At 61.2% G+C, this 57671-nt stretch carries 48 protein-coding genes, 3 tRNA genes and 1 pseudogene (2 of these 52 only partly in view); 22 read left to right on the top strand and 30 right to left on the bottom strand.

Annotation, left to right across the window (positions count from 1 at the left end):
- Together CKV89_RS07625 and CKV89_RS07620 are read left to right on the top strand one after the other, a co-directional pair.
- Nucleotides 1-1215: pseudogene (locus CKV89_RS07625) on the top strand (FAD-binding monooxygenase); it begins 665 nt to the left of the window's first position.
- Nucleotides 1216-1310: 95 nt separating this feature from the next.
- Nucleotides 1311-2147, top strand: a complete 837-nt coding sequence (locus CKV89_RS07620) for an SGNH/GDSL hydrolase family protein (protein WP_028327761.1) — start codon at nt 1311-1313, stop codon at nt 2145-2147.
- A gap of 36 nt (nt 2148-2183) precedes the next feature.
- Here CKV89_RS07620 and CKV89_RS07615 read toward each other — a convergent pair whose 3' ends face one another.
- Entirely contained in the window at nt 2184-4709 is a 2526-nt protein-coding gene (locus tag CKV89_RS07615; protein WP_028327760.1) for a YhgE/Pip domain-containing protein, read from the bottom strand.
- Nucleotides 4709-7717, bottom strand: a complete 3009-nt coding sequence (locus CKV89_RS07610; RefSeq protein ID WP_051277698.1) for an MMPL family transporter — start codon at nt 7715-7717, stop codon at nt 4709-4711. Before CKV89_RS07610 ends, CKV89_RS07615 begins: the two co-directional genes overlap by 1 nt.
- Nucleotides 7718-7950: 233 nt before the next feature.
- Between CKV89_RS07610 and CKV89_RS07605 the strand changes: the two genes are divergently transcribed.
- The 7 genes from CKV89_RS07605 (at nt 7951) to ptsP (ending at nt 14580) form a co-directional block, all read left to right on the top strand.
- Nucleotides 7951-8601 (top strand): TetR/AcrR family transcriptional regulator, encoded by a 651-nt coding sequence (locus CKV89_RS07605; protein WP_028327759.1) that lies wholly within the window; start codon nt 7951-7953, stop codon nt 8599-8601.
- A 228-nt stretch (nt 8602-8829) separates the two neighbouring features.
- Nucleotides 8830-9591: a DeoR/GlpR family DNA-binding transcription regulator gene (locus tag CKV89_RS07600; protein ID WP_028327758.1), complete on the top strand. Its 762-nt coding sequence runs from the start codon at nt 8830-8832 to the stop codon at nt 9589-9591.
- Nucleotides 9588-10538, top strand: a complete 951-nt coding sequence (gene pfkB / locus CKV89_RS07595) for a 1-phosphofructokinase (protein ID WP_028327757.1) — start codon at nt 9588-9590, stop codon at nt 10536-10538. Before CKV89_RS07600 ends, pfkB begins: the two co-directional genes overlap by 4 nt.
- Before the next feature lie 49 nt (nt 10539-10587).
- Nucleotides 10588-11034, top strand: coding sequence for a PTS sugar transporter subunit IIA (locus CKV89_RS07590; RefSeq protein WP_028327756.1), 447 nt, complete (start codon nt 10588-10590; stop codon nt 11032-11034).
- A complete protein-coding gene (locus tag CKV89_RS07585) occupies nt 11031-12557 on the top strand; it encodes a PTS fructose transporter subunit IIC (protein WP_028327755.1) in 1527 nt (508 codons plus the stop codon). Before CKV89_RS07590 ends, CKV89_RS07585 begins: the two co-directional genes overlap by 4 nt.
- A 63-nt stretch (nt 12558-12620) precedes the next feature.
- Nucleotides 12621-12890 carry an HPr family phosphocarrier protein gene (locus CKV89_RS07580; protein ID WP_028327754.1) on the top strand — a complete coding sequence of 90 codons (270 nt, stop codon included), beginning with the start codon at nt 12621-12623 and terminating at the stop codon, nt 12888-12890.
- Nucleotides 12891-12894: 4 nt separating this feature from the next.
- Nucleotides 12895-14580, top strand: a complete 1686-nt coding sequence (gene ptsP, locus CKV89_RS07575) for a phosphoenolpyruvate--protein phosphotransferase (RefSeq protein WP_028327753.1) — start codon at nt 12895-12897, stop codon at nt 14578-14580.
- A 101-nt stretch (nt 14581-14681) separates the two neighbouring features.
- Here ptsP and CKV89_RS07570 read toward each other — a convergent pair whose 3' ends face one another.
- The 6 genes from CKV89_RS07570 to CKV89_RS07545 all read right to left on the bottom strand — a co-directional run bounded on the left by CKV89_RS07570 (nt 14682) and on the right by CKV89_RS07545 (nt 18172).
- A complete protein-coding gene (locus CKV89_RS07570; RefSeq protein WP_051277697.1) occupies nt 14682-15326 on the bottom strand; it encodes a histidine phosphatase family protein in 645 nt (214 codons plus the stop codon).
- A 14-nt stretch (nt 15327-15340) separates the two neighbouring features.
- Nucleotides 15341-16099 carry a zinc ribbon domain-containing protein gene (locus CKV89_RS07565; protein ID WP_231935354.1) on the bottom strand — a complete coding sequence of 253 codons (759 nt, stop codon included), beginning with the start codon at nt 16097-16099 and terminating at the stop codon, nt 15341-15343.
- 96 nt (nt 16100-16195) lie between these two features.
- The gene (locus CKV89_RS07560; protein ID WP_034401539.1) at nt 16196-17056 is read right to left on the bottom strand and encodes a Nif3-like dinuclear metal center hexameric protein; all 861 of its coding nucleotides are present in this window, start codon (nt 17054-17056) and stop codon (nt 16196-16198) included.
- Between the two features lies 1 nt (nt 17057).
- A tRNA-Val gene (locus tag CKV89_RS07555) sits at nt 17058-17130 on the bottom strand.
- A gap of 99 nt (nt 17131-17229) precedes the next feature.
- Complete coding sequence (locus CKV89_RS07550; RefSeq protein ID WP_051277696.1) at nt 17230-17712, bottom strand: peroxiredoxin; 483 nt, start codon at nt 17710-17712, stop codon at nt 17230-17232.
- A gap of 40 nt (nt 17713-17752) precedes the next feature.
- Nucleotides 17753-18172, bottom strand: a complete 420-nt coding sequence (locus tag CKV89_RS07545; protein ID WP_028327750.1) for a DUF3052 domain-containing protein — start codon at nt 18170-18172, stop codon at nt 17753-17755.
- Between the two features lie 517 nt (nt 18173-18689).
- Between CKV89_RS07545 and aceE the strand changes: the two genes are divergently transcribed.
- A complete protein-coding gene (gene aceE, locus CKV89_RS07540; protein ID WP_028327749.1) occupies nt 18690-21461 on the top strand; it encodes a pyruvate dehydrogenase (acetyl-transferring), homodimeric type in 2772 nt (923 codons plus the stop codon).
- An 89-nt stretch (nt 21462-21550) separates the two neighbouring features.
- On the opposite strand, the gene CKV89_RS07535 is transcribed toward aceE, so the two are convergent.
- On the bottom strand, nt 21551-22687 hold the full coding sequence (locus CKV89_RS07535; protein WP_028327748.1) for a glycerophosphodiester phosphodiesterase: 1137 nt from the start codon (nt 22685-22687) through the stop codon (nt 21551-21553).
- Nucleotides 22688-22808: 121 nt separating this feature from the next.
- Between CKV89_RS07535 and CKV89_RS07530 the strand changes: the two genes are divergently transcribed.
- The 6 genes from CKV89_RS07530 to CKV89_RS07505 all read left to right on the top strand — a co-directional run bounded on the left by CKV89_RS07530 (nt 22809) and on the right by CKV89_RS07505 (nt 29610).
- Nucleotides 22809-24014, top strand: coding sequence for a PucR family transcriptional regulator (locus CKV89_RS07530; RefSeq protein WP_084441321.1), 1206 nt, complete (start codon nt 22809-22811; stop codon nt 24012-24014).
- Between the two features lie 114 nt (nt 24015-24128).
- Nucleotides 24129-25319: an acyltransferase domain-containing protein gene (locus CKV89_RS07525; RefSeq protein WP_028327746.1), complete on the top strand. Its 1191-nt coding sequence runs from the start codon at nt 24129-24131 to the stop codon at nt 25317-25319.
- A gap of 66 nt (nt 25320-25385) precedes the next feature.
- The gene (locus CKV89_RS07520; RefSeq protein WP_028327745.1) at nt 25386-26420 is read left to right on the top strand and encodes a beta-ketoacyl-ACP synthase III; all 1035 of its coding nucleotides are present in this window, start codon (nt 25386-25388) and stop codon (nt 26418-26420) included.
- Between the two features lie 113 nt (nt 26421-26533).
- Nucleotides 26534-26785 (top strand): acyl carrier protein, encoded by a 252-nt coding sequence (locus CKV89_RS07515; RefSeq protein WP_028327744.1) that lies wholly within the window; start codon nt 26534-26536, stop codon nt 26783-26785.
- Between the two features lie 114 nt (nt 26786-26899).
- Nucleotides 26900-28150 (top strand): beta-ketoacyl-ACP synthase II, encoded by a 1251-nt coding sequence (gene fabF / locus CKV89_RS07510; RefSeq protein ID WP_028327743.1) that lies wholly within the window; start codon nt 26900-26902, stop codon nt 28148-28150.
- Complete coding sequence (locus tag CKV89_RS07505; RefSeq protein ID WP_267879307.1) at nt 28147-29610, top strand: acyl-CoA carboxylase subunit beta; 1464 nt, start codon at nt 28147-28149, stop codon at nt 29608-29610. Before fabF ends, CKV89_RS07505 begins: the two co-directional genes overlap by 4 nt.
- Before the next feature lie 129 nt (nt 29611-29739).
- Here the strand turns inward: CKV89_RS07505 and CKV89_RS07500 are convergent, their stop codons facing one another.
- A complete protein-coding gene (locus CKV89_RS07500) occupies nt 29740-30249 on the bottom strand; it encodes a DUF3145 domain-containing protein (RefSeq protein WP_028327741.1) in 510 nt (169 codons plus the stop codon).
- Between the two features lie 486 nt (nt 30250-30735).
- Between CKV89_RS07500 and CKV89_RS07495 the strand changes: the two genes are divergently transcribed.
- Entirely contained in the window at nt 30736-31002 is a 267-nt protein-coding gene (locus CKV89_RS07495; protein WP_028327740.1) for a hypothetical protein, read from the top strand.
- A gap of 95 nt (nt 31003-31097) precedes the next feature.
- Here CKV89_RS07495 and CKV89_RS07490 read toward each other — a convergent pair whose 3' ends face one another.
- The 6 genes from CKV89_RS07490 to CKV89_RS07460 all read right to left on the bottom strand — a co-directional run bounded on the left by CKV89_RS07490 (nt 31098) and on the right by CKV89_RS07460 (nt 37189).
- Entirely contained in the window at nt 31098-32801 is a 1704-nt protein-coding gene (locus CKV89_RS07490; RefSeq protein ID WP_084441319.1) for a cellulase family glycosylhydrolase, read from the bottom strand.
- A 182-nt stretch (nt 32802-32983) separates the two neighbouring features.
- Nucleotides 32984-33057 (bottom strand) — tRNA-Ile (locus CKV89_RS07485).
- A 71-nt stretch (nt 33058-33128) separates the two neighbouring features.
- Nucleotides 33129-33201: transfer RNA gene (locus tag CKV89_RS07480), tRNA-Asn, on the bottom strand.
- 65 nt (nt 33202-33266) lie between these two features.
- A complete protein-coding gene (locus tag CKV89_RS11870) occupies nt 33267-33839 on the bottom strand; it encodes a hypothetical protein (RefSeq protein ID WP_154657700.1) in 573 nt (190 codons plus the stop codon).
- Between the two features lie 27 nt (nt 33840-33866).
- Complete coding sequence (gene dnaG / locus CKV89_RS07465; protein WP_028327736.1) at nt 33867-35807, bottom strand: DNA primase; 1941 nt, start codon at nt 35805-35807, stop codon at nt 33867-33869.
- Between the two features lie 74 nt (nt 35808-35881).
- Nucleotides 35882-37189 (bottom strand): deoxyguanosinetriphosphate triphosphohydrolase, encoded by a 1308-nt coding sequence (locus CKV89_RS07460; protein WP_324603356.1) that lies wholly within the window; start codon nt 37187-37189, stop codon nt 35882-35884.
- Between the two features lie 140 nt (nt 37190-37329).
- On the opposite strand from CKV89_RS07460, the gene CKV89_RS07455 reads away from it, so the two are divergent.
- Nucleotides 37330-38229: a sulfurtransferase gene (locus tag CKV89_RS07455; protein WP_051277695.1), complete on the top strand. Its 900-nt coding sequence runs from the start codon at nt 37330-37332 to the stop codon at nt 38227-38229.
- A gap of 10 nt (nt 38230-38239) precedes the next feature.
- Here CKV89_RS07455 and dusB read toward each other — a convergent pair whose 3' ends face one another.
- Nucleotides 38240-39421 (bottom strand): tRNA dihydrouridine synthase DusB, encoded by a 1182-nt coding sequence (dusB, locus tag CKV89_RS07450; protein WP_028327732.1) that lies wholly within the window; start codon nt 39419-39421, stop codon nt 38240-38242.
- Between the two features lie 259 nt (nt 39422-39680).
- Between dusB and CKV89_RS07445 the strand changes: the two genes are divergently transcribed.
- From CKV89_RS07445 to CKV89_RS11865, 3 genes are all read left to right on the top strand, one after another.
- Nucleotides 39681-40871, top strand: a complete 1191-nt coding sequence (locus tag CKV89_RS07445) for an acetate/propionate family kinase (RefSeq protein WP_028327731.1) — start codon at nt 39681-39683, stop codon at nt 40869-40871.
- Nucleotides 40872-40964: 93 nt separating this feature from the next.
- Nucleotides 40965-43031 carry a phosphate acetyltransferase gene (gene pta, locus CKV89_RS07440; RefSeq protein ID WP_028327730.1) on the top strand — a complete coding sequence of 689 codons (2067 nt, stop codon included), beginning with the start codon at nt 40965-40967 and terminating at the stop codon, nt 43029-43031.
- Between the two features lie 99 nt (nt 43032-43130).
- Nucleotides 43131-43613 carry a hypothetical protein gene (locus CKV89_RS11865; RefSeq protein ID WP_154657699.1) on the top strand — a complete coding sequence of 161 codons (483 nt, stop codon included), beginning with the start codon at nt 43131-43133 and terminating at the stop codon, nt 43611-43613.
- Here the strand turns inward: CKV89_RS11865 and argG are convergent.
- The 10 genes from argG to CKV89_RS07385 form a co-directional block, all read right to left on the bottom strand.
- Entirely contained in the window at nt 43610-44989 is a 1380-nt protein-coding gene (gene argG / locus CKV89_RS07430; RefSeq protein WP_051277694.1) for an argininosuccinate synthase, read from the bottom strand. The two genes, CKV89_RS11865 and argG, sit on opposite strands and share 4 nt — an antisense overlap.
- A gap of 63 nt (nt 44990-45052) precedes the next feature.
- Nucleotides 45053-45847 (bottom strand): isoprenyl transferase, encoded by a 795-nt coding sequence (locus CKV89_RS07425; protein ID WP_169714601.1) that lies wholly within the window; start codon nt 45845-45847, stop codon nt 45053-45055.
- 51 nt (nt 45848-45898) lie between these two features.
- Nucleotides 45899-46630 (bottom strand): DNA repair protein RecO, encoded by a 732-nt coding sequence (gene recO, locus CKV89_RS07420; protein ID WP_028327727.1) that lies wholly within the window; start codon nt 46628-46630, stop codon nt 45899-45901.
- A gap of 79 nt (nt 46631-46709) precedes the next feature.
- Nucleotides 46710-47360, bottom strand: coding sequence for an LmeA family phospholipid-binding protein (locus tag CKV89_RS07415; RefSeq protein ID WP_028327726.1), 651 nt, complete (start codon nt 47358-47360; stop codon nt 46710-46712).
- Nucleotides 47361-47428: 68 nt separating this feature from the next.
- The gene (locus tag CKV89_RS07410; protein WP_051277693.1) at nt 47429-48772 is read right to left on the bottom strand and encodes a D-serine ammonia-lyase; all 1344 of its coding nucleotides are present in this window, start codon (nt 48770-48772) and stop codon (nt 47429-47431) included.
- Between the two features lie 40 nt (nt 48773-48812).
- The gene (leuA, locus tag CKV89_RS07405) at nt 48813-50561 is read right to left on the bottom strand and encodes a 2-isopropylmalate synthase (RefSeq protein WP_028327724.1); all 1749 of its coding nucleotides are present in this window, start codon (nt 50559-50561) and stop codon (nt 48813-48815) included.
- Between the two features lie 69 nt (nt 50562-50630).
- On the bottom strand, nt 50631-51563 hold the full coding sequence (gene era / locus CKV89_RS07400; RefSeq protein ID WP_028327723.1) for a GTPase Era: 933 nt from the start codon (nt 51561-51563) through the stop codon (nt 50631-50633).
- Nucleotides 51563-52897, bottom strand: coding sequence for a hemolysin family protein (locus CKV89_RS07395; RefSeq protein ID WP_231935353.1), 1335 nt, complete (start codon nt 52895-52897; stop codon nt 51563-51565). Before CKV89_RS07395 ends, era begins: the two co-directional genes overlap by 1 nt.
- A 5-nt stretch (nt 52898-52902) precedes the next feature.
- Nucleotides 52903-53370, bottom strand: a complete 468-nt coding sequence (gene ybeY / locus CKV89_RS07390) for an rRNA maturation RNase YbeY (RefSeq protein ID WP_028327722.1) — start codon at nt 53368-53370, stop codon at nt 52903-52905.
- Entirely contained in the window at nt 53367-54350 is a 984-nt protein-coding gene (locus CKV89_RS07385; protein ID WP_231935491.1) for a PhoH family protein, read from the bottom strand. Before CKV89_RS07385 ends, ybeY begins: the two co-directional genes overlap by 4 nt.
- A gap of 263 nt (nt 54351-54613) precedes the next feature.
- On the opposite strand from CKV89_RS07385, the gene CKV89_RS07380 reads away from it, so the two are divergent.
- Nucleotides 54614-55582 carry a zinc-binding dehydrogenase gene (locus CKV89_RS07380; protein ID WP_028327721.1) on the top strand — a complete coding sequence of 323 codons (969 nt, stop codon included), beginning with the start codon at nt 54614-54616 and terminating at the stop codon, nt 55580-55582.
- On the opposite strand, the gene CKV89_RS07375 is transcribed toward CKV89_RS07380, so the two are convergent.
- The 3 genes from CKV89_RS07375 to dnaJ all read right to left on the bottom strand — a co-directional run.
- Nucleotides 55579-56586: an LLM class flavin-dependent oxidoreductase gene (locus CKV89_RS07375; RefSeq protein ID WP_028327720.1), complete on the bottom strand. Its 1008-nt coding sequence runs from the start codon at nt 56584-56586 to the stop codon at nt 55579-55581. The two genes, CKV89_RS07380 and CKV89_RS07375, sit on opposite strands and share 4 nt — an antisense overlap.
- Before the next feature lie 40 nt (nt 56587-56626).
- Complete coding sequence (locus CKV89_RS07370) at nt 56627-57391, bottom strand: 16S rRNA (uracil(1498)-N(3))-methyltransferase (protein WP_028327719.1); 765 nt, start codon at nt 57389-57391, stop codon at nt 56627-56629.
- A 67-nt stretch (nt 57392-57458) separates the two neighbouring features.
- Nucleotides 57459-57671: the end of a molecular chaperone DnaJ gene (gene dnaJ / locus CKV89_RS07365; RefSeq protein WP_028327718.1), read on the bottom strand. 915 nt of this gene lie beyond the right edge of the window; the window shows 213 of its 1128 coding nt (coding positions 916-1128); the start codon falls outside the window, past its right edge; it ends in the stop codon at nt 57459-57461.

Raw genomic sequence — 57671 nt, 5'->3', positions numbered from 1 at the left:
CGGCGACTCAGCCCTACACGCCTGGGGAGTCGTGGACGTCCTGGCCGTCACCGACTTCCCCGACATCCGCACCAAATGCGCAATCCAGTCCTCCGCCGGCAGCATCCTGCACATCCCCCGCGAAGGCGGACACCTCTTCCGCTCCTACGTCGACCTAGGAACCACCGCCCCCGACGACGCAGGCCGCATCCGCAACACCCCCATCGAAACAATCATCGACAAAGCCAACCAGATCCTCTCCCCCTACACACTCGAAGTAAAAAACGTCGCCTGGTGGAGCGTCTACGAAGTCGGACACCGCCTCACCGACAAATTCGACGACACCCCACACAACAGCACCCACACCCCCCGCATCTTCATCGCCGGCGACGCCTGCCACACCCACAGCGCCAAAGCAGGCCAAGGCATGAACGTCTCCATGCAAGACACCTTCAACCTCGGCTGGAAACTCGGACAAGTCCTCACCGGCCTATCCCCCGAATCACTCCTACACACCTACTCCAACGAACGCCACGTCATCGCCCAAAACCTCATCGACTTCGACAAAAAATGGTCCTCCCTCATGGCCAAACCCGCCCACGAATGGGAAGACCAAGGAGAACTCGCCCGCTTCTACACCAGCACTGCCGAATTCCCCGCCGGGTTCATGACCCAATACCAACCATCCACCATCACCAACCAACACCAACACCTGGCCACCGGATACCCCATCGGAAAACGCTTCACCTCCGCCCACGTCATCCGCGTCTGCGACACCAACCCCCTCCACCTAGGCCACCAACACCGCGCCGACGGACGCTGGCGCATCTACGCCTTCGCCGACACCCCCCCCCACCCAGGCACCCCCTCCCACATGAGCGACTGGGCCACCTACATGGCCAGCCCACACTCCCCCGTCGCCCGCTTCACCCCAGCCACAAAGACATCGACGCACTCCTAGACATCAAAGCTATCTACCAACAAGACCACTCAGAATTCGCCGTCACCGACTGCCCCGAGATCTTCCGCCCACATGTGGGTCCCTACGGCCTCATTGACTTGAACAAGATCTACGCCGCATGGGACAAAGACGACATCTACGAACGACGTGGCATCAGCCGCAACGGCGCCGTCATCGTCGTTCGCCCAGACATGTACGTCGCCGCCGTCCTGCCCCTGAGCGCCACCGACGAACTCACGAACTTCCTCGCAGGCATCTTCATCCCCCAGCCCTAAACACCCACCGGCGCCTTCACACCCACACGAAGGCGCCCACCAACCTCCCCCAAAATCCTCAAAAGCGTTACCGCCCAGCCGATCCGGTAACCAACATGAACCCCTCCACCGCCGTCGAGACCGCCGACCCCGGCACCGGCACCGCGCACCCAAGGCCCACCGGCCCCTCCCCTGCCGCACCACCCCAGCGCACCCGAAAACACCTCGCGGTCGCCATAATCATCACCACCCTCTGCATCGGGCTGACCAGCGGCTGCATCATCGGCCGCGCCACCGCCCCCCACACCCAGCCCACCCCCACTGCGGAACCTCTCAGCGGCTCAGGCCCCATCGGCCCCTGGCAACACTACGGACACAAAAACGACCCCATCCCCACCATGAAAAAAGTGGCCGACAACCCCCGCGGCGTACTCCTGCTCGGGGACTCCGTAGCCGCCCGCCTACACCCTGCCCTAGCCAGCACCCTCGAAGAACACCAACATCCCATGACCTTCGATCACTGGAACGGCCGACCCACCCACGCAGCCGCGGACGCCCTCGTTGCCATCGACGCCGCCAACGCACAACCTCGCACCCTGGTCATTGTCTCGGGCGAAAACGACATCTTCGAACCAGCGCTTTTTCCTGTACAAATCGAACGCATCATGCGCACCGCAGGCCCAGAGCGCCACATCTACTGGGTCACTCCCCTCGTCCGCCGCGCAGCCAACCCCACCGCAGACGAAAACGCCTCAACTCGACTCCACAGCATGCTCACCGAAGCTGCCACCCGGCATCCCAACCTCCACCTCGTCCCCTGGGCCGACAAAATCCGTGCCGCCAACGATGCCACCCGCACCAGCCTCGTTCCCGACGGGGTACACCCTTCCCCAGAAGGAGTGAAGGTGATGGCATCGATGATTCTCGACACCATCACCTCCACGAATCACTAACGCAGCTCCTGCAAAAGCAGGGGCTATCGGCTCAGATCATGCGATAGCTCCATCTCGCAGCCGCGCCACAGTCCAGATCCTGCCGCGAGCTGCTGTAAACACCGTCATCCCCAACGCTGCGATGAGCCACAACAGCATCACCAGCGCAGCGGGTGCCAAGTGCAAAGTGCCACCAGCGATCAAAGAGCGGAATGCCTGGACCGCGTAGGTCAGCGGCAGCAGTGGGTGCATGAACTGGAAGAATCCAGGAGCGGTCTCAATCGGATACGTTGCCCCCGCCGAAGACAGCTGCAACACGATCAGCAAAAGCCCAATGAATCTACCTGCCGGGCCAAGCGTAGCAACTAGCGCCTGGTTGATCGCCATGAACGCGCACGAGGCTAGTACTGCGAATCCAATGAACAAGCCAGGGTTGGTGATTGTGATTCCCACTGCCCAGTGCATGACCGTGAAAAGCAGCACAGCCTGGCCAATGCCTACCAGGGCTGCAGGAGCGAACCCGGCAAGGGCAACCCGCCACGGCGATGCAGTAGAGGCCATCGCGCGCAGTGGCAACGGGCGGAGCATGAAGAACAGCCCCATGCCGCCAACCCACAACCCGAGTGCACAGAAGTACGGGGCGAGGCCGGCACCGTAATTAGCCACACGGTTGAGGCGGACGTTTTCACCATCAACCGGTTTAGCTACGACCGCGCTGAGCTGGTTGCGCTCTTTAGAGTCGTAGGTCGGGATTTTTTTCGCGCCGCTGGCAAGACCTTTAGCCAGGTCAGTTGCGCCCTGAAGGAGTTTTCTGGCGCCATCATCCAGCTTGCCTAGACCCGCGTGCAGGTCGTGAACGCCCTTGGCAGCTTTGCTGTTTCCTTCAGCGAGTTTGGTTGCCCCAGCAGCGGCGCTCGTGGCACCGTTCGAGAGCTTGTCGGCGCCGCTTTGCAGCGAGGTCGCCCCCGTAGACACAGCTGCCGCACCGTTTGCAGCATCGGCGATGCCTTTAGTCAAAGCGGGGGTGCCAGCGGCCAACTGGTCTAGTCCTCCAGAGAGTTTCTCGGCACCAGCGTGCAGGGGCCCTGTTCCCTGGGCGAGCTTGTTTGCTCCTTCTTGAATGCGCTGCACTCCGGTAGAAAGCGCTGGCACAGATTGAGCGAATTTGCGTAGTCCATCGGCGAGGCGAGCAGCCCCTGGGCCGGCTTGCTGAACAGCGGCATTGTATTTGGCTGCGCCCTCGGCCAGGCGGGTGGCCCCTGCTTGGAGTCGTTCTGCTCCTAGCGCCAGCGGCGCAGCTCCGATGGCTAGACGTCCTGCTCCGCTGCGTATAGAGCCGCTTTGGTCGCTGATGGCGTTGAGTTGGGCGCAGAAGGCCTCACTGGCGCCCGAGGCTGCGCATTGGGAGGCTAGTTCGTCAACGCCGCCGGTGTAGCGGTCCACGCCGGTTTTGAGACGGGATGCACCGCCGGCCAGCAGGGTGGTTCCTTTAGCCAGTGCGCTGCCACCGGTGGCGACTGCTTGGGCTCCTGTGCCCAAGCGGGTGGCTCCGTCGGCGAGTTTTTTGGATCCGTCGGCGAAGGTGGTGGCGCCTTGGGCGAGCTGTCCCACCTGTTCTGGTAGGGCTGCGGTTCCTTTGGCTAGTTCGTTGGTGCCGTCGGCGAGTTTTTTGGCGCCAGCATCGAGAGTGCCTAGGCCGGTGGCGAGTTTTTTGGATCCGTCGGCGAGTTGTTTGGTTTGTTCGGGTAGCTGGGCTGTTTTTTCTTTGGCTTCGCCTAGGCCGGTGGCGAGTTTGCCTGCTCCGTCAGAGAGTTTGCTGGCTCCGTCAGCAAGTTTGCTGGCTCCGTCGGCGAGCTGTTTGTTTCCTGAGGCGAGGTTTTGGCTTCCGGTGGCCAGCTGGCCCATGCCGGAGTCCAGCGTGCCGGTGCCTTTGTGCGCGGAAACTACTCCGTCGGCGAGTTTCTGGGTGCCGTCTTGGACTTTTTTGGCTCCGTCGGCGGCTTTGCCCATTTGCTCAGAGATGCCGTTGAAGCCAAGGAAGACGCGGTCGAGGTATTTCTTGGTGAGTTCGTCGCTGGTGCTGTCGGTGATGCGCGTGGCGATTGCTCCAGCGATGTTGCCCGATAGGTAGCTGGTTGCGTCGTTGGTGTTGAGTTCGAGGCGAGCGTTGTTTGCTTTTTTGGGGTCTGCAGAGGAGGTCGCTTGGGCGGAGAAGTTTTTGGGGATGGACAAGACAGCGTAGTAGCGGCCGTTGGCGAGGCCGTCGTTGGCGTCGTTTTCGTCAGTGAGTTTCCAGTTGAGGTTGTTGGTGGCGTCACTTCCGGTGAGTTTTCCGCTGACGACGCGTCCTAGGGGGACGACCTGTTTTTTACCGTTGGCGTCGGTGACGGTGGCGGGTTCGTCTTTGTTGACGATGGCAGCTGGGACGTTGTCGAGTCGGTTGGTGGCGTCGATGTTGCTGTAGGTGAGCAGTCCGGCGTAGAGGGATGGAATGAGAAGGAGTGCGATAACGACGAGTTTGCCGAACCATCCTCGGGAGATGCGGCGCAGTTCTGAGCTGCTGAGGGTGGGAAGAAGTGCCATCAGTTGTGTGCTTTCGATGCGGTGGTGGCCGGCTGCTGAGTAACTGTTTCTTCGGTGGTTTGGGGGGCGTCGGCGGGGTTGTAGATGTCGGCGAGGTTGATCTGGGTGATGTCTGTTTCAGGTAGGCCGGTCAAGGTGGTGAGTTCGTCGATGTTCATGGAGTCTTGGCAGGCGGTGAGGATGGCCAGGGGGGTGTCTCGTTCGCTCAGGAGAAGCCCGATGGCGGCCCAGGCTCCACGGCGTTCGGGGATGGTGCGGAGGGTGTCGATGTCGTCGATGAGGATGAAGGGTGGGCGTCCGATGGTGGCTAGGACGATACCTAGGAGCATGCGGCTGAGTCGGGGTAGGTCGCGCACGAGTGTGTCGCGGTGGACGAGCCGGCTGTTTCCTGCTGTGGGTTCGATGGGGAGTTCGGCGGTGTCGAGGGCGTAGGTGATGAGGTGGTTGAGGCTGGTCATGACGGCGTCGATGTCTCGACGGCGTGCCCAGGGCATGAGGGTGCGGGTGGAGAGTGTTTCGGCGATGTTTTGTTTGACGCTGAGGTCGTTTTCTAGGGGGTTGACTCCGTGGATTTCGGCTAGTGAAGCCAGGTGTTGGATGGTGCCGGAGTGTTCAGGCATGACGTGGCCGTTGACGACGAGGTCGCCTGCGCTGGGGTAGATGCGCCCGGCGAGGGTGAGGATTGCGGTTGTTTTTCCTGATCCTTCTGGTCCGGCTAGGACGGCCAGTTGTCCGTCGTTGAGGGTGAGGTTGAGGTCGGAGAAGACGGTTCCGCGTCCGCCTCTGACGGTGAGGTTTGTGGCGTGGACGATGCGTTGTGGGTGGCGGTTGCTGGTTTTTTGGGCTGCGATTTGACGCATGACTCCGGACCCTTCTACGTCAATGGCCGGTAGATTTGTGGCGAGTTTTCCTGGGAGCCACCAGGCTCCGTGTCCGAAGAGTTTGAGTGCGGCGGGGACGATGGCCATACGGACGATGAAGGCATCGACGAAGACGCCGACGGCTAGGCCGAGTGCGATGGGTTTGATAGTGGCGCTCCCATGAGGGACGAAGGCGGCGAAGATGCCGACCATGATTACTGCTGCTGCGGTGACAACGGGGGCTGCTGCTGCGAATCCGTTTTCGACGGCGCTGTCGGGGTCACCGTTGTGGCTGTAGTGCTCGTGCATGCGGGACACGATGAACATTTGGTAGTCCATGGCGAGCCCGAATAGGACGCCCATCAGGATGATGGGCATGAAGCTAATAACTGGTCCTAGGCGGCTGACAGAGAGGGGTTCGGCGAACCACCCCCAGGAGTAGACGGCGGCTACGGCACCGAAGGCGGTCAGGACGGATAGGAGGAATCCGAGGGTGGCGGTCAGAGGGACCAGGATGGAGCGGAAGACGATGAGCAGTAGGAGCAGGCACAGTCCCATGACGACGAGGGCGAATGGGATGAGTGCTTTTCCGAGCATTTCGGAGATGTCGATTTGTGCTGCGGTGGCGCCGGTGACGGACAGGGTGGTGTCGTAGCGTTTTTCCCAGGTGGTGGCGCGGTTGCGGATTTCGTGGACAAGTTGGGTGGTGGCTGGGTCACTGGGGGCGGTGGTGGGGATGGCGATGACGACGCCGGTGTCGGCGTTGCGGTTGGGGGTGGCCAGGGAGACGTGGTGGATGCCGGGGATGGAGGCGACTTCTTTTTTGAGGTCGTCCATGAGTTCGCGGGGGCGTTCTGATTTGACGATGTCGGCGACGACGAGGAGGGGGCCGTTGGCGCCGGGGCCGAAGTGTTCGGCGGTGAGGTCGTAGGTGAGGCGGGCGTTGGTGCCGGGGTTGGTGGTGCCGGCGTCGGGTAGGGCGAGTTCGAGGTTGCGGGCGGGGATGGAGGCGAAGATGAGGGCGCTGGTGAGGATGATGATGGTTAGGAGGGGGAAGCGGGTGACGGTGCGGATCCAGATGTGTGCCCATCGGGGGCCGGCGGTGGCGTGTCTGGGTGGGTTGGTGCGCTGACGGTGGGCGAGGATGTTTCGGCCCAGTAGTGACATGAGGGCTGGGGTGATGGTGAGGGCGGCGGCTACGGCGATGGCTACGGCGATGGCTGAGCCGATGCCCATGGTGGTGAGGAAGGGCAGGCCTACGACGCTGAGCCCTGCTAGGGCGGTGATGACGGTGAATCCGGCGAAGAGGACAGCGGATCCGGCTGTGGCGGTGGCGCGGGCTGCTGATTCGGCTGGGTCGATGCCGGCTAGGAGGTTTTCGCGGTGGCGTGCCAGGAGGAACAGGGAGTAGTCGATGCCAACTGCCATGCCGATCATGAGGGCGAGCATGGGGGTGGTGTCAGTCAGGACGGTGATGCTGGTGGCGAGGAAGAGGAGCGCTAGGGAGACACCTGCCCCTAGGAGTGCGGACACGATGGGGGCGGCGGTGGCGCGGACGGCGCGGAAGAAGATGAGTAAGACCAGTGCGGACAGGATGAGGCCGATGCCTTCGGTCCAGCTCATGGTGGGGACGGCGTTGTTGTAGATGGCTCCGCCGGCGACGGCGCGGGTGCCGTTGTGGGTGAGGGTGTTTGCTTCGTTGGTGAGGGTATCGCGGGTGGTGTCGGTGATGGAGAAGAAGTCGCCGGTGAATTGGATGTTGATGAGGGCGGCGCGGTTGTCTGCCGACAGCGAGCCGGAGACGTTTTTGTCGTAGGGGTTGGTGACGACTTTGACGCTGTCGATGTTTTCGATGCGTTTGATGCTGTTTTCGATGTCGGTACGGATGGCGCGGTCGGTGATGGTGTGCCCGTTGGGTGCAATGACGATGATTTGGGCAGAGGTGCCGGAGATTTCGGGGAAGGTGCCTTTGATGTAGTCGAGTGCTTCTTGGGATTCGCTGTTGGGTACGCGGTATTCCTCTTTGGTGCCTGTTCCTATGGCAACGGCGAGGGATGCGATGAGGGTGAGTGCTAGCAGCCAGGTGGCGAGGACGTGGCGGCGGTGTTGGTGGCACCAGCGTCCGAGCGTGTAGAGGGCTGATGACACAGGCAGTCACTCTCCTGAGGGTGTGGGGTCAGCGGGGTGCGGGTGTGGCGTGTGGGGGCCGCGGTGAGGTAGGTCACTGCCTACCTCACAGTTCGATACACAAATGTACTCAATACATGAATGTATCCTTTAGGTGGGGCGTCGGCAATGCCACTGGTGTACACCTTCAGCTCACATTCGCCCACCCTTGTCGATGCACCCCCGCTCCCTCGAACACTCCAGGAGACAACCGCATGAACAACTCGCACGGCACGACAATCTCGCCACGTCGTGCCCGCACCCGCGCTCGCCTCGTCGAGGCAGCCACCACCCTTTTTGTTCGCAACGGCGTCATCGCTACCACTGTTGAGCAAATAGCCGAGGAGGCCGGGTTTACGCGCGGAGCTTTCTACTCCAACTTTTCCGATAAAGATGAGCTGATCGTCGAAGTGCTTATTGCCCGCAGTGAATCGATCGCTCAGGCAATCGAGAACGCCACCGTCTCCCCCACTGCCAATTTCAGCGGCGTTGTCGACGCTTTCCTGGCCTCCCACCCGATGGGCCCGGAATATTTCACGATGATGAACGAATTAGCTTTGCTTGCTATCCGCCGCGGTGACCCCGGCGGCACATTTGGCCGCTGGAGCACCGAATTTAATGAGCGCACCGCACGTCTGGTCTCTCAAGGGTTAGCCAGCCTTGGCCGCGAACCCCTCGTGGACCCCGGTGACCTCACCGAAGTTCTTAGCGGCGTTTTTGAACGCGCCATCCGCGCGTCACTGCTGCGTGGCGCCCCGCCCAACATGCTCCGGCGCCTATTGGTCACCACTTTGACGCACATGACTCGCCCCATCGAGGCTCTGCCATCCACGGCCCAAACCCCCGAATGTACTCATGCCGAGTGAGTTGCATAACAGAAACAGCTGCAGACAAGCGGACATCAGCCCACATCAGAGCTAGCGAACCCGGAAAACCATCCCGAATCCCGCTCTAAGCTGCAGAAATATGCTTCAATCCAGAGATAGGCGAAGGAAAGCACATCTGTGTTCGCGCCTTAATCGGGCCTGTAAAACGGCTTGTTTATGTCTGTTTTGCTCCGCTAATGTTGCGACCATCCAACGTTGGGAGAGTCGATGCATCAGTTCGAGCGCCATGCGCAAATCGTTGAAAGCGCACGTCAAGCCACACGGGTAGAGGTCACTGCCCTGGCCGAACAACTCGGAGTCACTCCAGAAACAGTGCGAAGAGACCTCACCCAACTCGAACGCAAGGGGCTCATCCGTCGCGTCCACGGCGGCGCCGTCGCCGTGGAAAAGCTCGACTTCGAGCCCTCTTCAGCAGTGCGACTCGAACAACACGCACCCGAAAAACGCCGCATCGCAGCCGCCGCGCTCTCCTGCATACCCACCGCTGGATCCATCCTTCTCGACGCCGGAACCACCACTATCGGCATCGCTCACGACATCCCCCGCGACCTCGACCTCAACGTCCTGACCAACTCCCTTCCCGTCGCTGAAGTCATCGCCCGACGCCACGACCTGCAACTACATATTCTTGGCGGCGCCGTCCGCTCCCGCACCGACGCGAGCATCGGCACCTGGGGGCTGCGCGCACTGGAAGAAGTACACGTCGATGTCGCCTTCATGGGAACCAACGGCATCTCCGTGGAAACAGGCTTCACCACCCCAGACCAATCCGAAGCAGCGATAAAACGAGCCATGATCGCCGCGGCAGGGCGAGTCATTGTCTTGGCCGACAGCAGCAAATTCGGCGACGCCCACTTCTCCAAATTCGCCGACTTCTCCGACGTCGACACCATCATCACCGACGGCGGCATCGACGCTGATATGGCCAACGAAATCCGCTCACTAGGACCAGAGGTTCTCATCGCATGATCCTCACCCTGACCCCCAACCCCAGCGTCGACCGCACCATTTCCCTGGACTACCTCGTCCACGGAACAGTCCACCGCGCCACTGGAACCCGCATGGACCCTGGCGGCAAAGGACTGAACGTCTCTCGCGCTGTTTCGATCCACGGCGCAGCCACCTGCGCAGTCCTTCCCTTGGGTGGCCCCTACGGAAAAATCATGGCCGACCTCCTCGCCGAAGCCCGATGCCCCGTAGCAACCGTCCCCATTAGCGAAGGTATCCGCGCCAACATCGCCCTGGTGGAGCCAGACGGCAGCACCACCAAAATCAACGAAACAGGCCCGCACCTAAGCGACCACGAATTCGAAGAACTCTTAGCCACCATTGAAAACGCATACGACCACAGCGTCACCTGGGTCGCAGCCTGCGGCAGCCTTCCACCAGGAATGCCCGAAGATATCTACGCTCAACTCACCACCCGCATCCACGCCAAAGGAGGAAAAATCGCGATTGACTCCTCTGGCCCTGCTCTGGCTGCCGCTATCAATGCTGGCCCTGACCTGATCAAACCCAACCGAGTCGAACTCAGTGAACTCATCGGCAAGGACCTTCCTGACCTGGGTAGTGTCGTCGCAGCAGCCCGTAGCCTCATCAACTCCGGTGTTGGTTCAGTGCTTGTCTCTCTAGGCAAAGACGGCGCCGCATACATCACCGCCGACAGCCTCACCCACGCCAGCGCCCACGTTGAGCACCCTGTTTCCACTGTCGCCGCTGGTGACTGCACCCTAGCTGGGTTCCTCCTCGCGATGAGTGAAGGCCTGTCCGGACCTGAGGCTCTACTGCGTGCTGTTGCCTTCGGTGCAGCTGCGGTTGCGCTCCCAGGAAGTGAAATCCCCACCGCCGAGCAGGTCGCGGCAATCCAGCCCATCCTGACCCAAAACCCCGACCTAACCCTTCCTCTTACAGACTGACAACACACCCGACAACGTCGGATACAAAAAGCGACCAAAGGAGTTCGTCTTGTCCATCATTCGCACCGAGCACGTCATCCTCGACCTGCCAGCCACCGACCGTGCCGCCGCCACCCGGGCCCTGGCTGAAACACTTGTCTCCACCGGACGTGTCAGTGACCTTGAGCAATTCATCGCCGATGTTGAAGCTCGAGAGGCTCAGATGGCTACCGGTCTTCCCGGCGGTATCGGGATCCCTCACTGCCGCAGCAACACCGTCTCCGAGCCCTCACTTGCCTTCGGCCGCTGCAACGAAGGCATCGACTGGGGTGCAGAAGACGGCCCTGCCAGCCTGATTTTCCTCATCGCAGCCCCTGACGGCGGCGATGACGCTCACATGGCAATCCTGGCCAAACTTGCCCGCAAACTCATGAACAACGAGTTCAAAAACAACCTGCGCGAAGCCAGCAACAGCGAACAGGTTGTCGAGGTCATTACCGCGGCGGTGACCGCATGAAATTCGTCGGAGTAACCTCCTGCCCCACCGGCATCGCCCACACCTACATGGCCGCTGAGGCCCTTGAACAGGCCGCTAAAGCAGCCGGGCACACCATGATCGTCGAAACCCAAGGGTCAGCGGGCTCTGAGCCCCTCACCGCCGATCAAATCGCCGAGGCAGACGCTGTCATTTTCGCCCACGACCTCGAGGTCAAAGACATTGCCCGTTTCGCGGGTAAACCCACCATCGACGTGGGCGTCAAAAAGGGCATCAGTGACGCTGAGGCCCTTATCGCCGCAGCTGTAGCCAAAGCCGAGAAAGCCACCACTGCTGCCCCGGCACCAGCCGCCCAAGAATTTTCCACGGGTCAGACCACTGCTCCATCAGCAGAACCTGACCGGGTTGGCGCAGGCACCAAGATTCGCCAATGGCTCATGACTGGCGTATCTCACATGATTCCGTTCGTCGCCGCGGGCGGCATCCTCATCGCCCTGGGGTTCATGCTCGCCCAGGTGTTCGGCGGACAAACCGGGGCCATCGACGTCACCAAAAACTTCGCTCTTGAAAACAAGCCTGATGCGATCAACCTCATGGCCGATTTCAACCCGGCCAATGGCATGCACTGGGCAGCACTGCTTTTCCTCATCGGTGCAGCGTCGTTCGGGTTCCTTGTGCCGATCCTGTCCGGGTACATCGCCTACGGTATCGCCGACCGTCCAGGCCTGGTCCCGGGGATCGTCGGCGGATCTATTGCCGTTACTCTTGGCGCTGGCTTCATCGGCGGCATCATCACCGGTTTCATCGGTGGCTTCATCGCACGCTGGATCAGCAGTTGGAAAGTTCACAAAGGTGTGCGCGGCGTTATGCCTGTTGTTGTCATTCCGCTGTTGTCGACGCTGATCACCGCCGCGGCAATGATTCTTGTCCTCGGGCGCCCCATCAAGGCCCTTATGGATGGCCTCACTGGCGCACTCAACGGCATGACCGGTTCTAGCGCGATCCTGCTGGGCGCGATCCTTGGACTGATGATGGGCTTCGATCTTGGTGGCCCGGTAAATAAAGCGGCTTACACTTTCGCAACAACTGGCCTGGCGGCTGCTGGAACCAACATGCAAGCCCCTCAGCTGGTCATCATGGCTGCCACGATGGCTGCAGGGATGGTTGCTCCTCTTGGGCTTGCTTTGGCCACTTCGATACGCCCCCGACTGTTCACCGAACCTGAGCGTGAAAACGGTAGAGCTGCATGGCTTCTCGGTTTTTCGTTTATTTCCGAAGGGGCCATCCCGTTCGCTGCGGCCGACCCGATCCGCGTTATCGCTTCGTCGATGGCAGGTTCTGCGGTTACCGGCGCCCTCGTCATGGCATTTGGATGCACATTACGCGCTCCGCACGGCGGTGTGTGGGTCACACCTCTTATCGGTAACGCACTCATGTTTGTCCTTGCCGTTGTTGTCGGCATGATTGTCACCGGCGCCCTCGTGGTTCTCCTTAAAAGCCACGCAGCGCGCCCCACAGTCTCTGCTGCAACACCTGCCCCCTAGGCATTCCATACACTGCCCGGGCCAACCGGCCTGGACGGAAAGCACCATCGAAGGAGTCAAAACATGGCCACCCGCACCGTAGAAATCGCCTCTTCAGTAGGGCTGCATGCACGCCCCGCCTCTCTGTTCGTTCAGGCGGCTACCGCTACGGGCTTGCCCGTGACAATCGCTAAAGAGGGCGGCCAACCCGTCGACGCTCGCAGCATCCTGGCCGTGATGGCTCTGGGCGCCAAGCACGGCGAGCAGGTCACCTTGTCTGCCGAAGGCGCCGACGCTGAGGCCAAGCTCGACGAGCTCGTCGCGCTCCTGGCCCGTGACCTGGACGCGGAGTGAATCAATGACTGAGACACACCGCATCCTTACCGGGATCGGCGTGTCGGCAGGAACCGCCTCGGGGCCGGTCGTCACCGTACGACCGGCCCCCGGTTTTGATGCCGATGAGCCTCCCACCACTGACGTTGCTGAAGCCACTCGCGCAGTGCGGGAAGCACTCGAGGCAACAGCAGCTGGGTTGGAAGCACGCGTAGCCCACGCCACCGAAAGTGCCCGCCCTGTCCTGGAAGCTACGGCGATGATGGCCCGCGACCCTGGCCTGGCCGCCGGTATCGAGGGCAAACTCGCAACTGGTAGTGGCCTTACTCGCGCTGTTCACGACGCTGTGGCCGACTACATCGCCATGTTCGAAAGCCTTGGTGGCTACATGGCAGAGCGCACCTCAGACTTGCGTGATGTCCGGGATCGGGTGATCTGCCGGCTCCGCGGTTTGAACGAACCTGGTATTCCTGAGCTGGTTCGCCCCTGCGTACTTGTTGCCGCAGATTTGGCTCCTGCCGAAACCGCCACCCTCACCCCCGGAACTGTGTTGGGGATTGTCACTTCTGAGGGCGGCCCGACCAGCCACACAGCGATCTTGGCTGCACAGCTTGGCATTCCTGCCGTAGTACAGGCCAAAGGCGTGTTGGATGTCAGCGACGGCACGGAAATCGCCCTCGATGGTGGAGTCGGAGAAGTCATCATCTCCCCCACGCTGGAGGAGCAGACTCAGCTCGCTGAGCGCGCTACCCGCCGTGCACGAGCCCTGGAGGGATCCCGAGGCCCGGGCGCAACGATGGATGACCATAAAGTTGCTCTCCTGGCCAACATCGGCACGATCGAGGACGCACGTTCTGCCGCAGAGCAAGATCTTGAGGGCTCTGGCCTTTTCCGTACGGAGTTCTTGTTCCTTGAGCGTGACTGCGCTCCCACGTTGGAGGAGCAGACCGCTACGTACACCGACGTGTTCACCGCTTTCGGTGACCGCCGTGTTGTGGTCCGCACACTCGACGCGGGCGCAGACAAGCCGCTTGCGTTTGCTGACCTCGGTGAAGAGGAGAACCCTGCGCTAGGGCGGCGAGGTCTGCGGTTGTCGATGGCGCGTGTAGACCTGCTGGAAACGCAGCTGCAGGCTTTGGCTGCCGCTCACCGCGCTACCGGGGCTGACGTGCATGTCATGGCTCCCATGGTGGCCACGGTAGATGAGGCTGAATGGTTCGCTGAGCGGGCCCGAGCTCATGGGTTGCCCAGCGTTGGCATCATGGTTGAAATTCCTGCGGCTGCTCTTCGGGCTCGCCACATGTTTGAGGTTGTCGACTTTGTCAGCATCGGCACCAACGACTTGTCGCAGTACACCCTTGCCGCTGACCGCATGCAGGGAGAGCTTTCTGGTCTTCTTGACCCGTGGCAGCCAGCATTGCTGGAACTGGTGGCGCGCACCTGTGAAGCCGGTTTGGCAAACGGTAAGAAAACAGGTGTTTGTGGTGAGGCCGGCGGTGACCCGTTGATGGCCTTGGTTTTGGTTGGGCTTGGGGTCACTAGCTTGTCGATGGCCCCGGGCCGAGTGAAGGCAGTGCGGGCTGCGCTGCGTATGCATCAGCTGCACGAGTGCCGTCACATGGCTGAGTCGGCTTTGCAGGCCCGTAGCGCCGCTGATGCGCGTCAGGCTGTGCTGGAGCTTGTCTCGCCTTCGCTGCACGATTTGCTCTGATCTGGCTATATCTCAGGGGGAGGTCACCGGCATGCCGGTGACCTCCCCCTGATGCATGATGCGGCGTTGATGCAAAGCACGCGTCGAGATGTGCTCGGCTTTTAGTGTTCGAGCAGGTGTGCTTTTTCGCCGAGTGTGTCGATTGCTACGCCTCCATCGCGCCACGCGCGGATCCGGGTGATTGAGCACGGCGCGATGTCAAAGAGTGCCGCGGTGCTGCGGTCGATTCCGAGCAGTTTGACCAGGAGCGCATCTAAGGGGCCACGGTGCGTGACGATAACCAGAGACTGGGCTGCAGTGATGATCTCTTCCCAGTCCTGGTGTACGCGTGTGCACAGCTGTGCGAAATTTTCTCCACCGGGCGCGCTTTGGGTGTTCCCGCATCGGATGGCTGCTGCGTCTGCTCCGCGAGCTTTGATCTCAGACCAGGTGAGGCCATCCCAGTCACCCATGTCTTGTTCATCCCACGCAGGGCGGCAGACGACGTCTGTGTTGACTGCTGCGGCGATCACTTGGGCCGTTGTGTGTGCACGTCGCAGTGAGCTGCTCACAACCTGCACGGCGGGTTCTTTTATTTCGCGGTGTAGTGCTGCTGCGACGCGTGCGGCTTGCTCTGCCCCGTTGTCGTCAAGGTCGGGGTCGATGCCGCCCCTGCCTGAGATGCGGCCACACATCGTGTGTGCGGTTGTGCCATGACGTACAAGCCATAGTCGAGTGGGTGCATCAAGGTCAGGGGCAGTGTGCATCTGGTGTGCCTATGTCACAGCCCGGAGTCGCTGGTTCGAACAATGATGCGACTGCAGTTTTCGCAGCGGACAACCTCGTTCAAAGGCGCCGTGGCCACGCGGTGCAGGTCACGGCCAAGCAGTTCCAGGTTGCAGCCACCGCAGCGGCGTTGTGTCAGTGCTGCGGCTCCCATGCCTGTGCTTGCCCGGATTTTTTCGTAGAGGGCCAGCAGGTCACTTTGGACCCCTTCTGCGAAGTCTTGACGTGAGCGGGAGATGGTGTGCTCAGCATCGTCAAGGTCGTTGCGGGCTTTCTTTTCCGCGGCGCGGGCCTGGGTCAGAGCTGTGCTGGCTTCGGCTTCGCGTGGTTCCAAGTCGGTGACGCGTTCGCGTAGTACACGTGCGCGTTTGTCTACTACTGTTCGTTCGCTTTCCAGGACAGAACGGCGCCGTTCGAGGGATTCGAGTTCGGATTGCAGGTTCTGCAGTTCGCGGGCAGAAGCAGAGCCATCATCAAGGCGAGCGGTGGTGCGTTTGATGCGGTCAATGACGATTCGGACGTCAGCGGCGGCTTTGGTTGCTTCGCGCTCAGTGTCGCTGAGGTCTGTGCGTGCGCGCACCAGTTCGGCTTCGAGTTCTTCCAGGGTGCGCAGGGCGGCCGCGGCGGCTTCGGCCTCGGGCAGGTTGGCGCGTCGGTGGGCTATCTGCGCAGTGCGCGTGTCCAGCGAGGCGAGGTCGAGCAGTTTCCATTGCTGACCGGGGTCGGCCTTCATCGTGGTCCTATCTGTGTTCACTTTGTCCTGCTGGGCGACGTGGCATGTTCTGGCAGCCCGTGGCCGTTGAGGTTCCTTCCGCACGGTAGCGGAATGTGCGTCGTGGTGCTGCTCAGGTCACATGCGCTCAGGATTTTCGCACGGCCCGTGGGCGCCAATAACGAAGCTCCACGGGTCGGTGACGAGCTCACTAACGTACACGTCGACAACGTGGCCGTGTGTGTGGAGGTTGGATCGCAAAGTTTCGGCTGCTTCTGCGAGCCAAAGGTGTTCGGTGGCGTAGTGGCCGGCGTCGACGAGGTAGGGCGTGGCGCCGAAGGCTTCTTCTCGGGCTTCGCTTGCCGGGTGGTGACGCAGGTCGGAGGTGACGTATACATCCGCTTTGGCGGCCCGGACCTCGTCAAAGAGGGAATCTCCTGCCCCGCCGAGCAGGGCTACGCGTTGCACTTGTCCGTGCGCTGGCCCAGAGGCCCGCACTCCCACCGCAGTGCGTGGAAGTTGTTCAGCTAACCGCGTGACGAATTCATCGAAGCGCGTCGGTGCGGGCAGGTCACCGACTAGCCCTAGTGGCGATCCTTCTTCGATGCTTAAGGGGCTGGTGGCTTCTGGATCCAAACCACACGCAGCTGCCAGAGCAGTGTTCACGCCTGGGAATGCCGAGTCGGCGTTCGTGTGGGCGCAGAAAAGAGCCAGGTCAGCGACGATTGCTTCGGTGAGGATGGCGCCTTTGGCGGTTGTTGTGGCTACGGAATGGATTCCGCGCAACAGCAACGGGTGATGCGTCACAAGAAGGTCGGCGCCAGCGGTGACTGCTTCACGAACCACGTCGAGCGTGGGATCGACAGCGAAGTGGATTCGTTGAATTGGCTGGCCATGGTCCCCGGCAACGAGCCCGACCTTGTCCCACGACTGCGCAGTGTGGGCTGGGTAGGAGTTTTCAAGGATAGCCAGCACGTCAGCCAGGGTGGCAACGCTCATGTGGACCCGGCCGGGCTCGAACCGACGACACCCGCGGTGTAAACGCGGTGCTCTACCAACTGAGCTACAGGTCCTTGCTCTCGCTTACTGGAGAGCGCGGTTTCACAGTCTGCCCTATGTGCGGGCAATAACGCGAACGGGTGGGCGAAAAATTTTGCGCCCACCCGTTCGCGTTATTCACCGATGAGGACCCCTAATGCCTGGCGGTAGGCAGAAAAGTCTCGTCGCTGCCCGGCAGAGGTGATCATTTTCCACTGCAAAACGCCACTGGGATCAATGAGAAAGGTCCCCCGGATAGCCGTGCCTGCAGACTCGTCAAACACCCCGAAAGCTTTAGCTATCCCCCCGTGAGGCCAGAAATCTGACAGGAGCGGAAACTCGAATCCGTTCTGGTCACCCCAAGCTCGCAGCGTAAACATCGAATCCGTTGAGACGACAACCGTCTGCACATGCTCGGATCGGAACTGCTCGTAGTTGTCACGGATTTCGTCTAGTTCGCCCTGGCATATCCCAGAGAAGGCGTACGAAATGAACACAACGAGAACTGCGGTCTGGCGTCGCAGCCGCTCAAGTGAGACGACAGCGCCATGCTGATCACGCGCAGTGAAATCGGCGATGTGGTCGCCAATTTCAGGTATCTGCGTTTTATCGCACATAGGGGGCTTTGCCTTCCCGTGCTGGTGAATAAGCCCGAGATCAGCGTTTGGCTGCGTTCTTGGGGGCAACCAGGCGCGTGGCGGACCACTGAGGGGTCAGGTTGGTGCTCACTGAGGCGTTGAGCCCGGCAGTTTCAGCGGCTTCAGCGATCTCGACGGGGTCAACTTCACCGTCCCTGCCCACCTTCGGAGAGAGCAGCACGATGAATCCGTTAGGCCCCAAAGCTGATACGGCATCGACGAGGTTGTCTGTTAGGTCGCCGTCGCCGTCGCGCCACCAGACGAGAACCGCGTCAACAGCCTCCTCGAAGTCTTCGTCTTCGAGGTCACCATCAATGAGGTCCTCGATCTCCATGCGGAGGTTGTCATCGACGTCGTCGTCGTAGCCGAACTCCATGACGATGTCGCCATTGCCGAAGCCAAGCTTGCTCAGATGTCCGTTCTGTGCGGACGTTGCCACTCTGTGCACCTTCCTCGTTATGCGAGTCCTGGAATGGATCATCGCGTCCGGCCGACGAGGGCCCTGCGGTACACCTCATCTTTGGCCATCGTGATTCATGTGTGTGCGGCACTCGCGGCTCGCTCTGTGAGTTTTGCGGCGCGTGCGGTCCGCCTCCGGAGCGAGCGCAGCCAGGCGCGCTCACGTCGATTGTCGTATACGAGGCGTGAAATCCTCATATCGACGCCGAGGTCCTTATCGGCCGTTGCCCTGTCGTTCACACATTTCGCGTCAACGACCGAGGAAATGGCCGTGAGAAACGAACCGCGCGACGTCTCATACTATGAACCTAAGTCCGCTGGCGTGGGCACATCATCTGATGTCATCAATGCCCATCAATGCCAGGATGGAGGCATAGGGCTGCGTCACATTCGGCGCAACCACCCCCAAGCGAGTACGTGGCGTTGTTATGCCGCGTCAACCGGGACGCGCAGATGTCGTGTCTCGACCCCCGGCTGCCCCGCAGAAAGGAATCTTCGTGTCTTCCGAAGAATCAGGACCGATCATCAACGGTCTGCCCAGTCGACTCCCGGATGTAGATCCGGAGGAGACCGCCGAATGGCTCGAGTCGATGGATGCGGTGCTCCGTAATGGAGGCACCCAGCGGGCTCGTTACCTGATGCTGCGGATGATGCAGCACGCCCGCGAAAACGAGGTTGGTGTGCCCACCACGCGCACCACCGACTACGTGAACACGATTCCGATCGAGCAAGAGCCGTGGTTCCCCGGCGACGAGGACATGGAGCGGGCTTTCCGCCGCCTCGTGCGCTGGAACGCAGCTGTGCTGGTGCACCGGGCGCAGCGTCCCGGCATCGGCGTTGGTGGACACATCTCCACTTACGCATCGGCAGCTTCGCTGTACGAGGTCGGTCTCAACCACTTCTTCCGCGGCCAGGACCACCCCGGTGGCGGTGACCAGATCTTCTTCCAGGGTCACGCTTCCCCGGGCATGTACGCCCGCGCCTTCCTCGAAGGACGCCTGAGCGAAGACCGTCTTGACGGTTTCCGTCAGGAGAAGAGCCACATCGTCAGCGGCAACATCGAGGCGATCCCCTCGTACCCGCACCCGCGCAGCATGGGCGACTTCTGGCAGTTCCCGACCGTGTCGATGGGTCTGGGGCCGATCAACGCGATCTACCAGGCACAGTTCAACCGCTACCTGCACAACCGCGGCATCAAGGACACCTCTCAGCAGCATGTGTGGGCGTTCCTCGGTGACGGTGAAATGGATGAGGTCGAAAGCCGCGGTGCCCTGCAGTGGGCAGCGGGTGAAGAGCTCGACAACCTCACCTTTGTCGTTAACTGCAACCTGCAGCGTCTAGACGGCCCGGTGCGTGGTAACGGCAAGATCATCCAGGAGCTGGAGTCCTACTTCGCCGGTGCAGGATGGAACGTCATCAAGCTGATCTGGGGTCGTGGCTGGGATGAGCTCCTCGCTGCTGACAGCCAGGGCGCGCTGCGCGAGGTTATGAACACCACCCTCGACGGTGACTTCCAGACCTTCCGCGCCAACGACGGTAAGTACGTTCGTGACCACTTCTTCGGACGTGACCCGCGCACCCTGAAGATGGTCGAGAACTGGTCTGACGAAGACATCTGGTGGAAGCTCAAGCGTGGTGGCCACGACTACCGCAAGATCTACGCCGCCTACGACCGTGCAATGAAGCACACCGGCCAGCCGACCGTCATCCTCGCCCACACTATTAAGGGCTACACGCTCGGTTCTCACTTCGCCGGTCGCAACGCTACGCACCAGATGAAGAAACTCGCGCTTGATGACCTGAAGGCGCTGCGCGACACCCTGCACATCCCGTTCACGGACGAGCAGCTGGAGAAAGACCCCTACCTGCCTCCGTACTACAACCCCGGCCCGGACGATGAGCGCGTGCAGTACGCCCTCGAACGTCGCCGTCAGCTCGGTGGTTTCGTTCCGGAGCGCCGCAGCAAACACACCCCGGTGCACCTTCCCGACGACGCGGCATACAAGGTCGCTAAGAAGGGTTCGGGTAAGCAGCAGGTTGCCACCACCATGGCGTTCGTGCGCTTGCTCAAAGACCTCATGCGGGACAAGGAATTCGGCAAGCGCGTTGTGCCGATCATCCCCGACGAGGCCCGCACGTTCGGTATGGACTCGTTCTTCCCGACCGCGAAGATCTACAACCCACACGGCCAGAACTACACCTCGGTGGACGCTGAGCTGATGCTGGCTTACAAGGAGTCCCCACAGGGTCAGCTCTTGCACCTGGGTATCAACGAGGCCGGTTCGTTGGCCGCGTTCACCGCTGCAGGTTCGTCGTACTCCACGCACGGTGAGCCGATGTTGCCGATCTACATCTTCTACTCGATGTTCGGCTTCCAGCGAACGGCTGACGCTATCTGGGCAGCCGCCGACCAGTTGAGCCGAGGCTTCCTCATCGGCGCCACCGCAGGACGGACCACCCTCACCGGTGAAGGCCTGCAGCACATGGACGGCCACAGCCCGCTGTTCGCAGCCACGAACCCCGGCGTCGTCTCCTACGACCCGGCATACGGCTACGAGATCGCGCACATCGTCCAGGACGGTATGCGTCGCATGTTCGGCGAAGAAGGCGACGCTGGCGAAGACGTCATCTACTACCTGACCGTCTACAACGAGCCCATCGTGCAGCCCAAGGAGCCGGAGAACGTCGACGTCGACGGCATCCTGCGCGGTATGTACCTGCTCAAGTCCGGCACCGACGCAGGCGCCAAGGAAGATGCGCCTCGCGTGCAGCTGCTGGCTTCCGGTGTTGGTGTTCCGTGGGCACTCGAAGCCCAGGAACTCCTCCGCGAAGACTGGGGAGTAAACGCTGACGTCTGGTCGGTCACCTCGTGGACCGAGCTGCGCCGCGAAGCTCTGGAATGCGACAACGAGCAGCTGCGCGACCCGGGCAAGGAACGCCGCACGCCCTACATCACGCAGTGCCTCGCCGAAGCTCCCGGCCCGGTCATCGCCACCAGCGACTACATGCGCCAGGTGCAGGACCAGATCGGTCCATGGGTGCCGCAGAAGTACTACGCGCTGGGCGCAGACGGATTCGGTTTCTCCGACACCCGTGCAGCCGCTCGCCGCTTCTTCAACATCGACGGTCCTTCCATGGCAGTCCAGGCGCTCATCGCCCTGGCTGAAGAAGGCAAGGTCGGCGCTGACGTCCCCGTGACCGCAGCACGCGAGTACAAGCTCGACGACCCCTCCGCCGGATCTTCCGGTAACGCTGGCGGCGACGCCTGAGCTAACGGGTAATACCCACCCGCACACACGCAGTGGGGCTCCGGTCAATTGACCGGAGCCCCACTGTCATTGTTACCGCATCACATCAATCAACTTTTGCTGCGCCGAAGCTGCTCACGTGCCTGGTAGCCGGTGTCAGGCTGGTCAGTGAAGAACCCATCGATACCGGTTTTGAGGTAGGCGACGATTTCGTCGCGACCACGGCCGTACTGGCTGTCCTTCGTGCCGACGCGGTACTCCTTAGGCAAGAACGTGTTCTCATTCCGGAACGTCCACGGAATGACTTTCAGGCGTGCTTTGTGCGCATCAGCAACCAAAGAAGTCGGTTTGCCCAAGGTGCCTGCAGACGTACGTGGGATGATCTGCACCTTCTCAGGGCTGATGCCATCAACGCTACGGGCAAGCCGTGCTAGTGAGGCAGGCTTGAGCAGCTCGGCGTAGGTGGTTCCGCGCGCAGCAAGGTCAGCTGGGCCACCCTTAGAGGCAGTGAGGAAAGTGGTGTTGGCGCGATAACCGTACTTGCTCTTCAAATCGCGCAGATTCGTCAACTCAAAAGACTGAATCCACATCGGGGCACCCGGACGGTTCAGACCGAAGCGAGCTGTCTCGGCCACAACCTTTTTCTCCAACGGCAACCCGATCTGACGGTGATACGTGGAGTGCTTAATTTCGGGGAGCACACCGATGGGGCGTTTGTACTTCGCGCTCAACCGTGCACGCAGTTCAAGTACTTCACGGTACGTAGGCACCTGATAGCGGCCGTTGTACCGCGCCGAACGGTGACGGTACGGAAGTCGTTCTTTAGCGCGGAGAGTTTTCAGCTCTGCCAGTGTGAAGTCTTCAGTGAACCAGCCGGTCATTTTTTCGCCGTCGATCGTGACGGTTTTCTTACGCCGGGCGAATTCAGGACGCTGAGCAACATCGGTGGTGCCGCTGATCTCAGGCTCATGCCGATCAACCAACACACTATCTTTAGTGGAAACAAGATCAGGCTCGATGTAGTCAGCGCCGTACTGAACAGCTAGCTCGTAGGCAGCCAGCGTGTGCTCGGGACGGTACCCAGAAGCACCACGGTGAGCAATCACCAAAGGTGAGCGCATTGCAGTGCCTTCTGACCCAGGAGAGTGGTACTCCCCCGGCTGTGAGGCGTGGGCAGCGGTGGCCGTAGCAGTGAGAAGGCCAACAGCCGCCGCAGTGGCGAAAATACGTGCGCAGGTGCGTTTCATGAGGTCATCCCAGCGAAAACGTTCCCCGGGGTCAAGGCTGTGGTCAACTAAATCGCTTGAGCACGAACGGTATGCGTTCACCTGACGGTCTAATACAGGCAAGGCGGCCTACACTCCGAGCATGTCGCCGGATCATTCACGCCCGACGCAGATCCGAACCAGCACCCTCGATGCCATCACTGCTTCAGCAGACCACATCACCGCCGCAGTGCGCAGCTGTCTAGAAGAGCGGCTCGCGTGGTATTCACGCTTACCCGCAGATACCCGCTCGTGGGTGGGGATTCTTGCCCAGTCCGCTATTCGTGCGTTCATTGCCTGGTACCGAGCTGGACAACGCGAAGGTGAATCATTCGCCTCAGTGTTCTCGCTAGCACCGCGAGAACTCACCCGATCCATCAGCCTGAGCCAAACCGTAGAACTCACCCGCACCGTGGTCTCAGTCGTGGAAGAACACGTGATGGCGCTAGCAGCCGCAGATGAAATCGATGCGGTACGCGCAGCCGTAGCAACGTTCTCTCGCGAAGTCGCATTCTCAGCCGCCCGCGCCTACGCCGTCGCAGCTGAATCCCGCGGAGCCTGGGATGCCCGAATGGAATCCCTCGTCGTGGATGCGGTTATGCGCGGCGAATACGACGATGACGTCGTCTCACGAGCAGCCACGATCGGCTGGCATGACCGACACAGTGTGTTCGTTGTCGTGGGAGAAACCCCCCACGCTGCCGACGAAGCCGTTGACCAGATGCGCTCCCACCTACGACGGCAACGAATAGATTCTCTTTTTTCTGTCCAAGGACGCCGGTTGGTTTTGATGATTGGCGGCGCCGAGAACCCCGGAAAAACCGTCAGCGAACTCTCGCACTGCTTCGGGCCAGGGCCACTGGTGTACGGGCCAAGCGTTGCGCACCTAATGACGGCAAACAAATCTGCCCATGCCGCGCTCGCGGGAAGCCGTGCATGCCCAGGGTGGGTGAATGCGCCTCGACCAGTAGCCGCCGAGGAGCTGTTGCCCGAGCGGATTCTTGATGGTGATGTCACGGCGCGCAGGCATCTGGTTGAGCATGTTTTTACCCCCCTAGATGCCTTGGGTAACGGGCTGTTGGAAACAGCCGACAGTTATTTGCGCTGCGGCCGCAGCGTGGAAGCCACTGCGCGCTCATTGTTCGTCCACGCCAATACGGTCCGGTACCGGCTTTCTCGTATTGAAGAGCACATTGGCTACGACCTCACCAACCCGCGTGAGGCGTATGTCGTGGAAGTAGCCCTGACCGTGGGGCGCCTTGAGGCTGCGGCAGCAAGCCGTGCAGATGATGGGGCAACTCGTCAGTAACTTCTTCCACTAACGCTCAACGAAGAAAATTTGTAGGAATTACACAAAATACTCACGAGTACTTCAACCGGTTTCCCCCTGCGGAGTTACCGGACATCACGGAAAGGTGAACGTGTGCTTGCGATCGTCAGCCCCGGACAGGGGTCCCAAAAACCCGGCTTCCTCTCTCCATGGCTAGAGCTTCCCGGCTTCCAGGACCGTCTCGCATGGCTCTCTGCCGCCGCAGACCTTGACCTCATCACCCACGGCACGGTCTCCGGCGAAGAAACCATCAAAGACACCGCCATCGCCCAGCCCCTCATCGTTGCGGCCGGGCTGCTATCGCTGCTTTCCCTGTTCGAACACCCGGCAGACGGATTCCGTGCCATCGGTGTCGGTGCTGGCCACTCCGTCGGCGAAATCACTGCAGCAGCCGCCACCGGGGTCATCACCGCCGAACAGGCCATGGTGTTTGTGCGCGAACGAGGCAAAGCAATGGCCGCGGCAAGCGCCGTCACCCCCACAGGGATGTCAGCAGTCCTGGGAGGTGAGCGCGAAGAAGTCCTGACACACCTGCAGTCTCTAGGGCTGACCGCAGCGAACTGCAACGGTGCTGGCCAGATCGTCGCCGCAGGCACACTCGAGCAACTCGCTGCCCTTGCTGCGCAGCCACCGACCAAAACTCGGGTTATGCCGTTGAAAGTTGCTGGCGCGTTCCACACCCACCACATGGAGCCAGCCTCCTCAGTGCTTTCTGGATACGCCCGCGCCATGAGCACCCACGATGCCCGGGTGCCCCTCATCACCAACCGCGACGGCTCTGTCATGACCAACGGGCGCGCTTTCCTGAACGCGATGGTCGACCAGGTGACCCGCCCAGTCCGCTGGGACCTCACCATGGAAACCATGCTGGCTATGGGCGTCACCGGCATCATCGAAATTCCCCCAGCTGGAACCCTGACAGGGCTAGCCAAACGAGCGATGAAAGGTGTCGAGCGTCTGGCGCTAAACACCCCCGAAGACATCCCTGCCGCCAAACGCATGATCGAAGAACACGGCAGCAGCGAGTGCTACGCCGGTAGCGCCCCCGACTGGCGGCTCATCGTCTCCCCAATGAAGGGCACGATCACATTTGCTGAAGGTGTCAGCACTGAAGAAGGTGACCCCCTCGAGGCAGGTCAAACCCTCGCCACCATCAGTTCACTCCGTGAAACCGCCCCCGTGATCGCCTCTAGCGAATCCCGTGTCATTGAATGGCTTGTCGCTGATGGCGACCCTGTCTCCCCGGGAATGCCGCTGTTGCGTCTCTTCCCTGCCACCGAGTGAACGACCCACGGCAGCGCAGATGCGAGACCCTGATCGCAACAGCATGCAGTGTAGGTAGGAGACATCATGAGTGAGCTGCGACTTCAAACCACTACGGGGGCACCAGGATCCAGCATCCTTGGCATCGGTGACTACCGCCCATCCCGGGTAGTGCCCAACGCCGACATCGTCGAAGCGATCGACTCCAGCGACGAGTGGATCCGCGACCGTTCCGGCATCGCCGAACGCCGCGTCGCCAACGAAAACGAAACCATCGTCTACATGGCCGCCAGGGCCGCTCAAGCAGCCCTGGACCACGCAGGCATAGCTGCAGAAAAAGTTGACCAAGTCATTCTCGCCAGCGTGACCTACCCGACTTTGACTCCGGCAGCAGCACCAATAGTTGCCACCGAACTAGGCATCACCGGTGCAGCCGCCTACGACCTCAGCGCCGCCTGCTCGGGCTACACCTACGGCATCGCTGCAGCCGATTCGGCTATCCGCACTGGTCTATCCACCTACACCCTCGTGATCGGTGTGGAGAAGTTCTCCGATTTCCGTAACCCCACCGATCGCGGAACAGCATTCATCTTCGGTGACGGCGCTGGCGCGGCTCTCGTTGGCCCTTCCCCCACTGCCGGTATCGCCCAAACCATTTGGGGAGCCGACGGTAAGCACAGCGATTTCATCGCCCAAGAACCAAACTGGCTTGAATATCGCCGCCGCATCGAAAACCCCAATGCCACTGATGAAGAACGACGTTGGCCATGGATTGGGATGCAAGGACCATCCGTTTTCCGGTGGGCGTCCTACACGATCCTCGACGTCGCCCGCCAAGCTCTCACGGCCGCTGGGGTCACCGTCAACGACATCGACGTTTTCATTCCCCACCAAGCCAACGTCCGCATCATCGACGCCATGGCTAAGAAGCTCGAACTGCCTAGTCACGTCATCGTGGCACGCGAAGACATCGCAGAAATGGCGAACACCTCCGCTGCTTCCATACCCTTGGCCACGGCTCGGCTCTACCGAGAAGGACGCATCCGCAGCGGCATGCTCGCTTTGCAGATGGGTTTCGGAGCCGGATTGACCTGGGCAGCCCAGGTGGTCCGCCTCCCGTGAACGACCCGCCAGGCCCGACGGGTAATCGGGCCCTGCCACGCACCGTGGCAGACATAACACCCACTCACGGCGCCCTCGCGGCTCGTGAGCAGGCATAACGAAAGGAAAACACCATGGCAGCGACCGAGCAGGAGATCCTCGCGGGCCTCGCCGAGATCGTCAACGAGGAGACCGGCGTCGAGACCTCCGAGGTCGAGCCGCAGAAATCCTTCACCAACGATCTGGACATCGACTCTCTCTCGATGATGACGATCGTCGTCAACGCTGAAGAGAAATTCGATGTGCGTATCCCTGATGAGGAAGTGAAAAACCTCATGACGGTTCAGGACGCAGTGGACTTCATCAAGATCGCCCAGAGCGCCTGATCGCAGTCATAGCGCGGGTGTCGCAGGGGCTTACACCCTCTGGGCACCCGCGGCCCCTAGCCCAGTCGTCGAGCCGAGCCAGCTCCGACGGCCCCATGACCGAGGAGTTCACTCATGTCCACCACGCTCAAGCGTGTCGTCGTCACAGGTATGGGGACGACCAATCCACTCGGTGCTGACGCCGAAAGCACCTGGCAGGCCGCTCTTGCCGGAACTTCTGGCATCCGACACATCGAGGCCCCGTGGGTTCAGCAGTACGACATGCCTGTCACCTTTGCTGGACAACTTGCCCAGCCTGCATCTGAGGTCCTCACCAAAGTAGAGATACGCCGGCAAGACCCCGCCACCCAATACGCTCTCATCGCGGCACGTCAAGCATGGCGCGATGCCGGCGCACCCGACATCGAATCCAACCGGCTGGCTGTGAGCGTAGGAACCGGTATCGGTGGCGTGCACACCCTTGTTGACGCCTGGGAAACGCTGCGCACGAAGGGCCCTCGCCGTATTTTCCCGCTGTCGGTGCCGATGCTGCTCGTGAACAGCCCCTCAGCAACGGTGTCCTTAGAACTGAAAGCCACCGCTGGGGCGCATGCTCCTGTGAGTGCGTGTGCTTCCGGAGCTGAGTCCATCGCTGATGGGCTTGAATTGATCCGCAGTGACAAAGCCGACATCGTCGTGGCCGGAGGCACCGAAGGGGCCATTCACCCCCTGACGATCGGTGGCTTCTCTGCGATGCACGCCCTATCGACACGTAACGAAGACCCTCAGGGCGCTTCACGCCCCTATGACATTGACCGTGACGGCTTTGTCATGGGTGAGGGATCGGCAATCCTTGTGCTGGAGGAATACGAGCACGCCGTTGCACGCGGTGCCCGCATCTACGCAGAGCTTGTCGCTGCGGGCCTATCCAGTGATGCCTACCACGTAGCCGCTCCTGAACCTGAAGGCGCCGGGGCCGCACTATCAATCCAGCGGGCACTGAGCGAAGGCGATATCGACCCAGCATCGGTGGTGCATGTGAACGCACACGCCACCTCCACCCCAGCCGGTGATGGCGCAGAAGCCAAAGCTATTCGCGCTGGTTTGGGTTCCCACGCCGACCACGCATGCTTGACCGCCACGAAATCCATGACGGGACATCTGCTTGGTGCAGCGGGTGCATTGGAGTCGGTTTTCACGATCCTTACGTTGCGTGATCGCCTCGTGCCAGCCACTCAGAACTTGGAGAACCTCGATCCCCAGATTGACCTGGATATCGTTCGTGGCCAGAACCGGGCCTTGCCTGCTGGTGATGTGGTTGCGTTGAACAACTCGTTTGGTTTCGGAGGGCACAACGTGACTTTGGCGTTCCGGAGCGTCTCGTGACTTCCCGGACACCAAGCGTGGCTGCTACGCAGGCTGCACAGGCTGTTCGAGAGCGAATTAAGGTTCCGCGCGAGGAAGACCCCCGGCACCCGCAGCGCCGGTTGGAGCGTTTTTTCGACGAGGGCACGCTCACTGTTATCTCTGATGATGACTTGTCGGGAATGTTGGCCGGTATCGGTCAGGTACATGGCAACACGGTGGTCGCCTTCGCTGCCGACCCGACAGTGCAAGGCGGAGCAATGGGCGGTGATGGCTGCCGCGCTGTCGTGGCCGCCTACGAACGGGCTCTGGTCGAGGGCTGCCCCGTAGTGGGGTTGTGGCATTCCGGTGGTGCACGGCTAGCTGAGGGTGTGTTCTCGCTGCACGGCGTGGGGTTGATCTTCGCGATCATGACCAAAGCCAGCGGCAAGATTCCGCAGATCTCTGTTGTGTTGGGCCCTGCTGCTGGTGGCGCGGCGTATGGTCCGGCGTTGACCGATGTTGTCGTGTTGGGGCCGCTGGGACGCATTTTTGTCACAGGCCCCGATGTGGTGCGTTCGGTGACTGGGGAGCAGGTTGATGCGCTGCGACTAGGTGGCCCTGAGCCCCATGGTCGTCGTTCTGGCGTGGTGCATGTGGTGACCGATTCTGATGAAGAAGCCTACGAGCGTGGTCGCCAACTGTGTGATCTGCTCGGCGCCAATAGCCAGGGGTCGTTGGACCCTGCATCGGTGCAGGATCGGGATTTGGTGCGGTTCTTACCGGATTCGGCTAAGCGTGCTTTCGATGTTCACCCGCTGGTCGAGGATCTGCTTGACGCTGACGCTACAACGATTGAGCTGCATCCGAAGTGGGCGCCGAACATCGTCACCACCCTGGGGCGCCTGGGTGGGCGCACGGTGGGAGTTATTGCAAATAACTCACTGCGTCTGGGTGGGTGTTTGGATGCCACGAGTGCAGAGAAGGCCTCGCGGTTTGTGCGGATGTGTGATGCGTTCGGTATTCCACTGATTGTGGTGGTGGATGTGCCGGGGTATCTGCCGGGCCTGGGCCAAGAGTGGGATGGGGTGGTGCGTCGTGGCGCCAAGCTGTTGCACGCGTTCGCTGAGGCGGTGGTTCCGCGGGTTACGCTGGTGACGCGTAAAACGTACGGCGGTGCCTATCTGGCGATGAACAGTCGCGCTTTGGGCGCTACGAAGGTGTTTGCGTGGCCCGATGCCGAGGTCGCGGTGATGGGTTCTGTTGCCGCGGTGCGGATTTTGCATCGGCGGAAGTTGGCGCAGGTCCCTGCCGAGGATGTGGAGCGTGTGGAGAGTGAGCTCGCGGTAGAGCACGAGAGGCTTTCTGGCGGGTTGCCGCGCGCTGTTGATATCGGTGTCGTGGATGAGATTGTCGAGCCGGGTTTGACGCGTGGTGTGATCGCGGCGGCGATCGCGGCTGCTCCGGCGCGTCGAGGTGATCACGGGAACATTCCGCTGTGAGGTTGGCGGCGTAATTGCCTATGGCTGTGGGGCCAGCCCATCAACGGGGCTGGCCCCACAGCCATGCGTGGTCCCAGGAGTTGTGTGTGCGGGCATGGTGGTACTGCCGCACGAGTGGCGGTGTGTCGCTTAGCTCACGCGGTAGAGCCAGCGTTCGGGGCGGCCATCGCCGGCATGGCGGAAGTTGTCGAGTTCGACGTCCCAGGCAGTGCCTAGGGCTTGATCGAGTTCGTGGCGCAGGGCGGTGGCGTTTCCGTGGCGCATGGCTGCTCGGATGCGGTCTTCGTTGATAACAGCATCCCCAGAGGCGGAGATCCAGGTGTGGTGGATTCCTAGTGAGGGGGTGTGGGACCAACGTGATCCGTCGAGGCCGGGGCTGGGTTCTTCGGTTACTTCGTAGCGCAGGTTTTCCCATCCGCGCATGGCGCTGGCGATGGCGGCGCCGGTTCCAGGTTCGCCGTACCAGGTGAGGTCGGCACGCATGAGTGAGCGCCCGAGGGGCTGGGGTGACCAGTCGAGGTCGACCTTGCCGCCGAGCACTGATTCGAGCGCCCAACTGATATGTGGGCATAGTGCTGCTGGGGCCGAGTGGATGTACACGGCTCCTCGTGTTGTGTTGCCCGTGGGCTTTCCAGACATCCGGTCCTCCTGGGTGTGTGTGGGACGTCTTCCCCAACGCCCATAGCTGGCACCCATGTGACCGGTTTGTATGTGGTTGTGTGGGCCGTCCAACTCCCCAGCTGTAGGACCCGTGGTCGATCGAACTGTGTGGTTGCCGCGCACCCCTGCGCGGCGGTGAATTCTTCACTCGGAGTGGTTTTGCGTTGTTCGTGGTGAACGTTTTGATCGGTTGTCCGATTGAAGATTTTTAGTTCGATTGATCGAAGAACATTGTGCCTCAAATGTGTTGCCGAGCGTGGAATGAGCGCGCTGTGGCTTGTCGACAACGGGAGGTCAGTTACGCCTGTGGCTACTGGACACTCGATCAAGACGTGCGCTTCACTTATGGAGTGATCGCGGAAGAACGGAGCTTCTTCCACGCCGTGGTTCGCATGGGGGTGCACTGCGGCGGGGGCCGACGGAAACTCCGGCGGACCACGACATGTCTCTACAAGGGGGAGATTCATGACGGACGCACCTGTTGCACCCGCACCGGGAATGCAGAGCGCCATGGCCATTCTTACCGCTCGGCTGCAAAGTATGGATGGCGGTTGCACCGTCAACGAGTACGTCAACATTTTGCGTGAGGAGATGGAGGATCAGGATCCATTGATCCTGACTTCTGCGATGGCTTCTCTTGCATCGGCATTGTTGGCGATTGCTTCTGGCGGGACCAATATTCCTCCGTATGAGTTGCTGTCCACGATTGGGTTGACGCTTGCGGATGCTTGATCGTTGACGCCAGTGTCCTGAAGCGCTGGTAATGCTGTGACGAAAGCGGGGGCCACTGCACTAGTGCAGTGGCCCCCGCTTTTTGCCAGGTGGCATTAATGAACAGTCAGGGTTTTTTTGCCTGGTTGTTCGTGCCAGTTGCCGTCGGTGCTTTGGTAAGCGACGGTGTAGGTGTAGGTGCCAGCGGGCAGGGACTGTTTGGTGCCGTGGTGACGCTGCAGTCCGGTCAAGGTGGTGTTTTTGGCCGTCCAGATGTCCCAGTTGGCTCCTGATGAGTCCCGCATGGCGACGATGAGGGCGTTGACGGCTAGTTTTCCGTCAACGCTAGTGACGATGTCTGCGGTGGCGCCTCGGGCAGTGTTGTTGATGGTTGCGTGAGCGGCGCTGAGGGTGTTGGGGGTGGCTCCGACGGTGTGTTTACCTTCGCGCGTGGGGCCGTTCCATTTTCCGTTGGTGGTTTGCCAAGCTGGGGCGTAGGTGTAGGTGCCCGCAGGCAGCGCTGCACGGGTGGCAGTGAAGGTTTGTGACCCACGCAGCGTGGTGGCTGCACGGACGGGGATGTCGAATACAGCTCCGGCTGAGTTGCGTACGGTCATGCTCAATGCTCGGATGGGGACGCTTCGGGTGGTGTAGAGGCTGAAAGTGGCTTTGGTGGTTTTTCCGTTTGTGGTGAGGTTAGCGGCAGGTGCTACCACGTATCCGGTTCCTGGCTTTGCGGCCGGTGGTGCTGGGGTGGTGGTGCCTGCAGGCAGAGGCTGGGCATTGAGAGCAGTAAGGACCGCTAGGGCTGGCTTGGCCGTGCCATTTAGGCGGTAGAAGCCGAAGTGTCCTTCGCTGGTGGGGTCGCTGGTGTCAGTGAGGGTATACCAAAACAGGGGGCCGTGTTTACGGATTTTGGTCCATGCTGCGTGGCTTTCACGCATCATCCGGGCGGCGTCGTTTTCGGTGGTGCGGTATTGGCCGCCGGTGGGGAATCCAGCTTCGGTTGCCCAGATCTCTTTGTTGGCGTCGCCGTTTTTGTCCATGATGGCGCGGATGATGGGAGCGGTAGACATCTCCCCTCCCCAGCCGTAGCGCAGGTCTGAGTAGGGGTGCACGGCTAGGGCGTCAAAGAGGCCTTGGGGTTTTTGGGCGTAGACGCCGGTGTACCAGTCAATGGGGGTGATGTCGGGGGCGCCTGTGGCTCCGCCTGTTCCGCCGGCGATAGTGATGGCGGCGGGGTTGACTGATTTGATGGCTGGGGTGGTGGCGCGTAGGAGTTCTACGTATGCCGCTGGGCTGGGGGTGGGTGACCAGGCCTGGTCGAGGTTGGGTTCGTTCCAGATTTCCCAGTGGTTGATTTTGCCTTTGTAGCGGGCGGCGGCTTGTTTGGCGAACCCGGCGAAGGCTTTGCGTTCTGAGGCGGTGCGAGGTGCGTATCGGTAGTCGGTGCCTGCGGGGCGTGCGTAGGGCGCCATTGTGCTTAATACGCCTAGGGGTCGGAGCCCTCGGGCGCGGGCACCTTCGACGATGCGGTCAAAGCGTGCCCAGTCTGCTTGTCCGGGTTCCCAAGAAATCTGGCTCCAGGGGACGTCGAAGCGTAGCCATTTGACGCCGCTAGCAGCGACGCGATCGAGATCGTGTTCGAGTTGTCCGGGAGGTCCCCAGGCCAGGCGGGTGCCGGGGATGGCCATGCCGGATTTCTGAGACCAGGTAGTGCTGGAAGCTGCTGAGGCGGGTGCGGCTTGGCCGTTCATTGCGCTGAACGTGACGAGCATGAGGGTGAGCGACCAGGTGGCCACCGAGCGCATACGACGCATGGAGATCTCCCAGGGGTAGAGGGTCGAACAGCTGATCGACCCTGCTGGGAGGGTTCTTAGGTCGCGCGTCAAAGACGCTCGGGTTAAACGTGATTCAGGGCACGCATAAAGACTTTGTGTGGTGTTTGGGGATGAGGTCGCGCGGAAAGAAAGGGGAGAAAAATTTTTCTACCGCGTATCGGTAGGCCAGGTGGGGCTTGAACCCACGACCGACGGATTATGAGTCCGCTGCTCTGACCGGCTGAGCTACTGGCCCGTGGCTCGCTACTGCGAGTGAATATGCATCACGCCCCGCCCTGAATTCAGGACGGGGCGTGATGTGCTTTGCTCCCCCGGTTGGACTCGAACCAACAACCCTCCGGTTAACAGCCGAATGCTCTGCCAGTTGAGCTACAGGGGATCGCTGCTGAAAAGAACATTAGCAAAGGTCTGCCGAGAAAACGAAATCGAGTGTGCAACCACCCCTCACGACCCCATCCCAGCCCTACTCGCCGCCCGCCCAACCGACTCAGGCAACCCCACCTGCTCACACAAATTCACCAACACTGCCTCCCCATACGCAGCCCGCTCCTCATCACGCGGACGCTGCCCCCGAGCCCACACCAACTGCGCGGACAACTCCTGCGTCTGCGGATCACGACGAATCGCCGCCCGCCCAATCCGCACACCATCACGCTCAAGATCAACCGCCACCACCACCGAACGACTCACCCGCTCATGCACACTCTCAGCCAACCGCGTCGCAGACCCCACAGCCGTCCACTGACTCCCGCGACGCCCATCCACCCACGCCACAGACAACGTCGCCGTCCCCGGCTCCCACACCGCACTATCCACCTCACCCCACCTACCAACATCCATCACCTCACCCTGGACATCCACGACCACCAACCGCCCAGTCGTAGCCACAATGAACGCCCCGGCATACTTCTCAGCCGCCCACGCCAACACACGCTCACCACGCCCCGTCACCGCATCCCGCACAACCTGCGGCAACACCGGAGAGGACTTCCTCCACAAAAAACGCATGACACCCATCCTCACCCACCCCCTAGCCAAAACACATCAATCTTCTGTGTGTTTCAACGCCGCCAACTGACCCTGCAACGCAGTCAACTCCTGCGCCACATACCTAGCCCGCTGCGGATCCATCGCCTCAGCACGCCGCAAATCACCCGCCGCAGCCGCAATACGCGACCGCAACGTCTCCTCCTGCACAGCCACAAGCAACGACTGCACAAACCGCTTACTAGGCAACCCCGTCTGCGGATCCAACCGAGTCAACAACGGAGTCACCACCAAAGAACTCACCGTCGGCCCCGCCTGATCACCAGCCTGCGCCCGCACCAACTCCACCCACGCAGACGCACTCACCGAAGTGTGCTCACCCCAATGCGTCAACACTGCTAACAACACCGCAGCCAAACCCGGATCCGTAAACTGCGCCCGCACCAACGGCATAATCTCGCTGTCATCAAGAGCCCCCGGATACTGCAACAACACCTGCAGTACCTGAAACTCCAAATGCACCACACGATTACGTAAATCCGGACGCGGAAACACCAATGACGCAGACTCACCATTAGCATCCGGACCAGATTCCGCACGCACCGGCGAAACCTCTCCCCCAGAGGCAACTACACGCTGACGCCCACCATGCACCTGCGCATCCGGGCGCCGACCCCCCGCACGCGCACGCTCAACAGCACCAGCCACCAGATCAACCGGCACACCAATCCATGTCGCAGCATCATCGACATACATCCGCGACAACGCCTCACCATCAATACCAGCCAAAATCGGCGCCACCGCCTCAATCGCGTGGGCCTGACCCTCCCTGGTCTGCAAATCAAAACGCCCGATCGTTGTCCGCGCCGCGAACTCAAACATCGGCGTCGGCTTCTCAATCAAATGCTCAACCGCAGCCTCGCCCTCAGCCAGGCGCAAATCACACGGATCCATCCCATTACGAGCCACCGCAACAAAACTCTGTGAAACCCACTGATCATCCAACTCATAAGCCCGCATAGCGGCCTTCTGACCAGCAGCATCACCATCAAACGTGAAAATGACTTTCCCATCACCGTCATCACGCAACAACCGCCGCAACACCTTCACATGCTCAGCACCAAACGACGTGCCACACGTAGCCACCGCACCCCGCACCCCCGACAGGTGCATCGCCATCACATCCGTATACCCCTCCACCACCACAGCACGACGCTGCGAAGCAATCGCCTTCTTCGCCAAATCCAACCCATACAGCACATGAGTCTTCTTATAAATCGGCGTCTCAGAGGTATTCAGATACTTCGCATCAATCCGGTCATCATCCAAAATGCGCCGCGCACCAAACCCCACCGTCGCGCCCGTCACATCCCGAATCGGCCACATCACCCGGCCCCGGAACCTGTCATACAGCCCCCGCGAAGAACGCCCCGTCAACCCCCCAAGAGTTAACTCCTCTTCCGTAAACCCCCGATCCAACAACAACCTCGTCAGCACATCACCACCACGCGGGGAATACCCCACCCCAAACATCTGCGCAGCCTTGGAATCAAACCCACGACCCCGCAAAAAATCCCGAGCAGGCCTAGCCTCACGCGCACCAATCAACGCCTCGGCATAAAACTCCTCAGCAACCCGATGCGCCTCCATCAACCGCGTCCGACGCGCCCTGCCTGACTCCGCAACCGAAGACTCATCACGCTGCAGCTCCACCCCCACCCGAGCCGCCAACCGCTCAACAGTCTCCACAAACCCCAGGTGCTCAATCTCCTGAACAAACGCGATCACATCACCCCCGGCACCACACCCAAAGCAATACCAATGACCATGCGCAGGACGCACATGAAACGACGGCGAACGCTCATCGTGAAACGGACACAACCCCTTCAAACTGTCCGACCCAGAACGCGTCAACGTCACATGCTCACGCACCACATCCTCAAGATTCACTCTCTCCTTTACGAGAGCGACATCTTCCTCACGCAGCAGACCCGCCATCCCACCTCACCAATCACACTCACACGCCAACAAAGCGCACACGGCAGTCTACGAGCCCAACATCACCCCACCCATCACGCACTCCCACACCAACGAGCATGCAACGCCAACGCACGCGTATCAGTCAACGACGCCACCTGATCCACCACCACCCGCAACCGCTCCCCATCCGAAGAAGCCGCACCCCAATCCACCACCAAATCACGATCCAACCTCTCCTCAGGACACTCCAAATACGCCTCCACCAACCCCCGCACCACCTCACGCTCACGCTCCATCACCGCCGCATGCCCCGGCGTCTGCATCACAAAAGCCGCCGCCACCGCCTTCAACATCGCGCACTCCGCCCGCGCCTGCACCGGCACCACCAACGAACCGTCGTACCGCGCCAACCGCACCGGACCATGCACCTGACGCGTCGCAGACTGCACCTGACGAACAAAACGACCCACCAACCCACTAGTCATGTCCTTCAACGCAGCCAACCCCGCCCGCGACCCATCAAACTCATCCACCACCTCATCAGCAGCATGCAACCGCTGCCCCGCCTCCACTAACGCCTCTACCTCCAACGACGGCTCGTAATACCGCTGCGCCACCACCGCCACATCCCGCAACGCCGACACCGACGACAACACCCGCAAATCCACCCGCCCCGAAGCCACCGCATCCTCCACGTCATGCACCGAATACGCCACATCATCAGACCAATCCATCACCTGCGCCTCCACCGGCGTCACCCCACCAGCACCACGAGAAGGCGCCCCATCACGCACCCAGGCAAACACCGGCTCATCATCGGCATAAAAACCAAACTTCCCCGACCCCCCAGGCCCCTGCCCAGCACCCCAGGGATACTTACACGCCGCATCCAACGCAGCCCGCGTCAAATTCAACCCAGCCGGACGCCCATCAGCGTGAAACCGTTTCGGCTCCAACCTCGTCAACACCCGCAACGTCTGCGCATTACCCTCAAACCCACCCACCTGCTCAGCCACCCGATTCAACTCACGCTCACCGTTATGCCCAAACGGCGGATGCCCCAAATCGTGCGCCAAACACGCCGCATCCACCAGATCCGCATGACAGCCCAGAAACGAGGCAATTTCCCGCCCGATCTGCGCAACCTCCAACGAATGCGTCAACCGATTCCGTGCAAAATCACCCAAATACGGTGCAACCACCTGCGTCTTTGACGCCAACCGACGAAAACCCGCCGAATGCAAAATCCGCGCCCGATCCCGCGCAAAATCATCACGAGTAGCCAACTTTCGCGCCGCCGGCTCCTGCACCCACCGCGCCCGATCCCGCGCACCATAACGCCCCCCGTCCACACTCCCCGACGAGTAACCCCCCACAGCATCACCCAAAAAATCACTCACCCCACCACCCTAAAAACAACTACCGACAAACACGCCTAACAAACGCACAACCCACACAAACCACCACCCCAGCACGCCACCTACCGCAACCAACCCTGTCCACCCCGCTCCTGACTACGACACCGATTAGGCTTCCTCCCATGCACCGGTACCCCCTCATCACAGCTAGCGAACTCGCCGAAAAGTTCCACCGCGGCGCCGCCGAGCGACCCCTAGTCCTCGATGTCCGCTGGCAACTGGGCGCAGACGACGGCTACGACTCTTACCTCCAAGCCCACATCCCCGGTGCCATCTTCGTCGACCTCGAACGCGACCTCTCCGGCACCCCCGGCCCCGACACCGGCCGCCACCCCATGCCACGCATCGACGACTTCGAAATCGACATGGCCGAATGCGGCGTAGACAACGACCGACCCGTCGTCGTCTACGACGACTTCACATCCTTCGCCGCAGCCCGCGCCTGGTGGCTCCTACGCCACTTCGGAAAAATGGACGTCTACGTCCTTGACGGCGGACTAAGCGCCTGGCGCAACGAACGCCTCCCCACCGAAGCAGGCATCCGACTCATCGACGAAGGCGACTTCTCCGTACGCCGCAGCGCCCTGTCCTACCTCACCGCCGAAACCGCCGAACTCTACGCCCGCGACGGCATCCTCATCGACGGCCGCGCACCCGAACGATTCGAAGGACGCAACGAACCCGTCGACACCGCCGCCGGCCACATCCCCGGAGCCGTCAACCTACCCGCAACCGACCTCATCAACGACGAAGGCAAACTCCTGCCCCCAGACCAGCTCCTCGAACGCTTCGCCGCCGTCGGAGCCACCACCGAAACACCCATCGCCACCACCTGCGGATCCGGCGTCGTCGCCAGCTTCATCGCCCTCGCCGCAGGCGCAGCAGGACTCGGCGGACAAATCCCCGTCTACATCGGCGCCTGGTCAGACTGGATCAGCAACCCCAAACGCCCCATCGCCACCGGCCCCGCACACCAAACTCCCACCGACGACACCGGCACCCACCCCGACCAACACGCCTAAACCACCCGCCTCAGCCACCCGAAGCATCCACCTCCGCCTCAGCAAGACACGCACCCGCCGAAGCATCCACCGAACGGCTATCCAACCAGCCCTCCGGCAACGCAACCCGCCGAGGCGTTCCCTGACGCCCCCGTGCACCCTCAGCAGGAACACCCGGCCACGGATGATCCCGATCCAACTCACCCAACAACGCATCCAGCGCAGCCAAATCCTTCACCAACGCCAAGTTATGCCGCACATACGACCCCGCCGGGAAACCCTTCAAATACCAGGCGATGTGCTTACGGATATCACGCGCCCCCCGCTGCTCATCACCATAAAACTCAACCAAATACTCAGCATGAGCACGCAGCGCATCCACCACCTGCCCCAAATTCGGACGCATCCGCATATCACTACCGTTAAACGCCGCAGCCAGATCAGCGAACAACCACGGACGCCCCAAACAACCACGACCAACAACCACCCCATCGCAGCCCGTGCGCTCCACCATCCGCAACGCATCCTCAGCCGACCAAATGTCCCCATTACCCAACACAGGAACCTGCGGAACGGCCTCCTTCAACCGCGCAATCGCATCCAAATCCGCATGACCGCTATACGCCTGCGCTGTTGTACGACCATGCAACGTAATCGCTGCAGCCCCCACATCCACAGCACGCCGACCAGCATCCAAATACGTCAGGTGATCAGCATCGATCCCCATCCGCATCTTCACCGTCACCGGAATCCCACCACGAGAAGCTTCTCGCACCGCCATCGAAACAATGTCCGTGAACAAATCCAGCTTCCACGGCAACGCCGAACCCCCACCCTTACGCGTCACCTTCGGCACCGGACACCCAAAATTCAGATCAATATGATCCGCCAGCCCCTCATCCACCACCATCCGCGCAGCCCGCGCCATCGTCACCGGATCCACGCTGTACAGCTGCATCGACCGCGGAAACTCATCGGCATCAAACTCAATCAGCTTCATCGTCTCCGGCGAACGCTCCACCAACGCCCGCGAAGTAATCATCTCGCTCACATACAAACAACTCCCCCCATCAGGGAGCCCTTCAGCAGCGAAACTCCGACACAAACGCCGGAAGGCACGATTTGTCACCCCCGCCATCGGTGCAAGAACGACAGGAGTGGGGATCGACAAAGAACCGATCATCAACGGAGGAAGTACATGTGCAGCAGTCATCTCACCACCAGTATGACCCGCCACATCCCTACCCCCAGCACACGCACCCAACATGGCCACACCCGAATGGGAGCCCCACCAACCCCCGCGATACTCTGAAAGAGAACGCGACCCACACCCTCTACAACAAGTGAAATACCATGTCACACCGCGGGTCGAGCCACCCAGCCGACCCCAACAACGTGACCGGCTCGAACACACCGACACGACCCCGAAGCGGTGCCGAACAACCCGCACCCCCATACCGAGAAGGTGAAAAGTGACCTCTGCCGTCCTCGTCCTTAACTGCGGCTCATCCTCCCTTAAATTCGCACTCATCGAACCCGAGTCCGGAAACCGCGAGTTCACAGGCCTAGCCGAACGCGTCGACACCCCCGAAGCCTCCATTCGCTTCGACATCAGCGGAGAACGCACCACCGTCGATGGCCTCGACGACACCAGCCACCAAGGCATCATCAGCAAAGTCCTCGCCCGCGTCGAAGACTTCACCAAAGCCCACAACATCGAAATCGCTGCCGTCGGCCACCGCGTCGTACACGGCGGCGAAAAATTTGCCAGCTCCGTCCTCCTCGACCAGGCAGCCCTCGACGCGATCCGCGACACCGTGCCGCTGGCACCCCTGCACAACCCCGCCAACATCGCCGGCATCGAAGCCGTCACCGCCGTCATGCCCAACGTGGCCCAGGTCGGCGTCTTCGACACCGCATTCCACCAGAGCATGCCCGAAAAGGCCTACCGCTACGCCGTCCCCCAAAACTGGTACGACGAGCACGGCGTCCGCCGCTACGGCTTCCACGGCACCAGCCACCAATACGTAGCCGGCAAAGCCGCCGAAGCCGACGGCCGCCCCATCGAAAATCTCCGCATCATCACCGCCCACCTGGGCAACGGCTGCTCCATCACTGCCATCAAAGACGGAAAATCCGTCGACACCTCCATGGGACTCACCCCCCTCGAAGGTCTCATCATGGGCACCCGCTCCGGCGACATCGACCCCGGCGTGATCAGCTACATCAGCAAAGCCACCTCCAGCGACGCCGCCGCCATCGACACCAAACTCAACAAAGAGTCCGGCCTCCTAGGCCTATCCGGCGTCTCCAACGACATGCGCACCGTCGAAGAAGCCGCCGCCGAAGGTAACAAAGCAGCCGCTCTAGCCCTGGACGCCTTCCACTACCGCGTCGCCAAATACATCGCCTCCTACTGCGTCGCACTCGGTGGCCTAGACCTGCTCGTCTTCACCGGCGGCATCGGCGAAAACTCCGACGTCACCCGCGCAGACATCATCAAGCAGCTCGGCTTCCTCGGCCTGGAAATCGACCCCAGCGTCAACGACGGACTGCGCGGCAAAACCGCCCGCATCACCAAAGACGGCGACATCGCCGCCTGGGTCATCCCCACTGACGAAGAACTCGTCATCGCACGCGACGCATACCGCCTCAGCCGCTAACACCCACGTGGGGCCCGGCACATCACCGGGCCCCACACCTACCCAACTACACACCGAGCCAGCACCGCCGCAGGCGCTCGAAGGAGTCACCGCATGTCCCGACGAATTCTCGTCGTCCCCGCCAACCACGCAGCAGGCGTCAAAGCCGTCTGCCACGGCCTACTCCACGCCCTCGACGAACGTGGCGTCGAAGTCGGCTACATCAAACCCCTCGCAGGCCCCGACAGCCACGGCGCCGACACCTCTGCCCAACTCGTCTCCCTCGTCACCGCCCTCCAGCCCCCCACACCCATCCCCGGGGCCCACATCGACGCCCTCATGTCCCGCAACCTCGTCGACTCCCTTATGGAAGAAGTCGTCGAACTCGCCGAACCCGTCCTCAGCGACCACGAAGTCGTCATCATCGAAGGCCTCGCCCAAGAAGACGAAGCCCCCTGGGCTGACGACCTCAACGCCGCCCTGGCCCGCACCCTCGACGCTGAAGTCGTCCTCGTCGTCAACGGCTCAGACCGCACCCCAGAACACGTCGCAGAACGCCTAGGCGTTGCCCTGCCCCACTACCAGATCGGGGAAAGCAGCCGCGTCGTCGGCGTCGTCCTCAACCGCCTGCCCTCATCCACCTCCGAGGCAACCAAGCCCTACACCGACGCTGTCGAAGCCCGCGAGCTGCGCGTCATCGCCACCATCACCCAGGACCCAACCCTGGCCGAACCACGCATGAAAGACGTGGCAGACCAGCTCGGCCTCCAATCCGTTAACCCCGGAGACTCCGACCGGCGTGTCAAGGGCTTCGTTATCGGAGCACAAGCAATCCCCGGCGCCCTCCCCCACCTCAAAGAGGGCCATGTTCTCATCGCCCCCGGCGACCGTCACGACATCCTCATGGCCGCGTGCCTGGCCGAACTCAACGGCACCAAACTCGCTGGCATCGTGCTCTCCGCTGGCATAGGAATCGACCCAGCCGTTGCAACCCTCTGCGGCACCGCCATGAGCAATGGGCTGCCCATCTACATGAACAACGCACCCACGTACGAAACCTCGTACGCCATCACCCATCTCAGTGACAGCATCCCCACTGATGACGAGGTGCGAGTCCGCCGCGTCATGGAATCTGTCTCCTCCCGCCTGGAGCAGAGCTGGATCGACGCCATCACGCAGAGCACCAGCCACAACAGGCTCTCTCCTGCAGCGTTCCGTCGTCAGCTCACCACACTGGCAGCACGCGCAAACAAACGCATTGTCCTGCCCGAAGGCTCCGAGCCTCGCACTGTCGACGCAGCAATCACATGCCACGAAAAAGGCATCGCGCGTTGTGTTCTGCTGGCACCTCGCAGCGAGGTCGAAGCCGTTGCTGCTTCCCTGGGCCGTGTCCTGCCAGAAGACATCGAAATCATTGACCCGTCCGAACCGGCCAAGCGATACGTGGACGCTCTAGTCGAACGTCGCAAGCACAAGGGCATGACAGAAGCGATGGCTAAAGACGCCCTCGGTGACACAGTCGTGCTCGGCACCATGATGCTTCACCTTGATGAGGTTGATGGCCTGGTCTCTGGCGCCGTGCACACCACCGCTAACACCATCCGTCCAGCCCTGCAGATTCTGGGCACCAAGCCCGGCGCATCGCTTGTTTCCTCGGTGTTCTTCATGGGGCTGCCTGACGAGGTCCTCGTTTACGGTGACTGTGCAGTCAACCCCGACCCCAACGCCGACCAGCTTGCCGACATTGCGATCCAGTCCGCGGACTCCGCTAAGGCATTTGGTCTTGACCCACGCGTAGCCATGATTAGCTTCTCCACTGGCTCTTCTGGCTCTGGCGCCGACATCGAAAAGGTCAAAGCAGCCACAGAGCGCATTCACGAACTGCGCCCAGACATCCTCGTTGATGGCCCGCTGCAGTACGACGCCGCCACCACCACATCGGTTGCACAGAGCAAAGCCCCTGAGTCTCCCGTGGCTGGCCAGGCAAACGTGTTCGTGTTCCCCGACCTCAACACGGGTAACACCACGTACAAGGCTGTACAGCGCTCTGCCAGCGTTATCAGCATCGGCCCGATGCTGCAGGGCATTGCCAAGCCCGTCAACGACCTGTCGCGCGGCGCCCTCGTCGAGGACATCGTCTACACCATTGCATTGACCTCCATCCAGGCTGACGCCCAGTGATATAGGTCCACGCGCACCTGCCGCGCAGCGGCTAGCTACATAACAGCCAATGGCCACCGACAAGATGTCAGTCGGTGGCCATTCGCATAGGATCGAGACATGACCTCACCTGCGCAGCGCCCCGGCACCGATAACGGTCCTCACGAGGACGCAGCCAACCCCGCCAGCGGTGCAGCCGTTGGCTGTGGCGGGTGCTCTCGCTCCACAGGTGGAGGATGCGGCTCGGGCAGCGCTGCCGCAGCAACCGGTCAATCTCCCAGCTGCACTCCCCCTCCTACCGCTCCAGCTGGCTGCTCTGCTGCATCCGCAGCCAAGCCTGCCTTGAAAGGCACTGACAAAGCCGCCGCAGTACTGGTCAAAGTACCGGCGTGGATATGGGCTGCCACGGTGAGCCTGCTTGTCGCCTCCGGACTTGTTATTGCAGGCAGCACCGGATTGGTTCTATTTAGCACCGGATTCGCACTGTTCGCCCTTCTAGGCATTGTCAGCTGGAAGTACCTATCGGTTCCTGGGCGTGCGGTACGAGTCGCGGTCGCGGTGTTTGCCCTGGGAATCGCTCTTATCCGGTTTATGCCGATCTAGAAACCTGCACGCACCGGGGCGTGGTGGCTGCTTGCACTATGCATAGCGGTCAGAGCCGGTGTGGAAGCGTTCTGTTCTTCAGCATTGGGCAGAATTCCTTGTTCGGCGTATGCCTCCAGCCGCGACCGTGAATCGGCAATGTCGAGGTTACGCATTGTGAGTTGCCCAATACGGTCGGTTGGCCCGAAAGCTGCGTTTTCGACACGCTCCATGGAGAGTTTGTCAGGGTGGTAGCTGAGTTTTTCACCGACGGTGTCGAGGATGGAGTAATCCTCACCACGGCGCAAGCGCAGTGTCACGGTGCCGGAAATAGCTGACCCGACCCATCGCTGGAGTGATTCACGCAGCATGAGGGATTGCGGGTCGAGCCAGCGTCCTTCGTACATCAGGCGCCCGAGTGCGCGTCCCTGCGTGTGATACGCGGTGATGGTGTCTTCGTTATGGATGGCGTTAACGAGGCGTTCATAGGCGATGTGCAGCAGGGCCATTCCGGGAGCTTCATAAATGCCGCGAGATTTTGCCTCGATGATGCGGTTTTCGATCTGGTCGCTCATTCCCAGGCCGTGGCGTCCGCCAATGGCATTTGCTTCGATGACTAGGTCAACTGGGTTGGGGTAGGCCGTGTCGTTGATGGCGGTGGGACGTCCCTGCTCGAAGGTGATGCAGATGTCTTCGGTGGGGATGTCAACCTCGGGGTCCCAGAAACGGACTCCCATGATGGGGTTGATGGTTTCCAGGTTGGTGTTGAGGTGTTCGAGGGTTTTGGCCTCGTGGGTGGCTCCCCAAATGTTGGCGTCGGTGGAGTAGGCCTTTTCTTGGGTTTCCCGGTAGGGCAGGCCGCGTTCGGTGAGCCATTGGCTCATTTCGTGGCGTCCGCCGAGTTGGGCGACGAAGTCTTCATCGAGCCAGGGTTTGTAGATGGTCAGATGGGGATTTGCGAGAAGGCCATAGCGATAGAACCGCTCGATGTCGTTGCCTTTGTATGTTGATCCGTCGCCCCAGATGTCGATGCCATCTTCTTTCATGGCGCGTACAAGCATGGTGCCGGTGACTGCGCGGCTGATGGGGGTGGTATTGAAGTAGGTGCGCCCACCGGAGCGGATGTGAAATGCGCCGGTGGCGATGGCGGTGATGCCTTCTTCGACGAGTGTTTCACGGCAGTCGATGAGGCGTGCGATGTCGGCGCCGTAGTCCCGTGCACGTCCTGGTAGTGAGGCGATGTCGGGTTCGTCGTATTGCCCGATGTTCGCGGTGTACGTGCAGGGGACGGCGCCGTTCTCACGCATCCAGGCCACGGCTACGGAGGTGTCGAGGCCGCCAGAGAAGGCTAAGCCGATGTGTTTGCCGACCGGGAGTTTTGTTAGAACTGTGGACATGCACCTAACTATATGCATAGGTGCGCATTAATATTCACTTTTGCTGTGGGTATGAGTTTGTTCTCATACAGCGGGTGTGTCGACCGCTCCCCCATAGCGACGGTCGCGCCTGGCGTATTGCTCGATGGCATTCCACAGCGTTGTCCTGTCGTAGTCGGGCCACAGGGTGTCTTGGAAGACCATCTCTGCGTAGGCGCTCTGCCAGAGAAGGAAGTTGCTGGTGCGCTGTTCGCCAGAGCTTCGCACGAACAGGTCAACGTCAGGCATGTCTGGTTCAGTGAGGTGAGCGGCGATGGTGCGCTCATCAACTTTGTCTGGGTTGAGCTGTCCTGCCGCGACCTTGCGAGCGATTTCCCGTGCTGCGTCTCCTAGCTCAGCACGGCCGCCATAGTTGACGCAGAAGTAGAGGGTCAGGCCAGTGTTGTCTTTGGTCATCTCTTGGGCGATCTCAAGTTCGCTAATGACGGATTTCCATAGTCGGGGGCGGCGCCCAACCCAGCGCATTCGTACTCCCCATTCGTGGAGTTGGTCGCGACGGCGGCGGATGACGTCGCGGTTGAACCCCATGAGGAAGGCCACTTCTTCAGGTGAGCGCTTCCAGTTTTCGGTGGAGAAGGCGTATGCCGACAGGTGGGTGATATTGGCTTCGATGGCGCCGGCGACAACGTCCAGCAGCGCAGCCTCGCCTGCTTCATGTCCTTTGGTGCGTGAGAGGCCTCGCTGGTTGGCCCAGCGTCCGTTGCCATCCATGACGATAGCGACGTGTTTGGGGAGGAATTTGGCGGGGATCTGAGGGGCTGTTGCTCCACTTGGGTGCGGGTAGGGGCGGGCGTATTCGCTGCTCATGGGTGCGATCATCCCGCTCCGGGCCGATGGAGGGCAACTGCTGGGTTGGGGTGGGAGTCTGGGTTAGTTGCGTTCGACGTATTTCAGGGCGCGGACTCCTCGTTCTAGGTGCCATTGCACGTAGGCGCGCACGAGGCCAGATCCTTCGCGGAGGTATCGCGGTTCAGCTATTTGTTCGGCTGTATCCCAGTCTCCTTCGAGGAGGGCGCCGAGCATGGCGAGGGTGGCCAGGGCGGGGGTAGCTGATCCGGGGATGCGACAGTGGGGGCAGAGGGTTCCACCGGCGGTGAGGTTGAAGGCTTTGTGGGGGCCGGGGGCTCCACATTTTGCGCAGTCGTGGAAGCTTGGCGCCCAGCCTGCAAGGGCGACTGAGCGTAGGAGGTAGGCATCGAGGGTCATTGAGATGTCATGCTCCCCGGCCGCTATAGAAGCTAGTGCGCCTGCGAGAAGGGTGAATTGGTTTCTGGAGTTGGTGGTTTCTTGGCCGAATCGTTCAGCAGCTTCGAGCATGGCGATCATGGCGGTCCAGGCGTCGTAGTCGCGGGTGATTCGTTCTCCATAGGGGGCAAGAACTTCGACTTGGGTGACGGTGTCGAGGTTGCGTCCTTCGTAGAACTGCGCGTCGATGACAAGTCCGGGTTCAAGGCGGGCTCCGAAGCGGCTGCGTGTCTTGCGGATTCCTTTGCCAACGGCGCGGATGAGTCCTCGTTCGCGGCCGAGGAGGGTGATGATGCGGTCGGCCTCTGCGAGCTTGGTGGTTCTGAGCACGATGGCGGCTTCGCGGTAGAGGGGCACCTGATCATTCTGTCGTAGTCGTGTTGGGTGCCCCGTATGTGACTGTCGCCTCGATGTGTCTGCCGTGCTCTCGTGTGGTTTAGGAGGGCAGCTGTAGTTGGCTACCGGCCAGGTGGATGCGGAATCCGGTGTTTTCGGTGGTGATGTTTGTGATGGTGGCGTTTTCGGGTAGGGCAGGGACGGGGATGGCGAAGCGGAGGCGTCCGGCAGCCCATTCGGGGACGTTCAGTCCTGGGGGGCCTTCGTGGAACCCGATGGCAGAGGGGTTGAAGACGAGGCGTCCGGCGTCGGCTGCCATGGTTCCTGTTCCGGTGAGGGTCAGTTGTCGGCCAAGGATTTCGAAGGTTGTGCGGGTAGTGATTTTTCCATCTCCGGTGGGGGTGATGGTGACACCGTTACCGATTTTGTTTTGGACGGTGGCGAAGGGAACTAGGGCGTCTGCTTTGAAGTTGTCGATGCGTTTTCCCTTGCTGGTGTTGACGAAGTTCCCGGCGGTGAGGTGGACGTCGGTGATGGTGCCTGAGGGTGTGTCCAGTTTCGGTGTGGCGAAGGTGAGGTTGTTGGCGCTGTATTCGCCTTGGGCTAGGTGAGAGGGGCTGGTCGGTGTGGTGGGGGTGGTTGTTGCCGGTGTTGCTGGTCTGGACCAGGTCATGAAGGCGACCACTGCCGCGATGGTTAAAGCGACGAAAAGAAGTCCTAGAGCGGCGAGCACGCGTGTGGCGATCTTCATTGCTCCAGTGTTTCAGGGTGGTGGGTATCTGCGTAGTGGCGCGGTGGTGTTGGTGGTGTGCGCTGGGGTTACTGGGGTGAGCGGCTGTGGGAGAGGTAGGTGTTCATGATCTCTGGGGGAACCATGGATCCGCCGGTGAGCCAGGCGAGGTGAGTTGCGTTGTTCATGTGGGTGTCGGTGATTCCTAGACGTTCGCGGTATTCGGTGGCTGTGGCGACGTGCCAGGGGCCGGGCAGGCTTGCGGCGGCGGAGGGTTCGGCGGCGATGTTTTCGGTTTCGTGCAGGAGGGTTAGGAGTGTGAAGAGGTGGTTGTCTTCAACGGTGTAGAAGCCGTCGAGGAGGCGCTGCATGGCGCGTCCGACGAATCCGGAGGGGCGGCCTACGGCTAGTCCGTCGGCGGCGGTGCGGTTGTCGATGCCGAAATCACCGACGCAGATGGCGTCATGTTGGCCAGTGGCGACGCCTAGGAGCATGCATGGTGAGTGGGTAGGTTCGGCGAAGATGGGGTGCACTGCGTCGCCGAATTCGGTGAGTAGGCCGAAGGCGACGCCTCCTGGGCCTCCTCCGACTCCGCAGGGCAGGTAAACGAATAGTGGATGTTCGGTGTCGACGCGTACGTTGGCGGCGCGTAGTTGGGCGGCTACGCGTCGTCCGGCTACGGCGTAGCCGCAAAATAGTTTGGTGGAGTTTTCGTCGTCGATGAAGTGGGCGAATGGGTCGTTTGCTGCTTCAGCGCGTCCGGCGGCGACGGCTACGGAGTAGTCGGCTTCGTATTCGCGGACGTCTACTCCTTGTGCGGCAAGGAGGTCTTTTTTCCATTGCCGAGCGTCGGCGGACATGTGGACGATGGTGTTGAAACCGAGTGTGGCGGCCATGATTCCGATGGATAGGCCGAGGTTGCCGGTGGATCCCACGGCGATGGTGTGTTGGCTGAATAGGTCGCGGGCTGGTGGGGTTGCCAGAATGCGGTAGTCGCAGGAGTAGTCGAGTAGGCCGGCGGTGTGGGCGAGGTGTTCGGCGTGTTGGAGTACTTCGTGGATGCCGCCGCGGGCTTTGATGGATCCGCTGACGGGCAGGCAGTCGTCGCGTTTGAGCCAGAGCTGTCCGGGTAGTGGGGTTTGGTATGTGTGGTTGAGGGTCTTTTGGAGTTGTGGGGCTGGTGTGATGGGCGATTCGATGATGCCGTTGGTGGCTTCGAGGGCGGGGAAGGCGGCGGCGAGGTAGGGGGCGAATCGTTGGAGTCGGGTGGCGGCGTCGTCGATGTCTGCGGGGGTGAGCCCTACGTCGGCTAGGGCGGTGTGGGTGTGGGCGCGTGCGGGGTTGAACCATGCCGTTTCTCGCAGGTTGATCAGGTCTGCGATGACGGGGGTTTTGTTGACCCAGGTCTGCAGCGGCATGCCGAGTACGTCCATGCTGTTCACTGTGCCAGACCGTGGGTGTGGTGGTTGGGGTTTAGGTGGTGAGGTCTCCGTCGCGTTCTGCACGGTTGACGGCGGAGAGGATCGCTTGGATGGAGGCGGTGACGATGGAGTTGTGGATGCCTACGCCCCACAGGACGCGGCCGGCGACGGCGCATTCGACGTAGGCGGCGGCGCGGGCGTCTCCGCCTGCTGACATGGCGTGTTCGGCGTAGTCCAGGACGCGGACGTCGATGCCGTAGTTGGCTAGGGCTGCGGTGAAGGCGTTGATGGGGCCGTTTCCGTGGCCTTCGAGGTGGATGGTTCGGCCATTGTCGGTGAGGGTGGCGGTGACGATGTTGGCGCCGAGTCGGTCGGAGTCCAGGTGAACGGATCGGGGTATGAAGCGTCCCCAGGTGTCTTGTCCGGTGCTGGTTCCGGGGAGGTATTCGTTGCTGAAGATTTTCCAGATGTGGGGGGCGGTCATTTCGCCGCCGTGTGTGTCGGTGTGGTGTTGTACGACGCGTTGGATTTCGATTTGGAGGCGTCGTGGTAGTTCGAGGGCGTATTGGGTGGCGAGGAGGTAGGCGACGCCACCTTTTCCTGATTGGCTGTTGACACGGACGATGGCTTCGTAGGAGCGGCCGATGTCGTGGGGATCAATGGGTAGGTAGGGGACGCTCCAGGGCAATTCGTCGGTGTTTTTGCCGGTGTTGGCTGCGTGTGCGGCCATGTTTTCGAAGCCTTTTTTGATGGCGTCTTGGTGTGATCCGGAGAAGGCGGTGAAGACGAGTTCGCCGCCGTAGGGGTGGCGTTGGTGGACGGGTAGTTGGTTGCAGTATTCGACGGTGGAGCGGATGCGGTCGATGTCGGAGAAGTCGATCTGGGGGTCGATGCCTTGGCTGAAGAGGTTGAGGCCGAGGGTGACGAGGTCGACGTTTCCGGTGCGTTCGCCGTTGCCGAAGAGGCATCCTTCGATGCGGTCTGCGCCGGCCATGTACCCGAGTTCGGCTGCGGCGACGCTGGTTCCGCGGTCGTTGTGGGGGTGCAGGGAGAGGATGATGGATTCTCTGCGGTCCAGGTTGCGGTGCATGTATTCGACGGCGTCGGCGTAGACGTTGGGGGTGGCTGTTTCGACCGTGGCGGGCAGGTTAATGATCATGGGCCGCTGTGGGGTGGGGTCGAATTCGGCGATGACGGCGTTGCAGACGTGGAGTGCTACGTCGAGTTCGGTTCCGGTGAAGGATTCGGGGCTGTATTCGTAGGTGATGGTGGTGTTGGGTATGAGGGTTTCGAGTTGGCGGCATAGCTTGGCGGTGTTGACTGCTATGGCGGTTATGCCTTCGACGTCTGTGTTGAATACGACGCGGCGTTGGAGGATGGAGGTGGGGTTGTAGAAGTGGATGATGGCTTTTTTGGCGCCGTTGATGGCGTCGTAGGTGCGGTGGACGAGGTGGTCGCGTGCTTGGGTGAGCACTTGGATGGTGACGTCGTCGGGGATGTGGTTTTCTTCGATGAGGCGGCGACAGAAGTCGAATTCGGTTTGGCTGGCGGAGGGGAAGCCGATTTCGATTTCTTTGTAGCCGATGTCGACCAGGAGTTGGAAGAACCGGAGTTTGCGTTCGGCGTCCATGGGTTCGATGAGTGCTTGGTTGCCGTCGCGTAGGTCGACTGAGGCCCATCGGGGGGCTTTGGTGATGCGCGCAGATGGCCAGGTGCGCTCGGGCAGGTCCACGGTGATGTGTTCGTGGAAAGGCGTGTATTTGCTGGTGGGCATGCCGCTGGGTTTTTGGGTGTTTTCTATGGCCACGGTTGTTTTTTTTACGTAGGGAGTGTGGTTCCGGGGACGGCTGTGTGCCGTCCCCGGTGTGGGTTAGAAGCCGAGTTTGCGGAGTTGGCGTGGGTCGCGTTGCCAGTCTTTGGCGACTTTGACGTGCAGGTCGAGGTAGATCTTTTGGCCGAGGCGTTGTTCGATTTGGGTGCGGGCGCGGGTGCCTACTTCGCGTAGTCGGGCGCCGCCGCGGCCGATGATGATGGCTTTTTGGCTGTCGCGTTCGACGTATACGTTGACGCGTACGTCCATCAGGGGTGCGTGGGCGGGGCGGTTTTCGCGGGGCACCATTTCTTCAACGACGACGGCGAGGCTGTGTGGGAGTTCGTCGCGGACTCCTTCTAGTGCGGCTTCGCGGATGAGTTCGGCGACCATGACGTCGTCGGATTCATCGGAGAGCATGCCGGTGGGGTACAGCTGAGGTGAGGCTGGTAGGTGTGTGGAGATGACGTCGATGACGTCGTCGACCTGTTTGCCGGTGGTGGCTGAGCAGGGAACGATGTCGCTCCAGTCGCCTAGTTGGTCGATGTCGATGAGGTGTTGGGCTAGGCGTTCGCGGTCGACGAGGTCGGCTTTGGTGGCGATGGCGACGACGGGTTTTTTCTTGACGCGGCGCAGGTCGGCTAGTTCGCGTGCGATGAATTGGTCTCCGGGGCCTACGCGTTGGTCGGCGGGTAGGCAGAAACCGACAACGTCTACGTCCAGGAGGGTTTCGCGGACGAGGTCGTTGAGGCGCTCACCCAGGAGGGTGCGGGGTTTGTGCAGTCCGGGGGTGTCGACGAGGATGAGCTGGGCGCTGGTGGTGGTGTGGACGCCGCGGATGGTGTGGCGGGTGGTTTGGGGTTTGTTGGAGGTGATGGCGACTTTGTCGCCGACGATGGCATTGGTGAGTGTGGATTTACCTGCGTTGGGTCGGCCTACGAGGCAGGCGAATCCGGCTCGGTAGTTCGTGGTGTCGGGTTCGCGTGCGGTCATCAGTGGTGCTCCTTGTTCTGGTCAACGCTTCCTGCGGGTGCGGGGGCGTTATCTGTGGGTGTTTCGTTGGTGGTGTCGGTGGGTGGTGCGGGGGCGACGATGAGGGTGTCGATGCGGTGTTTTCTTCCGCTCATTCGGTCGGCGGTGAGTTCGAGGCCGCCGATGGTTGCGCTGGAGCCGAGGATGGGGACACGGCCTAGAGCTTTGCCTAGTAGGCCGCCGACGGTGTCGACGTCGTCGATTTCTTCTGGGTCCAGGGTGATGTCGTAGAGGGTTTCAAGGTCGTCGATGGGTAGTTCGGCGGGGATGCGTTTGCGTCCTTCGCCGAGGTCTTCGACGCGACGTTCTTCGGGGTCGTGTTCGTCGGAGATTTCGCCGACGATTTCTTCGATGATGTCTTCAATGGTGACAAGGCCAGCTGTGCCGCCGTATTCGTCGACGACTAGCGCCATGTGGGTTTGGTCGCGTTGCATTTCTTGCAGGAGGAGGTCTGCGGATTTGCTTTCGGGGACGAAGGGAACTGGGCGCATCAGGTCGGTGACGGGTAGCCAGTTGGCTTCGTGGTCCATGTGGATGCGTCCGGCTACGTCTTTGAAGTAGAGCAGGCCTAGGGGATCGTCGCTGTTTTCTCCGATGACGGGTACGCGGGAGAAGCCGCTGCGCAGAAACAGGCTCATGGCTTGGGAGAGGTTTTTGGTACGGGCGATGGTGATCATGTCGGTGCGGGGCACCATGACTTCGCGGACTACGGTGTCGCCGAGGTCGATGACTGAGTGAAGCATGGAGCGTTCGCCTTCGGCGATGATGGATGATTCACCGGCGAGGTCGACGAGGTCACGCAGTTCGGCTTCGGATTCGAAAGGTCCGTCGACGTATCCCTTGCCGGGGGTGACGGCGTTACCGAAGGCGATGAGTAGGCGTGATACCGGTGCTAGCAGGCGCCGTAGCCGCACTACCCATGGGGCGGACCATAGGGAGATGGTTTCTGCGTGTTGTATCCCGATGGTGGCTGGTGAGACGCCGACGATGACGAAGGATGCCACCACCATAACGAGGATGGAGTACGCGTAGGTTTGCCATGCAGCGCCGTATATGGTCGCGAATCCCATGGTGGCTAGGACTGCTGCGGTCATTTCTAGCGTGGTGCGGCAGAACGAGGTGACTGACAAGTAGGCGGCGGAGTCTTCGGTGATGAGTCGTAGTTGTTCGGCGCCATGTCGTTCGTCGTCCAGGAGGGCCTTGACGTGTGAGGGGGACATACGTCGGAAGGCCATTTCGGCCGCTTTGAGCAGATATGAGAAGACGAGAGCGAGAATGACGCCCCCGACAAGCATCCACATCAGTTGGTCTCGGGGCGGCGTGTGGCTAGGAAGGTCAGTAGGAGGGTGCGCTGCAGCTCGAACATTTCTTTTTCTTCTTCTGGTTCTGCGTGGTCGTATCCCAGGAGGTGGAGGATGCCGTGGGTGAGTAGCAGCAGGATTTCTTCGATGGTGCTGTGTCCTGCTTCGTTGGCTTGGCGTTCGGCGATGGAGGGGCAGATAACGATGTCGCCGAGGACTCCTTCGATGGGGGTTTCGCCTTCGGGGGCGGGGGTGAGTTCGTCCATGGGGAAGCTCATGACGTCGGTGGGGCCTTCGAGGTCCATCCAGCGCACGTGGAGGGTACTCATGGCGTCTTCATCGACAAGTCGGATGGAGAGTTCAGCGCGGGGGTGCACGCGCATTTCTTCCATGACGTAGCGGGCGCAGGCGACGAGCTCTACCTCGTCGACCTTGATGTCGGTCTCGTTGAGGATTTCGATGCTCACTGCTGCTCCTGCGCGGGGTGTTCGGTGGTGGTGTGGGGGTTGTGGCGGCGTGTCTGGGGTTGTTGGTGGGTGGCGTCCCAGCGGCCGTAAGCTTCGACGATTTCTCCGACGAGCCGGTGTCGGACGACATCTTCGGCGGTGAGGTAGGAGAAGTGGATGTCTTCGATGTTGGCCAGGATATTGTGGACTACGCGAAGGCCAGATTGGGTTCCGCCGGGTAGGTCGACTTGGGTGATGTCGCCGGTGACAACGATTTTGCTGCCAAAGCCGAGGCGGGTGAGGAACATCTTCATCTGTTCTGGGGTGGTGTTTTGGGCCTCGTCGAGAATGATGAAGGCGTCGTTGATGGTGCGCCCGCGCATGAATGCTAATGGTGCGACTTCGATGGTTCCGGTGGCCATGAGCCGTGGGATGGAGTCGGGGTCGACCATGTCGTGGAGTGCGTCGTAGAGCGGGCGCAGGTAGGGGTCGATTTTGTCAGTGAGGGTGCCGGGGAGGAATCCGAGTTTTTCGCCTGCTTCGACCGCTGGTCGGGTGAGGATGATGCGGTTGACTTGTTTGGCTTGCAGTGCTTGTACTGCTTTGGCCATGGCGAGGTAGGTTTTGCCGGTTCCTGCTGGGCCGATACCGAAGTTGACGGTGTGGGTGTCGATGGCGTCGACGTAGCGTTTTTGGCCCAGTGTTTTGGGGCGGATGGTGGTTCCACGGCTGGAGATGATGTTGGTGGTCAGGACGTCGGCGGGGCGTTCTTTGGTGTTTTCGCGCAGCATGCGCACGGAGCGCTCGACGGCGTCTTTGTCCAGGTGTCTTCCGGCGTGGAGGATGTGGAGGAGTTCGTTGATGAGTTTTTCCAGGATGGCGAGTTCGTCGCTGCTGCCTTCGGCGGTGAGTTCGTTGCCGCGGACGTAAATGTCGACGTGGGGGAAGGCTCGTTCGATAGCACGTAGAACTGTGTCGTGGGCACCGAGCAGAGCTGCCATTGAAAGGTTTTCGGGCACCACTATGGCAAGTTTGTGGCTGTCTGGGTTGTGCTCGTGGCCAGAGGGGATGGCTTCGAGGGCTGTGTCGAGGCGTGCCGAGCTGGGCTGAGCCGTGTCTGCTCCTGCATCGCTTGGGTAGTCATCGATAGGTGGTTGATCGCTCATCGTGCCTGCAAGTCTACGCATTTGAAGTCAACGAGGCGTTCGCCACTACTTACCTCTTGCACAGGACGTAGCGGCTTTGGGGGTGCACAGTGGGATATATGCGAGCAGCACGAGTGATGTCCCAGAATCCTGAATCTCCTCTCGATGGTTTGGAAATAGTTGATGTTCCTGTCCCTGAGCCTCGTCCTGGGTGGGTGAGCGTCGATGTGCGTGCAAGTTCGGTCAATCCGCATGACCTGTGGACGTTACGTGGGGTGGGTCATCCTGCTGATCGGGTGCCAATGACTCTGGGCTGTGAGGCTGCTGGTGTCACCTCGCAGGGACGGGAAGTTCTTCTGGCTCCGGTAATGGGTGATGCTGATGCCGGTGGGGGTGATGTGACGATGGATCCGCGGCGCCACATTTTGTCTGAACGTGTTGACGGTGGGCTTGCCCAGAAGGTCGTTGTCCCTTCGGAAAACCTCATCGACAAGCCTGACTGGTTGTCTTTTGAACAGGCCGGTGTGTTGGCGGTGGCGTGGGGAACGGCTTATCGGATGCTTTTCACGCGAGCGCGTCTTCGCCCGGGGCAGCGGGTTTTGGTGCAGGGATCTTCTGGGGGTGTGTCTTCGGCGGCGATTGCTTTAGCGGTAGCAGCTGGCTGCAAGGTGTATGCCACGGGTCGCACTACGCACAAGCGTGAGTTCGCGGCGTCGCTGGGGGCTCATGGGGTGTTTGAAAGTGGTGCGCGTTTGCCTGAGCGGGTCGATGTGGTGGTGGATACAGTGGGCGCTGCGACGTGGAAGCACTCTGTGATGTCTGTGGAGGCAGGCGGGACGATCGTGACGTGTGGCAACACGAGCGGGGATCCTACGCCTGCGTTGATGACGCACATTTTTTACCGCCAGTTGTCGGTGATTGGTTCTACGGGCTGCACTCCTGCTGAGTTGCGTGGGTTGCTCTCGATGATGGAGGCCACTGGGGTGCGTCCTGTTGTGGATGCGGTAGTGCCGTTGGAGGACGTGCGGGATGCGTTTGCACGTCTGGATGCTGGTGATGTGTGCGGAAAGATTGCGGTGACGGTCTAGCCTGGCAGGTTTTCTGGGGGGTCTAGTCCCCACGCGCAGGCGAGGATTTCCAGGGATCGCAGGTAGGTCTCGGTGTTGCTGGCCCGTGTCGCCACCATAAGTTCGTCGGCAGCGACACGGGTCGCAAGATCGGTGAGGTATTCGGCTACGTCTTCGCCGGTGCCGATAGCGTGAATGGACATCATGGCTTGTGCGTGCTGCCCTAGTGGGCTGTTCATGGCGGCGTTGATCTGTTCAGGGGTGACGTCGCGGGTTTTGAAGGCCATGGCGGCGGCTTGTCTGCCTATTGCGTGGTGGGCGATCGTGTGGGCTTGGGGGCGGCTGTCTGCGGCGGTGGCGTTGACTGCAACGATCGCGTAGGGCTGGGGCAGGGTGACGCTGGGGCGGAACTGGGTTCGGTACGTGTGGAGCGCATCGGTGAGTGCTGCGGGCGCGAAGTGGGAGGCGAACGCGAAGGGCAGTCCTAGCGCGGCGGCTAGTTCGGCACCGAATAGGGAGGAGCCGAGGATGTATAGGGGTACGTGTGTCCCGTGGCCAGGGATGGCTTTGACGCCGTGGATGGGAGTGGTGTCGCTGAGGAATCCGGCGAGTTCTTGTACGTCGTGGGGGAAGTTTTCGGCTGCTCGTGGGTCGCGGCGCAGTGCTTGCAGGGTGAGGGGGTCGGTTCCGGGGGCGCGGCCTAGGCCTAGGTCGATACGTCCGGGGTGTATTTCGGCCAGGGTGCCGAATTGTTCGGCGATTGTGTAGGGGGTGTGGTTGGGCAGCATGATGCCCCCGGCCCCTAGGCGGATGTGGTTGGTGTGGGCGGCGATGTGCGCGATCAACACTGCTGGTGTTGAGGAGGCGATGCTGTGGAAGTTGTGATGCTCGGCGTACCAGATGCGGTGGTATCCGAGTGTTTCTGCGGTGTGGGCGATGGTGACTGATCGGGCGATGGCATCTGCTGGGCGTTCTGCGGCGCCGATGGTGCAGAAATCAACCAGGGATAGTGGGATGCGTGGCACCGGGTGGGGTCTTTCTCGTTGGTTGTGCGCCTGGGGTGGGTCACATGGTTGGTGGGGTGTTCCAGCGTTGTTGGCATGAGAGTGCAGCGATGGCCGCTGGTCCGGCGCTGGATGCGCGTAGAACATAGCGTCCCATGTGAACTGGGGTGGCTCCAGCATCGGTGAGCATGTCGATTTCTTCGGGGCTGATGCCACCTTCGGGTCCAACGAATAGGGCGATGTTGCCGCTGCTTGGCAGGCTGATGGTGGTGATGGGGGTGGTGGCGTCTTCGTGCAGGACCAGGGCCAGGTCGGCGTGGCGGGCGATGTCGCCGAGGTGGTTGCTGGTGCTGCTTACGTGGGGTTGCACGGTGGGGGTGTGGGGGCGGCGGCTTTGCTTAGCGGCGGCTTCTACTTGGGATTGCCATTTGCGCAGCGCTTTTTCGGCCCGTGGGCCTTTCCACTGGACGATGGCGCGGCGTGATTGCCACGGAATGATTTCGTCGACCCCCAGCTCGGTGGCGGCTTCAATCGCTTGGAGGTCTCGGTCACCTTTGGCGAGGGCTTGGACGAGGATGAAGCGGGGGCCTGGGTAGCTGTCGTTGGTGATGGTGGTGACGCGGGCGGATAGTTCGGCCTCGGTGATGGTAGTGACTTCGGCGTGGGCGACTAGGCCTGATCCGTCTGCTAGGAGAATGTTTTCCCCTTCAGTGGTGCGTTTGACGGTGACGGCGTGGTGTTTTTCGTCTCCGGTCAGGGTGAGGGTGTCTCCGGGGGCGGTGTGGGTGAGGGATCCGGTGGGGAGTCGGTACATCGCCGCGGTCATGTCGGTTTCCTCTCAAGCAGTGTTCTGCCCTCTGCATCGGGTGGATGCAGAGGGCAGAACAGGTGGGTCATTTGCCGCGGAACGCGTCTCGGAGTTTGCCGAAGAGGCCGTGGTTTTCTTGGATGGCTCCGACTTTTCCTTGGGGCTGTTCTTCTCCGCGCAGGGCTGCTAGGCGCCAGAGCAGGTCGGTTTGTTCGGCGTCCAGGCGGGTGGGGGTGTCGACAATTGTTTGGATGAGTAGGTCGCCGCGCCCTTGGCCACGCAAGTGAGTGACGCCGTA

Origin of the sequence: Dermatophilus congolensis (assembly GCF_900187045.1) — a bacterium.
GTDB classification, from domain to species: Bacteria; Actinomycetota; Actinomycetes; order Actinomycetales; family Dermatophilaceae; genus Dermatophilus; species Dermatophilus congolensis.
Note: the sequence above shows the minus strand (reverse complement) of the source record. Positions and strands in the feature narration are given on the sequence as shown.

Bases quoted from the DNA above. Each gene is read 5' to 3' on its own strand.
- CKV89_RS11870 (WP_154657700.1), bottom strand. From the start codon at position 33,839: ATGGGTGTCATGCGTTTTTTGTGGAGGAAGTCCTCTCCGGTGTTGCCG.
- pta (WP_028327730.1), top strand. From the start codon at position 40,965: ATGTCCCGACGAATTCTCGTCGTCCCCGCCAACCACGCAGCAGGCGTC.
- era (WP_028327723.1), bottom strand. From the start codon at position 51,563: ATGACCGCACGCGAACCCGACACCACGAACTACCGAGCCGGATTCGCC.
- dusB (WP_028327732.1), bottom strand. From the start codon at position 39,421: ATGACTGCTGCACATGTACTTCCTCCGTTGATGATCGGTTCTTTGTCG.
- CKV89_RS07495 (WP_028327740.1), top strand. From the start codon at position 30,736: ATGACGGACGCACCTGTTGCACCCGCACCGGGAATGCAGAGCGCCATG.
- CKV89_RS07600 (WP_028327758.1), top strand. From the start codon at position 8,830: ATGCATCAGTTCGAGCGCCATGCGCAAATCGTTGAAAGCGCACGTCAA.
- CKV89_RS07550 (WP_051277696.1), bottom strand. From the start codon at position 17,712: ATGTGCGATAAAACGCAGATACCTGAAATTGGCGACCACATCGCCGAT.
- CKV89_RS07615 (WP_028327760.1), bottom strand. From the start codon at position 4,709: ATGGCACTTCTTCCCACCCTCAGCAGCTCAGAACTGCGCCGCATCTCC.
- pfkB (WP_028327757.1), top strand. From the start codon at position 9,588: ATGATCCTCACCCTGACCCCCAACCCCAGCGTCGACCGCACCATTTCC.
- CKV89_RS07520 (WP_028327745.1), top strand. From the start codon at position 25,386: ATGAGTGAGCTGCGACTTCAAACCACTACGGGGGCACCAGGATCCAGC.
- CKV89_RS07425 (WP_169714601.1), bottom strand. From the start codon at position 45,847: ATGATCGCACCCATGAGCAGCGAATACGCCCGCCCCTACCCGCACCCA.
- CKV89_RS07490 (WP_084441319.1), bottom strand. From the start codon at position 32,801: ATGCGTCGTATGCGCTCGGTGGCCACCTGGTCGCTCACCCTCATGCTC.
- CKV89_RS07580 (WP_028327754.1), top strand. From the start codon at position 12,621: ATGGCCACCCGCACCGTAGAAATCGCCTCTTCAGTAGGGCTGCATGCA.
- CKV89_RS07570 (WP_051277697.1), bottom strand. From the start codon at position 15,326: ATGCACACTGCCCCTGACCTTGATGCACCCACTCGACTATGGCTTGTA.
- CKV89_RS07535 (WP_028327748.1), bottom strand. From the start codon at position 22,687: ATGAAACGCACCTGCGCACGTATTTTCGCCACTGCGGCGGCTGTTGGC.
- CKV89_RS07370 (WP_028327719.1), bottom strand. From the start codon at position 57,391: ATGACCGCGGCGATGTACCGACTCCCCACCGGATCCCTCACCCACACC.
- CKV89_RS07605 (WP_028327759.1), top strand. From the start codon at position 7,951: ATGAACAACTCGCACGGCACGACAATCTCGCCACGTCGTGCCCGCACC.
- CKV89_RS07560 (WP_034401539.1), bottom strand. From the start codon at position 17,056: ATGAGCGTTGCCACCCTGGCTGACGTGCTGGCTATCCTTGAAAACTCC.
- CKV89_RS07455 (WP_051277695.1), top strand. From the start codon at position 37,330: ATGCACCGGTACCCCCTCATCACAGCTAGCGAACTCGCCGAAAAGTTC.
- CKV89_RS07620 (WP_028327761.1), top strand. From the start codon at position 1,311: ATGAACCCCTCCACCGCCGTCGAGACCGCCGACCCCGGCACCGGCACC.
- CKV89_RS07410 (WP_051277693.1), bottom strand. From the start codon at position 48,772: ATGGACGTACTCGGCATGCCGCTGCAGACCTGGGTCAACAAAACCCCC.
- ptsP (WP_028327753.1), top strand. From the start codon at position 12,895: ATGACTGAGACACACCGCATCCTTACCGGGATCGGCGTGTCGGCAGGA.
- CKV89_RS07380 (WP_028327721.1), top strand. From the start codon at position 54,614: ATGCGAGCAGCACGAGTGATGTCCCAGAATCCTGAATCTCCTCTCGAT.
- CKV89_RS07415 (WP_028327726.1), bottom strand. From the start codon at position 47,360: ATGAAGATCGCCACACGCGTGCTCGCCGCTCTAGGACTTCTTTTCGTC.
- CKV89_RS07385 (WP_231935491.1), bottom strand. From the start codon at position 54,350: ATGGCAGCTCTGCTCGGTGCCCACGACACAGTTCTACGTGCTATCGAA.
- CKV89_RS07500 (WP_028327741.1), bottom strand. From the start codon at position 30,249: ATGTCTGGAAAGCCCACGGGCAACACAACACGAGGAGCCGTGTACATC.
- fabF (WP_028327743.1), top strand. From the start codon at position 26,900: ATGTCCACCACGCTCAAGCGTGTCGTCGTCACAGGTATGGGGACGACC.
- CKV89_RS11865 (WP_154657699.1), top strand. From the start codon at position 43,131: ATGACCTCACCTGCGCAGCGCCCCGGCACCGATAACGGTCCTCACGAG.
- CKV89_RS07585 (WP_028327755.1), top strand. From the start codon at position 11,031: ATGAAATTCGTCGGAGTAACCTCCTGCCCCACCGGCATCGCCCACACC.
- CKV89_RS07530 (WP_084441321.1), top strand. From the start codon at position 22,809: ATGTCGCCGGATCATTCACGCCCGACGCAGATCCGAACCAGCACCCTC.
- dnaG (WP_028327736.1), bottom strand. From the start codon at position 35,807: ATGGCGGGTCTGCTGCGTGAGGAAGATGTCGCTCTCGTAAAGGAGAGA.
- argG (WP_051277694.1), bottom strand. From the start codon at position 44,989: ATGTCCACAGTTCTAACAAAACTCCCGGTCGGCAAACACATCGGCTTA.
- CKV89_RS07395 (WP_231935353.1), bottom strand. From the start codon at position 52,897: ATGCTTGTCGGGGGCGTCATTCTCGCTCTCGTCTTCTCATATCTGCTC.
- CKV89_RS07515 (WP_028327744.1), top strand. From the start codon at position 26,534: ATGGCAGCGACCGAGCAGGAGATCCTCGCGGGCCTCGCCGAGATCGTC.